Annotated in this window: 59 protein-coding genes (2 of these 59 running past the window's edge); 24 read left to right on the top strand and 35 right to left on the bottom strand. The window is 66.5% G+C overall.

All coding sequences use genetic code 11. The features are described 5' to 3' along the window. A protein-coding gene (locus C5B85_RS13790) for an SDR family NAD(P)-dependent oxidoreductase (RefSeq protein ID WP_104286587.1) crosses the window boundary here: on the top strand, nucleotides 1–295 show its 3' end. 440 nt of this gene lie to the left of the window's left edge; the window shows 295 of its 735 coding nt (coding positions 441–735); its start codon lies beyond the left edge, outside the window; its stop codon occupies nucleotides 293–295. Between the two features lie 174 nt (nucleotides 296–469). On the opposite strand, the gene C5B85_RS13785 is transcribed toward C5B85_RS13790, so the two are convergent. Beyond that, a complete protein-coding gene (locus tag C5B85_RS13785) occupies nucleotides 470–1,492 on the bottom strand; it encodes a VOC family protein (RefSeq protein ID WP_104286586.1) in 1,023 nt (340 codons plus the stop codon). A gap of 122 nt (nucleotides 1,493–1,614) precedes the next feature. Here C5B85_RS13785 and C5B85_RS13780 point away from each other — a divergent pair, with 122 nt between their 5' ends. From C5B85_RS13780 to C5B85_RS13775, 3 genes are read left to right on the top strand one after another with little or no spacing between them, the layout of a single operon-like run. After that, a complete protein-coding gene (locus tag C5B85_RS13780) occupies nucleotides 1,615–2,418 on the top strand; it encodes an IclR family transcriptional regulator (protein ID WP_104286585.1) in 804 nt (267 codons plus the stop codon). 57 nt (nucleotides 2,419–2,475) lie between these two features. After that, on the top strand, nucleotides 2,476–2,649 hold the full coding sequence (locus tag C5B85_RS19235; protein WP_181064442.1) for a hypothetical protein: 174 nt from the start codon (nucleotides 2,476–2,478) through the stop codon (nucleotides 2,647–2,649). 20 nt (nucleotides 2,650–2,669) lie between these two features. Then, nucleotides 2,670–3,170 (top strand): MarR family winged helix-turn-helix transcriptional regulator, encoded by a 501-nt coding sequence (locus C5B85_RS13775; protein ID WP_104286584.1) that lies wholly within the window; start codon nucleotides 2,670–2,672, stop codon nucleotides 3,168–3,170. Between the two features lie 95 nt (nucleotides 3,171–3,265). Here C5B85_RS13775 and msrA read toward each other — a convergent pair whose 3' ends face one another. The 3 genes from msrA to C5B85_RS13760 all read right to left on the bottom strand — a co-directional run bounded on the left by msrA (nucleotide 3,266) and on the right by C5B85_RS13760 (nucleotide 5,905). Continuing rightward, nucleotides 3,266–3,775, bottom strand: a complete 510-nt coding sequence (msrA, locus tag C5B85_RS13770; protein ID WP_104286583.1) for a peptide-methionine (S)-S-oxide reductase MsrA — start codon at nucleotides 3,773–3,775, stop codon at nucleotides 3,266–3,268. Further along, complete coding sequence (gene msrB, locus C5B85_RS13765) at nucleotides 3,775–4,230, bottom strand: peptide-methionine (R)-S-oxide reductase MsrB (protein WP_104286582.1); 456 nt, start codon at nucleotides 4,228–4,230, stop codon at nucleotides 3,775–3,777. The genes msrA and msrB overlap by 1 nt, the downstream gene beginning before the upstream one ends. Before the next feature lie 205 nt (nucleotides 4,231–4,435). Next, nucleotides 4,436–5,905 (bottom strand): sugar porter family MFS transporter, encoded by a 1,470-nt coding sequence (locus C5B85_RS13760; protein WP_104286581.1) that lies wholly within the window; start codon nucleotides 5,903–5,905, stop codon nucleotides 4,436–4,438. A 139-nt stretch (nucleotides 5,906–6,044) separates the two neighbouring features. Between C5B85_RS13760 and C5B85_RS13755 the strand changes: the two genes are divergently transcribed. The 4 genes from C5B85_RS13755 (at nucleotide 6,045) to C5B85_RS13740 (ending at nucleotide 9,512) form a co-directional block, all read left to right on the top strand. Then, a complete protein-coding gene (locus tag C5B85_RS13755) occupies nucleotides 6,045–7,058 on the top strand; it encodes a Gfo/Idh/MocA family oxidoreductase (RefSeq protein WP_104286580.1) in 1,014 nt (337 codons plus the stop codon). Continuing rightward, nucleotides 7,055–7,882: a TIM barrel protein gene (locus tag C5B85_RS13750; protein WP_104286579.1), complete on the top strand. Its 828-nt coding sequence runs from the start codon at nucleotides 7,055–7,057 to the stop codon at nucleotides 7,880–7,882. Before C5B85_RS13755 ends, C5B85_RS13750 begins: the two co-directional genes overlap by 4 nt. Next, nucleotides 7,879–8,958 carry a LacI family DNA-binding transcriptional regulator gene (locus C5B85_RS13745; protein WP_104286578.1) on the top strand — a complete coding sequence of 360 codons (1,080 nt, stop codon included), beginning with the start codon at nucleotides 7,879–7,881 and terminating at the stop codon, nucleotides 8,956–8,958. The genes C5B85_RS13750 and C5B85_RS13745 overlap by 4 nt, the downstream gene beginning before the upstream one ends. A gap of 155 nt (nucleotides 8,959–9,113) precedes the next feature. After that, nucleotides 9,114–9,512, top strand: coding sequence for a hypothetical protein (locus tag C5B85_RS13740; RefSeq protein WP_258070804.1), 399 nt, complete (start codon nucleotides 9,114–9,116; stop codon nucleotides 9,510–9,512). Between the two features lie 258 nt (nucleotides 9,513–9,770). On the opposite strand, the gene C5B85_RS13730 is transcribed toward C5B85_RS13740, so the two are convergent. Genes C5B85_RS13730 through C5B85_RS13715 form a run of 4 tightly spaced genes read right to left on the bottom strand, consistent with a single transcriptional unit; the run spans nucleotide 9,771 to nucleotide 15,223 of the window. Further along, the gene (locus C5B85_RS13730) at nucleotides 9,771–11,120 is read right to left on the bottom strand and encodes a sugar ABC transporter substrate-binding protein (RefSeq protein WP_104286576.1); all 1,350 of its coding nucleotides are present in this window, start codon (nucleotides 11,118–11,120) and stop codon (nucleotides 9,771–9,773) included. A gap of 41 nt (nucleotides 11,121–11,161) precedes the next feature. After that, nucleotides 11,162–12,136 (bottom strand): carbohydrate ABC transporter permease, encoded by a 975-nt coding sequence (locus C5B85_RS13725; protein WP_104286575.1) that lies wholly within the window; start codon nucleotides 12,134–12,136, stop codon nucleotides 11,162–11,164. A 4-nt stretch (nucleotides 12,137–12,140) separates the two neighbouring features. After that, nucleotides 12,141–13,070, bottom strand: coding sequence for a carbohydrate ABC transporter permease (locus tag C5B85_RS13720; RefSeq protein ID WP_104286574.1), 930 nt, complete (start codon nucleotides 13,068–13,070; stop codon nucleotides 12,141–12,143). Continuing rightward, complete coding sequence (locus C5B85_RS13715; RefSeq protein WP_258070803.1) at nucleotides 13,070–15,223, bottom strand: alpha-galactosidase; 2,154 nt, start codon at nucleotides 15,221–15,223, stop codon at nucleotides 13,070–13,072. Before C5B85_RS13715 ends, C5B85_RS13720 begins: the two co-directional genes overlap by 1 nt. 195 nt (nucleotides 15,224–15,418) lie before the next feature. On the opposite strand from C5B85_RS13715, the gene C5B85_RS13710 reads away from it, so the two are divergent. After that, complete coding sequence (locus C5B85_RS13710) at nucleotides 15,419–16,570, top strand: ROK family transcriptional regulator (protein ID WP_181064441.1); 1,152 nt, start codon at nucleotides 15,419–15,421, stop codon at nucleotides 16,568–16,570. Here the strand turns inward: C5B85_RS13710 and C5B85_RS18965 are convergent. The 3 genes from C5B85_RS18965 to C5B85_RS13700 form a co-directional block, all read right to left on the bottom strand. Further along, entirely contained in the window at nucleotides 16,546–16,728 is a 183-nt protein-coding gene (locus C5B85_RS18965; protein ID WP_146077966.1) for a hypothetical protein, read from the bottom strand. The two genes, C5B85_RS13710 and C5B85_RS18965, sit on opposite strands and share 25 nt — an antisense overlap. Continuing rightward, nucleotides 16,725–17,711 (bottom strand): 4-hydroxythreonine-4-phosphate dehydrogenase PdxA, encoded by a 987-nt coding sequence (locus tag C5B85_RS13705; protein ID WP_219819411.1) that lies wholly within the window; start codon nucleotides 17,709–17,711, stop codon nucleotides 16,725–16,727. The genes C5B85_RS18965 and C5B85_RS13705 overlap by 4 nt, the downstream gene beginning before the upstream one ends. A gap of 184 nt (nucleotides 17,712–17,895) precedes the next feature. Then, complete coding sequence (locus C5B85_RS13700; protein WP_181064440.1) at nucleotides 17,896–18,810, bottom strand: AEC family transporter; 915 nt, start codon at nucleotides 18,808–18,810, stop codon at nucleotides 17,896–17,898. 37 nt (nucleotides 18,811–18,847) lie between these two features. Between C5B85_RS13700 and C5B85_RS13695 the strand changes: the two genes are divergently transcribed. Then, nucleotides 18,848–19,369: a CGNR zinc finger domain-containing protein gene (locus C5B85_RS13695; RefSeq protein WP_104286623.1), complete on the top strand. Its 522-nt coding sequence runs from the start codon at nucleotides 18,848–18,850 to the stop codon at nucleotides 19,367–19,369. A gap of 25 nt (nucleotides 19,370–19,394) precedes the next feature. On the opposite strand, the gene C5B85_RS13690 is transcribed toward C5B85_RS13695, so the two are convergent. From C5B85_RS13690 to C5B85_RS13675, 4 genes are all read right to left on the bottom strand, one after another. Continuing rightward, complete coding sequence (locus C5B85_RS13690) at nucleotides 19,395–19,997, bottom strand: DNA-binding response regulator (RefSeq protein ID WP_104286571.1); 603 nt, start codon at nucleotides 19,995–19,997, stop codon at nucleotides 19,395–19,397. Further along, the gene (locus C5B85_RS13685) at nucleotides 19,994–21,208 is read right to left on the bottom strand and encodes a sensor histidine kinase (RefSeq protein ID WP_104286570.1); all 1,215 of its coding nucleotides are present in this window, start codon (nucleotides 21,206–21,208) and stop codon (nucleotides 19,994–19,996) included. The genes C5B85_RS13690 and C5B85_RS13685 overlap by 4 nt, the downstream gene beginning before the upstream one ends. Before the next feature lie 5 nt (nucleotides 21,209–21,213). Further along, complete coding sequence (locus C5B85_RS13680; protein ID WP_104286569.1) at nucleotides 21,214–22,158, bottom strand: alpha/beta fold hydrolase; 945 nt, start codon at nucleotides 22,156–22,158, stop codon at nucleotides 21,214–21,216. A 175-nt stretch (nucleotides 22,159–22,333) separates the two neighbouring features. Next, the gene (locus C5B85_RS13675) at nucleotides 22,334–22,963 is read right to left on the bottom strand and encodes a TetR/AcrR family transcriptional regulator (RefSeq protein WP_104286568.1); all 630 of its coding nucleotides are present in this window, start codon (nucleotides 22,961–22,963) and stop codon (nucleotides 22,334–22,336) included. Nucleotides 22,964–23,054: 91 nt separating this feature from the next. Between C5B85_RS13675 and C5B85_RS13670 the strand changes: the two genes are divergently transcribed. Continuing rightward, a complete protein-coding gene (locus C5B85_RS13670; protein ID WP_104286567.1) occupies nucleotides 23,055–23,858 on the top strand; it encodes an SDR family oxidoreductase in 804 nt (267 codons plus the stop codon). 136 nt (nucleotides 23,859–23,994) lie between these two features. Here the strand turns inward: C5B85_RS13670 and C5B85_RS13665 are convergent, their stop codons facing one another. Beyond that, a complete protein-coding gene (locus C5B85_RS13665; RefSeq protein ID WP_104286566.1) occupies nucleotides 23,995–24,942 on the bottom strand; it encodes a PhzF family phenazine biosynthesis protein in 948 nt (315 codons plus the stop codon). A gap of 85 nt (nucleotides 24,943–25,027) precedes the next feature. Here C5B85_RS13665 and C5B85_RS13660 point away from each other — a divergent pair, with 85 nt between their 5' ends. The 3 genes from C5B85_RS13660 (at nucleotide 25,028) to C5B85_RS13650 (ending at nucleotide 27,012) form a co-directional block, all read left to right on the top strand. After that, nucleotides 25,028–25,735 (top strand): GNAT family N-acetyltransferase, encoded by a 708-nt coding sequence (locus C5B85_RS13660; RefSeq protein WP_181064439.1) that lies wholly within the window; start codon nucleotides 25,028–25,030, stop codon nucleotides 25,733–25,735. Nucleotides 25,736–25,794: 59 nt separating this feature from the next. After that, complete coding sequence (locus C5B85_RS13655; RefSeq protein ID WP_104286565.1) at nucleotides 25,795–26,151, top strand: DUF4440 domain-containing protein; 357 nt, start codon at nucleotides 25,795–25,797, stop codon at nucleotides 26,149–26,151. A gap of 150 nt (nucleotides 26,152–26,301) precedes the next feature. Beyond that, on the top strand, nucleotides 26,302–27,012 hold the full coding sequence (locus tag C5B85_RS13650) for a zinc-binding dehydrogenase (RefSeq protein ID WP_104286621.1): 711 nt from the start codon (nucleotides 26,302–26,304) through the stop codon (nucleotides 27,010–27,012). A 120-nt stretch (nucleotides 27,013–27,132) separates the two neighbouring features. On the opposite strand, the gene C5B85_RS13645 is transcribed toward C5B85_RS13650, so the two are convergent. The 3 genes from C5B85_RS13645 to C5B85_RS13635 all read right to left on the bottom strand — a co-directional run bounded on the left by C5B85_RS13645 (nucleotide 27,133) and on the right by C5B85_RS13635 (nucleotide 29,749). Next, nucleotides 27,133–27,714, bottom strand: a complete 582-nt coding sequence (locus tag C5B85_RS13645) for a TetR/AcrR family transcriptional regulator (protein WP_104286564.1) — start codon at nucleotides 27,712–27,714, stop codon at nucleotides 27,133–27,135. 12 nt (nucleotides 27,715–27,726) lie between these two features. Further along, entirely contained in the window at nucleotides 27,727–29,217 is a 1,491-nt protein-coding gene (locus C5B85_RS13640) for an MFS transporter (protein ID WP_219819410.1), read from the bottom strand. 169 nt (nucleotides 29,218–29,386) lie between these two features. Then, complete coding sequence (locus C5B85_RS13635) at nucleotides 29,387–29,749, bottom strand: MerR family transcriptional regulator (protein ID WP_104286562.1); 363 nt, start codon at nucleotides 29,747–29,749, stop codon at nucleotides 29,387–29,389. Between the two features lie 65 nt (nucleotides 29,750–29,814). On the opposite strand from C5B85_RS13635, the gene C5B85_RS13630 reads away from it, so the two are divergent. Beyond that, on the top strand, nucleotides 29,815–31,035 hold the full coding sequence (locus C5B85_RS13630) for an MFS transporter (RefSeq protein WP_104286561.1): 1,221 nt from the start codon (nucleotides 29,815–29,817) through the stop codon (nucleotides 31,033–31,035). Nucleotides 31,036–31,312: 277 nt separating this feature from the next. Here the strand turns inward: C5B85_RS13630 and C5B85_RS13620 are convergent, their stop codons facing one another. The 5 genes from C5B85_RS13620 to C5B85_RS13600 all read right to left on the bottom strand — a co-directional run bounded on the left by C5B85_RS13620 (nucleotide 31,313) and on the right by C5B85_RS13600 (nucleotide 34,155). Then, nucleotides 31,313–31,852 (bottom strand): hypothetical protein, encoded by a 540-nt coding sequence (locus C5B85_RS13620; RefSeq protein ID WP_104286560.1) that lies wholly within the window; start codon nucleotides 31,850–31,852, stop codon nucleotides 31,313–31,315. Further along, the gene (locus C5B85_RS13615; protein ID WP_104286559.1) at nucleotides 31,849–32,235 is read right to left on the bottom strand and encodes a PadR family transcriptional regulator; all 387 of its coding nucleotides are present in this window, start codon (nucleotides 32,233–32,235) and stop codon (nucleotides 31,849–31,851) included. The genes C5B85_RS13620 and C5B85_RS13615 overlap by 4 nt, the downstream gene beginning before the upstream one ends. A 63-nt stretch (nucleotides 32,236–32,298) precedes the next feature. Beyond that, nucleotides 32,299–32,937 (bottom strand): ABC-2 transporter permease, encoded by a 639-nt coding sequence (locus C5B85_RS13610; protein ID WP_104286558.1) that lies wholly within the window; start codon nucleotides 32,935–32,937, stop codon nucleotides 32,299–32,301. Beyond that, on the bottom strand, nucleotides 32,934–33,782 hold the full coding sequence (locus tag C5B85_RS13605) for an ABC transporter ATP-binding protein (protein ID WP_181064438.1): 849 nt from the start codon (nucleotides 33,780–33,782) through the stop codon (nucleotides 32,934–32,936). Before C5B85_RS13605 ends, C5B85_RS13610 begins: the two co-directional genes overlap by 4 nt. Next, the gene (locus C5B85_RS13600) at nucleotides 33,775–34,155 is read right to left on the bottom strand and encodes a GntR family transcriptional regulator (RefSeq protein WP_104286556.1); all 381 of its coding nucleotides are present in this window, start codon (nucleotides 34,153–34,155) and stop codon (nucleotides 33,775–33,777) included. The genes C5B85_RS13605 and C5B85_RS13600 overlap by 8 nt, the downstream gene beginning before the upstream one ends. A 162-nt stretch (nucleotides 34,156–34,317) precedes the next feature. On the opposite strand from C5B85_RS13600, the gene C5B85_RS13595 reads away from it, so the two are divergent. Then, nucleotides 34,318–35,250 (top strand): MerR family transcriptional regulator, encoded by a 933-nt coding sequence (locus C5B85_RS13595; RefSeq protein ID WP_104286555.1) that lies wholly within the window; start codon nucleotides 34,318–34,320, stop codon nucleotides 35,248–35,250. 46 nt (nucleotides 35,251–35,296) lie between these two features. On the opposite strand, the gene C5B85_RS13590 is transcribed toward C5B85_RS13595, so the two are convergent. After that, the gene (locus tag C5B85_RS13590; protein ID WP_104286554.1) at nucleotides 35,297–35,728 is read right to left on the bottom strand and encodes a MarR family winged helix-turn-helix transcriptional regulator; all 432 of its coding nucleotides are present in this window, start codon (nucleotides 35,726–35,728) and stop codon (nucleotides 35,297–35,299) included. A 107-nt stretch (nucleotides 35,729–35,835) separates the two neighbouring features. Between C5B85_RS13590 and C5B85_RS13585 the strand changes: the two genes are divergently transcribed. Then, a complete protein-coding gene (locus C5B85_RS13585) occupies nucleotides 35,836–36,750 on the top strand; it encodes an SDR family NAD(P)-dependent oxidoreductase (protein WP_104286553.1) in 915 nt (304 codons plus the stop codon). 9 nt (nucleotides 36,751–36,759) lie between these two features. Here C5B85_RS13585 and C5B85_RS13580 read toward each other — a convergent pair whose 3' ends face one another. Next, entirely contained in the window at nucleotides 36,760–38,442 is a 1,683-nt protein-coding gene (locus C5B85_RS13580) for an amidohydrolase (RefSeq protein WP_181064437.1), read from the bottom strand. Nucleotides 38,443–38,589: 147 nt separating this feature from the next. Here C5B85_RS13580 and C5B85_RS13575 point away from each other — a divergent pair, with 147 nt between their 5' ends. Further along, complete coding sequence (locus C5B85_RS13575; protein WP_181064436.1) at nucleotides 38,590–39,993, top strand: APC family permease; 1,404 nt, start codon at nucleotides 38,590–38,592, stop codon at nucleotides 39,991–39,993. A 27-nt stretch (nucleotides 39,994–40,020) separates the two neighbouring features. On the opposite strand, the gene C5B85_RS13570 is transcribed toward C5B85_RS13575, so the two are convergent. From C5B85_RS13570 to C5B85_RS13560, 3 genes are all read right to left on the bottom strand, one after another. Continuing rightward, entirely contained in the window at nucleotides 40,021–40,605 is a 585-nt protein-coding gene (locus C5B85_RS13570; RefSeq protein ID WP_104286550.1) for a TetR/AcrR family transcriptional regulator, read from the bottom strand. Between the two features lie 140 nt (nucleotides 40,606–40,745). Continuing rightward, entirely contained in the window at nucleotides 40,746–41,591 is an 846-nt protein-coding gene (locus C5B85_RS13565) for an HAD family hydrolase (RefSeq protein ID WP_181064435.1), read from the bottom strand. Nucleotides 41,592–41,600: 9 nt separating this feature from the next. After that, complete coding sequence (locus C5B85_RS13560) at nucleotides 41,601–42,239, bottom strand: isochorismatase family protein (RefSeq protein WP_104286548.1); 639 nt, start codon at nucleotides 42,237–42,239, stop codon at nucleotides 41,601–41,603. 125 nt (nucleotides 42,240–42,364) lie between these two features. On the opposite strand from C5B85_RS13560, the gene C5B85_RS13555 reads away from it, so the two are divergent. Next, nucleotides 42,365–43,342, top strand: a complete 978-nt coding sequence (locus C5B85_RS13555) for a GlxA family transcriptional regulator (RefSeq protein ID WP_181064434.1) — start codon at nucleotides 42,365–42,367, stop codon at nucleotides 43,340–43,342. A gap of 59 nt (nucleotides 43,343–43,401) precedes the next feature. Here C5B85_RS13555 and C5B85_RS13550 read toward each other — a convergent pair whose 3' ends face one another. The 5 genes from C5B85_RS13550 to C5B85_RS13530 form a co-directional block, all read right to left on the bottom strand. Next, nucleotides 43,402–43,707, bottom strand: a complete 306-nt coding sequence (locus tag C5B85_RS13550; protein ID WP_258070801.1) for a dihydrofolate reductase family protein — start codon at nucleotides 43,705–43,707, stop codon at nucleotides 43,402–43,404. 143 nt (nucleotides 43,708–43,850) lie between these two features. Beyond that, nucleotides 43,851–44,549: a response regulator transcription factor gene (locus C5B85_RS13545; protein WP_104286545.1), complete on the bottom strand. Its 699-nt coding sequence runs from the start codon at nucleotides 44,547–44,549 to the stop codon at nucleotides 43,851–43,853. Next, nucleotides 44,546–45,763, bottom strand: coding sequence for a sensor histidine kinase (locus C5B85_RS13540; protein WP_104286544.1), 1,218 nt, complete (start codon nucleotides 45,761–45,763; stop codon nucleotides 44,546–44,548). The genes C5B85_RS13545 and C5B85_RS13540 overlap by 4 nt, the downstream gene beginning before the upstream one ends. 61 nt (nucleotides 45,764–45,824) lie before the next feature. Continuing rightward, nucleotides 45,825–46,640, bottom strand: coding sequence for a hypothetical protein (locus C5B85_RS13535; protein WP_104286543.1), 816 nt, complete (start codon nucleotides 46,638–46,640; stop codon nucleotides 45,825–45,827). Nucleotides 46,641–46,667: 27 nt separating this feature from the next. Then, nucleotides 46,668–47,570 carry an ABC transporter ATP-binding protein gene (locus tag C5B85_RS13530; protein ID WP_104286542.1) on the bottom strand — a complete coding sequence of 301 codons (903 nt, stop codon included), beginning with the start codon at nucleotides 47,568–47,570 and terminating at the stop codon, nucleotides 46,668–46,670. Nucleotides 47,571–47,787: 217 nt separating this feature from the next. Between C5B85_RS13530 and C5B85_RS13525 the strand changes: the two genes are divergently transcribed. After that, nucleotides 47,788–48,453, top strand: a complete 666-nt coding sequence (locus C5B85_RS13525; RefSeq protein ID WP_104286541.1) for a hypothetical protein — start codon at nucleotides 47,788–47,790, stop codon at nucleotides 48,451–48,453. Continuing rightward, nucleotides 48,450–49,004: an RNA polymerase sigma factor gene (locus tag C5B85_RS13520; RefSeq protein WP_258070800.1), complete on the top strand. Its 555-nt coding sequence runs from the start codon at nucleotides 48,450–48,452 to the stop codon at nucleotides 49,002–49,004. The genes C5B85_RS13525 and C5B85_RS13520 overlap by 4 nt, the downstream gene beginning before the upstream one ends. A gap of 138 nt (nucleotides 49,005–49,142) precedes the next feature. Here the strand turns inward: C5B85_RS13520 and C5B85_RS13515 are convergent, their stop codons facing one another. Then, a complete protein-coding gene (locus C5B85_RS13515; protein ID WP_104286540.1) occupies nucleotides 49,143–49,577 on the bottom strand; it encodes a MerR family transcriptional regulator in 435 nt (144 codons plus the stop codon). Nucleotides 49,578–49,674: 97 nt separating this feature from the next. Between C5B85_RS13515 and C5B85_RS13510 the strand changes: the two genes are divergently transcribed. The 3 genes from C5B85_RS13510 to C5B85_RS13500 form a co-directional block, all read left to right on the top strand. After that, nucleotides 49,675–50,655, top strand: coding sequence for an arsenic resistance protein (locus C5B85_RS13510; RefSeq protein ID WP_258070799.1), 981 nt, complete (start codon nucleotides 49,675–49,677; stop codon nucleotides 50,653–50,655). Nucleotides 50,656–50,951: 296 nt separating this feature from the next. Further along, entirely contained in the window at nucleotides 50,952–52,235 is a 1,284-nt protein-coding gene (locus C5B85_RS13505) for an ROK family protein (protein WP_104286538.1), read from the top strand. A gap of 100 nt (nucleotides 52,236–52,335) precedes the next feature. Next, nucleotides 52,336–53,967, top strand: partial view of a glycoside hydrolase family 3 protein gene (locus C5B85_RS13500; RefSeq protein ID WP_104286537.1) — the 5' portion only. It continues 180 nt past the right edge of the window; only the first 1,632 of its 1,812 coding nucleotides appear in the window; the start codon lies at nucleotides 52,336–52,338; its stop codon lies off the right edge, out of view.

Here is a 53,967-nt window from a genome sequence, read left to right as displayed (position 1 = left end):
CGCGGCATTCTCGGCCGCGGTCGCCGAGCGGTGGGCTCCTCGCGTGCTCGCGAACTCCGTCGACCCCGGCTGGGTGGCGACCAAGATGGGCGGCGCAGGGGCGCCAGACGACTTCGACCTGGGGCACGAGACTCAGGAGCGACTAGCCGTTGATCCTGACCTGCAGGTGAGCGGCGGCTACTGGCATCACGGCGCGCAGCGGCAGCCCGCGAGCGGGGTGCGCGACCCGGAGTTCCGCGAGCGACTCCTCGAAGAACTCGCCTCGGTCACCGGGGTGCCCCTGCCGAAGCACTGACGAGAGGATCCGCTAGCTGTGTGAACACGAACGCGGGCCCCGCGCATCCACCAGGAAAGGAGGAACCTGGTGGATGCGCGGGGCCCGCGCCGTTCGTGTTCGTGCTGTTTGCGAGTGCAGACCTCGCGGCGTCGGCTGGAGAGTCCTGCGCCGCGAGCCTCGCCTGCTACCGCCCTAGCCGCGGCCCTGCACGGCGTATGGGTTGAGGATGGCCTCTTCGGTGCCTGGGAGGATGCCTTCTTCGGTGGCGGTGGGGCGGCCGGCGTCTGGCGGGAACGACTCGGTCATGGAGATCGGCATGGCGCCGTTGCGGTAGAGGTTGTTGGAGCCGGTGGAGGGCTTCCAGTCGTTGGGCTCCCAGTCGGGCACGTAGTTGCGGTAGCCGCCGGTGTTGACCTCGATGCGCATGCCGCTGGGGTCGCGGAGGTAGAGGAAGCTCTGCTCGCCGATGCCGTGGATGGAGGGGCCGTACTCGATGGGGATGTTGTTTTCCATGAGCACGTCGGCGCCCTGGAGGAGCTCTTCGCGGGTGTCGACCCAGTAGGCGTAGTGGTTGATGCGGCCGGGGCGTGACGAGCTATCGAGGACAACGCCGAGGTCGTGCGACTTCTCGTTCGTGGTGAGCACGGAGAAGACGGTGACGGGGTGGTCGTCGAGCACGGTGTAGGCCATGATGCGGAAGCCGAGGACCTCGTTGTACCACTTGGCGAAGCCGCGCACGTCGGAGGCGGCAACGGTGACGTGGTCGAGCTGGCGGGGGCCGACGGCGTGCTTCGAGCGCTTCTCGGGGCGGTCGGGGAAGACGGAGGCGTGCTCGGCGTCTGCCTGGTACTTCTCGACGTCCCAGTAGAGCTCCATCGTGTGGCCGTATGGGCCGGTGAAGGTGTACGACTTGCCGTGGCCGACGCTGCCCTCAGCCCACGTGCCCTGCACGCCCGCGGCCTCGACGCGCTTGGCGGCCTCGTCGAGCGCTTCGGCGCTGGAGGTGCGCCAGCCCATGACGTTGAGCGCCGCTTCCGGGCCCTCGGCGACGACGAGGCTGTACGTGTAGTAGTCGCCCCACGAGCGGAGGTAGACCTTGCCGTCTTCGCGTGCGACGACGCGCAGGCCGAACTCTTCTTCGTAGAACTTCACCGAGGCCGCGACGTCTGGCGTTGCGATCTCGATGTGCGAGAGGTGGGAGAGCAGTTTGATCATCGTCGATCCTTTTCGTCTGGTGCAGTGCGTCTGTGGCGGTTCTCGGCCGCGGTGTGCGCGTGCCGTTCTTGGGCACACCACCACTTTCGTCTCGAACCCACATATCAGGGAAGCTGAACTTCATGATGCTGAGCATCATCGATGTGGATGCTCCGCCCGCGGCTAGCATTACGGGCATGGCAGGTGGCGGTGGTGACGAGCGCAGCGTGGCGCAGAAGCTCTTCGCGATCGCCGAGGCGTTCTCGGTTCGCGAGGAGCTGACGCTCACGCAGGTCGCGTCGGCGGCGAACCTGCCGGTGTCGACGGCGCACCGGATGCTCGCATCCTGGACCGAGTGGGGTGGCCTCGAGCGCACGGACTCGGGCGCGTACCGGGTGGGTATCAAGCTGTGGCGCCTGGGCGCGCGGCGCACGACCGCCGAGCGGCTGCGCGCCATCGCGCGCCCATACCTTGAAGACCTGCTGGACGCGACGGAGGAGAACGTGCACATCGCGGTGCGCGACGGTCTCGGTGCGGTGTACCTCGAGCGCATCTCGAGCCCGAACGCGGTGCGGGTCATCTCCGATGTCGGCGCGCGTCTGCCGCTGCACGCGACCGGTGTTGGTCTCGTGCTGCTCGCGCATTCGCCTATCGAGGTGTTCGACGAGGTGGTCGCGTCGAAGCCGCGACAGTATCTGCCGAACACGATCACCGACCCGAAGGCGTTGCGGCGGCGGCTCGCGGAGATCCGTGCGACGGGGCTCTCGAGGTCGGTCGAGGAGATGACGCCTGGCGCGTTTTCCATGGCCTCGCCGGTGGTGGATGCACACGGCGATGTCGTCGCGGCCGTCTCGATCATCGCGCACGTCGAGCGGCTCGCCGAGCCGCAGTTCGCGCTCGGGGTGCGGATGGCGGCGCGCGGGATCTCGGGGGCGCTCGGGCGGTAGAGGGTGGCGGGGAGTTCTCACCTTGTCGCCTCCAAGGAATATAGCTAGGCTAACTACATGACTTCCGTAGCCCCCACCTCCCCCTCCGAGAAGTCCTCCCAGCGCTCCACCTCGGACCGCTACTGGGACGCCTACCAGCGCAGCACGCTCCCCAAGGAGTTCCTGGCTCTGTGCGCGATCGGCGCGACGCTCAGCGTCGGCTTCATCGCCGCCGTGTCCACGTTCCTCTGAAACAAGCCGGTCCTGCGCCTATGACTGACGTCTCGAACAGCCGCGACCAGAGCTCGGCAACCCGCGAGCATCCATCTTCGACTCCAGGCGATGATGCATCGGATGCCGTCGACGAACTCCGCCGTGCGGAGGCCCGCCTCGGTCGGCGGCGCCAGGCGACCGGCGAGCTGAGCGAGACGCACCGAGCTGCGATGAGGTTCATCCTCGAGCGCACGAGCGACGGGATCACCACAAGTCCCGGCGGTCTTGCCGAGTACCTCGACGTCACGAGTGCGTCGGCGACCATGCTCGTGCAGCGCCTCACCGACGCGGGCCTTGTCCGCACGATGCCTGACCCGGACGATCGCCGCCGCAAGATGATCGTGCCGGTCGACACCGATCTCGACGCCGACGAGATCGACCCGGTCACCGGGCAGATCCGCCACCTCTCCGAGGACCTCTCCCCGCAGGAAGCGAAGCTCGTGTCGCTCTACCTCGACCGGGTCACCGCGGTTGTTGATGGGGAGTCGTCGAACGCCTGACGGCGACCTGCCCAAAACGACCAACGGGCAACGACCAACGACCAACCAGCGAGCACGCCCAGCGCCCGACGGCGGGCGTCCAGACGTGCTCGCAGCTAGCTCGTCGCAGCCGAGTCTTCGAGCACCCAGCCGGGGCGCACGTAGTGGCACGTGTAGCCGCCCGGGTGCTTGCGGAGGTAGTTCTGGTGTTCTTCCTCCGCATCCCAGAATTCGCCGGCCGATTCGAGCTTCGTGACGACCTTGCCGGGCCAGCGACCAGATGCGTCGATGTCGGCGATCGTCTCGCGCGCCACTCGCTCCTGCTCGGGGGTGAGCGCCAAGATCACCGAGCGGTAGCTCGTGCCACGGTCGTTGCCCTGCCGGTTCTTCGTGGTCGGGTCGTGTACCTGGAAGAAGAACTCGAGCAGATCACGGTACGAGGTCTTCGACGGGTCGAACTCGATCTCGACGGCCTCGGCATGGTCGCCGTGGTGCCGGTAGGTGGCGTTCGGGGTGGTGCCGCCGGCGTAGCCAACCCGCGTGCTGAACACCCCAGGCAGGTCGCGGATGAGTTCCTCGAGCCCCCAGAAGCATCCGCCGGCAAGAATCGCGCGCTCGTCAGTCATCACATGCCCGCCTTGTCCTCGAACAGTCCGATGTACTGGCCGTAGCCATCCGTCTCAAGGTCTTCGAGCGGAACGAAGCGCAACGCAGCCGAGTTGATGCAGTAGCGCAGCCCTCCCTGGTCGGCGGGGCCATCGTCGAAGACATGGCCGAGGTGGCTGTCAGCGGCGGACGAACGCACCTCCGTGCGCCGCATGCCGAGCGACGTGTCGGAGTTCTCGACGATGTTCTCTGCGCTCAGTGGCTTCGTGAAGCTGGGCCACCCGCATCCGCTGTCGTACTTGGTGGTCGAGGCGAACAGGGGCTCGCTGGAGACGATGTCGACGTAGAGGCCCCGGTCGTCGTTGTGCCAGAACTCGTTGTCGAATGGGCGTTCGGTCGCCGACTGCTGTGTCACGGCGTACTGCTCAGGCGTGAGCCGAGCGATGGCGTCTTGGTCTTTCGTGTACTGCGTCATGGGTATGTCCTCTCCAACATCAGGACAACACTCGGGCGGGCGAAAGCGTTCCGACATCGGATGCACGTCTTCGCGCTTCTCGGCGGACGCTCAGGTAGGCGCGCAGAAAAGCCCGCGGGGTCCGGCCAGGACGTCCAAATCGTAGCCGGCCCCGCGGGCGGGTCGGCCGCTCGCAGAAGCGGCCGAGTCTTGAATTCTCTGGTGGTTAGCGGCTCTTGCCGAGCACGTGGATGGCTCCCGTCGTGACACCGACCTCGAGCTTCTCGAGGGTCACGCCGCGGGTCTCGGGAACCTGCGTGATCGTGAAGATCAGCGCGAGGGCTCCGATGCCGGCGAACAGGAAGAAGACGCCGCTGATGCCCATCCCGGCGATGAGGCTCGGGAAGTAGAGGGCGAGGAATCCGTTGGTCATCCAGCCGAAGAACACGGAGACGCCGATGCCGAGGCCGCGCATGTGCAGCGGGAAGATCTCTGCCAGGTAGACCCAGACGGCGACGTTGAGGAAGGTCTGCATTGATGCGACGAACGCGACGACGAGGATGAGGATCACGAACGGGCGGGCCGGGTTCCCGACGGGCAGTAGCAGTGATGAGGCGCCGATGAGCAAGTGGCACGTGGTCGTGAGGGTGAGGCCGATCGCGAACGTTTTCCGGCGGTCGACGCGGTCCATCATGTACAGGGCGATGAACCCGCCGATGACGGCGACGACGCCGGGCGCAATGTTCGCGATGAGGGCTGCGCTTGCCTCGAAGCCGGACTCGATCAGCACGACCTGGCCGTAGTACATGATCGAGTTGATGCCGGTCAGCTGCTGCATCATCGAGACGCCGATGCCGATGAGCAGGATGCGGATGAGCCACTTGTTCGTCAGAACGGCCGCGAGACCGACCTTCGATTCCTTCTGCTCCTCTTCCGCGACCTGCTCGACCTCGCCGAGCTCGGCGATCGCGCGCTCCTCGGAGCGGACCGTCTTGAGTACGGCGAGGGCGTCCGCGTGGCGGCCCTTCTCGACAAGCCAGCGGGGCGACTCGGGCATGCGGAGCATCCCGAAGAACAGGCAGATCGCCGGAATAGCGCAGACCGCGAACATGATGCGCCAGACCCCATCGACGTGGCTGAGCGTGTTGCCGAGGATCGCGTTGATGACAAACGCGGAGAGCTGGCCCGTGACGATCGCGACCTCGTTGCGGCCCGTGATCGACCCGCGGATCTCGAACGGCGCGAGCTCGGCAAGGTAGACCGGCACAACCGTGGATGCGCCGCCGACGGCGAGGCCGAGCAGGATGCGTCCCACGACCAGCAGCGCGAAGTTCGGCGACGCCACGACGACGACCGTGCCGACGAAGAAGAGGACGGCGAGGATGATGATCGTGCGGCGGCGGCCGATGGCGTCGGAGATGCGTCCGCCGAAGAGCGCGCCGAAGGCGGCGGCGAACACGAGGGAGCTGGTGACGACACCCTCGGTGAAGGCGTCGAGGCCGATCTCGGCGGCCATCGGGCGCAGGGCGCCGTTGATGACGCCCGTGTCGTAGCCGAAGAGCAGGCCGCCGAAGCAGGCGACGATCGAGATGAGGCCGAGCCGCTTGCGGTACGGGCCCGGTGTGAGTTTGGGAAGGGCTGTCTCTGACGCTGATGCCCCGTGCGTGGAAGTGATGAGAACTCCTTTGTCCGCGATCTGGGCCGGGTCGACCGGCCGATTGGAGGCAACCTTATACGTACTAGACGTCGAGCGCTAGTACGTAATAGTCTGCTCTTGCTGGGCGCACCCAGCAGCACAGTGTCGTGTCGGCACCGCCGTCCCCAGGAGAAACACCATGACCACGAACCCCCACATCCGCGTCGCCCTCATCGGTGCCGGCCGCATCGGCAGCAACCACGCAGCGCTCATCGCCCGCGACATCCCGAATGCCGAGCTCATCGCCATCGCCGACCCCGTCGAGGGTGCAGCAGCGTCGCTCGCCGATTCGCTCGGCGTCGAACAGCCGTACACGGACGTCGCCGAGCTGCTCGCCCGCCCCGACCTCGACGCGGTGGTCATCACGGCACCGCCGCGCTTCCACACCGCGCTTGTCGAGCAGGCGGCCGCGGCGGGCAAGGCCATCTTCTGCGAGAAGCCGACCGGCGTCTCGCTTGCGGAACTGCGCCGCGTCGAGGCCGCCGTCGAGCGTCACGGAGTCGTCTTCCAGGTCGGCTTCAACCGCCGCTACGCGAACGGCTTCCCCGAGCTGCGCTCCGCCCTCGACGCGGGAACCCTCGGCACCCCGCAGCTGCTCCGCTCGGTGACCCGCGACCCGGGACTTGCGAACCCCGCCGCGATCCCGCCGTTCACGATCTTCCTTGAGACGCTCATCCACGACTTCGACACCCTCAACTTCTTCAACCCGGGCGCCCGAGCGACCTCCGTCTACGCGGTTGCTGATGCGCTTGTCGCTCCGGACTTCAAGGACAAGGGGCTGCTCGACACCTCGGTCGTCACGATCCGCTACGACAACGGCGCCATTGCCACGGCAGAGGCGAATTTCTCGGCCGCCTACGGGTACGACACCCGCGCCGAGGTCTTCGGCAGCGCAGGCATGGCGACGGCCGGCGAGCTCGCCGCGTCGAGCCTCCGCCTCTACGGCGCGGCCGGCGCATCCTGCGACACCGTGCGCGCCGACACGCAGCTCATGCGCGCCGCCTACACGGGCGAGCTGCAGGCGTTTGTCAACGCCGTCGCCGGCGTCGAGACCCCCCGCCCCGGCACGGAAGCCGCGCTCGAGGCGATGGTCATCGCGCTCGCCTGCATCGAGTCGGTCAAGACCGGCGCACCGGTTGAGGTCGTCCGATGAGCGCGGCAGTTGCGGCTACGGGCACTGGCAGCTCCGCGGCATCGCCGTTTGTGCTTGCCGCCTGCGCGGAAATGCTCTTCCTCGACCTGCCGTTCGAGGAGCGCGTGCGCCGCATCGATGACGCCGGGTTCGAGGTCGAGATCTGGCGCTGGTGGGAGAAGGACCTGGATGCGCTCGTCGCGACCGGCGCGACGTTCGGCTCCATGTCGGGGTACATCCGCGGCGAGCTGATCGACCCGGATGGAGCCGACGAGATCGTGACCACCGCGCGCGAGTCGCTCGAGGCGGCGCAGGTGCTGAACGTGCCGCGCCTCGTGATCCACGGCACGGGTCTCGACGACGACGGTTTGCCCGTGCGGCCGAGTGCGCACACGACCCCGGCCGATTGGCTCGCCGCGCTGCGCACGCTCGAGCGGCTCGCGAAGCTCGGCGAGGAGTACGGCAAGGTCTTCACGCTCGAGAACCTGAACCACGCCGTCGACCACCCTGGGGTTCCGTTCAACCGGGCGAGCGACACGATCGCGCTCGTCGCGGCTGTCGACAGCCCGCACCTCCGACTCAACCTGGACCTGTACCACGCGCAGATCGGCGAGGGTGATCTTGTCGACCTGTGCGGCCGGGCGCTGCCGTACATCGGCGAGATCCAGGTCGCGGATGTGCCGGGCCGCTGCGAGCCGGGCACGGGCGAGATCCACTACCCGCGGGTCGCGCGTGCCCTCGACGAGCTGGGGTATCGGGGAGTCGTCGCGATGGAGGCGTTTGCGTCCGCCGATTCCGACCTCGCGCTGCGCCGCTTCCGGGAGGCCTTTAGCATCGAGGTATGAGCGACGCCGACGAACGTGACTACCGCCGCCCGGCGCGCCCGGGCGGCGGTAGGCGCGTCACGATGCGCGATGTCGCCGACGCGGCTGGTGTCTCACAGCCGCTCGTGTCGATTGTCATGCGGGACGTGCCGGGTGCGAGCCCAGCTTCGCGCGCGCACGTCCTCGAGGTCGCAACCCGCCTCGGCTACCGGCGCGACGAGCGGGCGCGGATGCTCAAGCAGGGTCGCTCGCGTCTCATCGGCATCGTCTTCCACGCAGCGCAGCCGTTCCACGGTCAGCTCATCGACGAGCTGCAGCTCGCGGCGCGGGAGGCCGGATACAACGTCTCGCTTGCCGCCGTGACGAAGCGGCGCGGGGAAACGGATGCGATCGAGGCGCTGCTTGGGGAGCGAGTTGAGGGGCTCGTGCTGCTCGGGGCGTCGCTGCCCGAGGAACGGATCGACCGCATCGCCGGCGAGGTTCCAGTTGTCACGGTCGCCAGCCAGTACTCGTCTGACCACTTCGACAGCGTCTCCATGGACGACGCGCGCGGCATGGAGATCGCCGTGCGGCATCTGCACGAGCGCGGACATTCGCGCATCCTGTACCTCGGGGCGCCGGGCGTCTCGGGTGATGAGGTGCGCACGGCGACGTTCCTTGAAGCCACGGCCGCGGCCGGGCTCGGCGACGAGATTGCGATAGTTGCCGGGGGAGCGTCGGAAGCCGCCGGCGCGAAGGCGATCGAGGATGCGCTGGAGCGTTACCCGGAGACCACCGCGGTGGTCGCCTTCAACGACCGCAGCGCGCAGGGAGTTGTCGCTCAGGCGCGCCTCCTCGGCAAGCGTGTCCCCGAGGACCTCGCCGTCGTCGGGTTCGACAACTCCGAACAGGCGGACCTGCCGTACCTGCAGCTCACGAGCCTCGCGCAGGACCCGGCGCAACTCGCATCCGCCGCCGTCGACATGGTGGTCGGGCGCGTGGATGCGAATGCGGAGGGCGAGTCGCCGCGGGTCGGTGAGCACCGCATCCTGCCGACCAAGCTCGTGGTGCGCAGCAGCAGCGGGGGTAGCGGCAACTCTGTTGAGCGCTCGCGGTGACGGACCACCTGCAGCCACCCTCCGACGGAGCGCGGTCGTCTCGATCGAGCGGTTCGCCGCCTCGCACGCGGCATGACGCCCGCCGCCAATACCTCTCACTCGGCGCCGGCGAGCTGACGTCAGTTGTGACGTTCACGCTGCTGGGGGTGTGGGCCGTGCCGACCATCCTGACGACTGGCATGGACCTCGCGGCGTTCTGGTCAGCCCTCGCGCCATTGCTGTTCGTGCTGCTGCAGGGCGGTGCGTACTGGCTCCTGGCGCGGCGCTGGGTCGGGGAATCAAGGATGCCCGTCGGGCTCGCCCGTGTCTTCTGGGCTCTGAAGTGGCTGAACCTCGTGGTGTTGATTGGTGGGCTCGTCGGCATCGTGGCCTGGTGGCCCAGCTCATGGCCGGCCGCGGCGCTGGTCGCGTTCACGTGGGCGTTCGGCGTCGTCGAGTACCTCAACTACTTCGTCGTGCGACTGAGCTACCCGGCCAGGACTTGGCTGCCCGGGGTTCGACGCGGGCGGACTCCCCGCTTGATCAAAGACCTCAGGGAAGCCGTGCATCGGTAGGCTTCCCGGATGCCACCCGATCGCGGATTTTCGTGTGCTCTGGAGCGCGAACGTGCTGTCGAACCTGGCCGACGGCATCGCCTTCGTGTCGGTGCCGCTCCTCGCTGCCCGACTTACAGCTCTCGTCGGACGTTCCGTGAGTCCGTTCCGCCGCGGCTCGACGGGACCCGCAGCCTGCATCCGTGCTGGGCGCACGCTGGGATGCGAAAGGGGCACCCCGACGAGGACGTCGGAGTGCCCCTGAGCCGCGCTGAGTCCCTACGGGAACAGCTGGTTGACCTGGTCAGCGGCCTGCTTCAGGGTGTTCTCGTCACCCTGCCCGAGGAGCACAGCCTCGACGGCGGGCTCCATGATGGCGAGGATCGAGCTCCAGTTGTTGGCGATGGGAGCCTCAACGTACTCGCCCGCGTCGAACGCGTCGTAATACACCGAGACGTCGATGCCGGCGTCGCTGAAAGCCTCGCGAGCCTTGTCGCTCGATGATTGAACGGCGGGGAAGACGACGGCGGCTTCCGCCACGATGTCCTGACAGTCGGCGGTCGCGAGGTAGGCGACCAGCTTCTTGGAAGCTTCCGGGTGCTCGGTTCCGGCGATGACGGAGTCCGCGAGGCCGTTCATGACACCGGCGCGGTCACCACTGGGCCCGACGGGCAGGGGTGCGATCCCCGTCTCAACGCCGGTCATGCCGAAGTAGGCCTTGGCGTTCCAGCTGCCATCGGTGACAAGCGCGTAGCGTCCGGCGCCGTAGGCTTCCTGGATGCTCGTGCCCGAGATCGCGGCCTCGTAGCCGGGCATGTAGCCCTTCTCGATCAGGCCTGACCACCATTCGATGGTCTCGATGTACTTCTCATCCGCGTAGTTGAACTCCGTGCCGAACGTGTTCTGGTCCGCGTAGCTCCAGTCGTTCGACAGCGCGTATGGGCTCCACTGGGTCTGGCCGAAGGCCCCGATGCCCGACTTGGCCTTGAGGCCGAGGCCGTAGACGGCCACGTTGTTCTTGTCGAAGCCCGCTTCGTCGCCGCGCACCCCGTTGGCGTCAACCGTGAGATGCGCGATCGTCTCTTCCCAGGTTCCACCGTCGTCTGGGTTCCAGTCGAGGTTGTTGAGGTCTTCTGGCGTGTATCCGGCTTCCGTGAGGTAGTCGGTGTTGAAGAGCGTGGCGACGGTGTCCCAGTCCTTCGGCAGGCCGTAGCGCTTGCCGTCTTCGCCGATCCACCGTTCCGCGAGGCCGTCTCGGAACGACTCGAGGTCGACGTCGACGTCGTCGAGTTCCAGCAGCGAGCCAGAGGTCGCGAGCTCCGGGTAGAAGGAGGCGTGGTTGGTGATGACGTCTGGGGCGTCGCCGCCGACGAGGCTGGTCGTCAGGGTCTCGAAGTAGTCGTTCCAGCCGACCTGTTCGATCTGAACGTCGATCTCCGGGTTGGCCGCCGTGAAGTCAGCGATGCACTGCTCGTAGCTGGGCAACTGGTTGGAGTCCCACAGCCAGTAGCGCAGCGACGCGGCTTCCGAGCCTCCGTCGTCGCCGCCGCTGGCGCCGGAGCAGGCTGTTGCGGCGAACAGCGTGCCGGTCACGACCGCCGCGATGGCGATCTTCTTGGCGTTCTTCATTGAGTGCCTTTCGATTCGTGTGGAGCGAGGAGAGGGGTGGGTCACTTCGTGCCCGAGTAGCCGATGGAGTTGATGATGCGCTTGCCGAGGAGGAGGAAGAGGACGATCACCGGGAGGGCGGCGATGAGGGTGGCCGCCATGAGGCCGGCCCAGTCGGGACCACCCTGCGGCGTCTGCGACCGGAAGACGCCGAGCGCCACCGTGAGGACACGGACGTCCTCCGCACGCCCGACCACAAGCGGCCAGAAGTACTCGTTCCAGCTGTTGATGTAGGTGAGGATGGCGAGCGTCGCGATCGGCGAGGCCGTGAGCGGCAACGCGATCGACGTGAAGCGGCGGATGTGTCCGGCGCCGTCGAGGATGGCGGCCTCCTCAACCTCGCGGTTGATGCCGAGGAAGAACTGCCGGAGGAAGAAGATCGCGAAGGGTGTCATGAGCATTGTCGGTAGAGCGATGCCGAGGTGCGTGTTCAGCAGCCCGAGGTCCCGGATGGTGATGAAGTTCGGGATCGTCGTGAAGATGACAGGCACCATGAGGGCGCACAGCAGGATGCCGAAGACCAGGTCGCGGCCAGCCCACTTCAGCCGAGCGAAGGCGTAGGCCGCCATCGAGCAGAACACCACCTGGCCGACGGTGATGAGCGTGGCGACGATCACCGAGTTGCGAAGGTAGAGCCAGAAGTCGATCGAGGCGCCCGACCCGCCCTCGGCCATCGACTCCTCGGTGGTGGCCAGTCCGAGGACCCGCTTGTACGCGCCGAGGGTGAAGTCGACGGGGAACGGGTTCCCCGGGTTGCCGGCGAGCGAGAGGTTGTTCGACAGCGAGGTGCGGAGCATCCAGTAGAACGGGAACAGGGTGATCAGCAGCAGGACCCAGAGCAGCACCCACGCCGCGATGCGACCGATCGACGCCTTCTGCCGTGGCTTCTTACCCGCCACTTCGGACTCCGCGGGCTCCTCCGACGGGGGCGTCGGACTTGTGCTCTTGCTTGTGCGTGAACTCTTCGTCATGGTCATGGTGTCATCCCAGGTCGGTCTGGTTGGCGCGGGTCGCCCGCAGCTGGATATACGTGAAGACCGCGAGCAGGACGAACAGGGCGACGGCCAGGGCCGAGCCGTATCCGAAGTCGCCACGCGTGAAGGCCACGTCGTAGATGTAGTAGTTGATGACTCGCGTGGCGTTGACCGGTCCGCCGCCCGTCGTGACTGCGACGGTGTCGAACACCTGGAAGGCGCCGGTGACCGTGATCACCAGGACCATCGCGAGGATAGGACGCAACAGGGGAAGCGTGATGCTGCGGAACATGCGCAGCTCCCCAGCGCCGTCAATCGCACCGGCCTCGTAGACATCGCGCGGGATCATCTGGAGACCGGCGAAGATCAGCAGTGCCGTGTAGCCGAGGTGGCGCCACACGTTGATGAACGCGATGGTCGGTATCGCCCAGGCCTGATCGCCGAGGAACGCGATTCGGTCGAGCCCCAGCCAGGCGATGAGCTCGTTGATCGGCCCGATCTGGTAATCGAACAGGTAGAACCAGACGAGCGCGGCGATCACGTTCGCAATCATGTACGGCAGCAGGGCGATGCCACGGATCACCAGCGACTGCGTGAGTCGATGCAGCAGCACCGCGACGCCGAGTGCGAGCAGCGTCTGGAAGCCGATGTTGAGCAGCACGTAGTAGACCGTGACGCCGAGCGCATTCCAGAAGACCTCATCCGCGAACATGCGGGTGTAGTTGTCGAGTCCGACCCACTCGGGGTCGGTGAGCAGGTTGTACTTCGTGAAGCTGAAGTACGCGCCGCGTAGCGCAGGCCAGACGAAGAAGGCCGCGAAGCCGATGATCGCCGGTGCGGCGAACAGCCAACCGGCCAGGTTCTCCCGGCCGAGGGAGCGGGGCCGGCGCTGGCGCTTGCGGTCCTTGGCCGGGATCGCCAGGGTTTCGGTTGCCATCAGTCCTCCTCACCCACCTGCGTTGCGCGGATGAGCAGTGCGTGGTCGGGCGCCAGGGCTGGCACTTGGATTCCGGCGTGGCCGAGGGCCTCACCGGTCGTTCGGACGCCGGTGCTCCACCAGGCCGGAAGCGGGTGGCTGTTGTACTGCAGCACTCCGTCGGCGGGGGCTGCGGCGCTCACGTCGTAGGTCGCGGCGGGGTCGAGTCCGGGAAGCGTCACCGCACCAGGAGGCGCACCGACGCCGGTTGCGACAGCGGCGACCGAGAACAGCGCATCCGAGCGATCCTGCGCGACAACACCCCGAATGCTGAGGGCCGGGTCCGGGTGATCGCTGCGCACCACCTCACCGGCATGCAGGAGGGGGCGGAGTTGCTTGTAGAGCTGAACCCAGCCGCTGAGTGCTTCCAGTTCGTCGTCGGTGGCCTCGCGCAGGTCCCACTCGATGCCGAGGTTCGAGAGCAGCGCCGTCATCGCACGATAGGACAGTGCGTGACGTCGCTTCGTGGCGTGGGCGATGCTCGACCCGATGTGTGAGCCGAGGAGCTCCGGCGGCACGGTCACGCTGGTCCAGAGGTCGATGCGCTGACGTTCGTTCGCGTCGATGCAGTCGCTGGCCCAGATGCGGTCCGAGCGCTCGAGAACCTCGAGGTCGGCGCGGGCGCCGCCTGAGGAGCACGACTCGATCTCGAGGTCGGGGAACTCGGAGTGGAGCTCGTCGAGGAGTCGGTAGAACGCCAGCGTTTGACCGTGCACCGCTGCGCGTCCGCCGTCATGGCCCGCATCGGTGAGGTCGCGGTTGTGGTCCCACTTGATGAAGGCGAGGTCGAGCTCGCGCACGAGACCGGCGATGGCGTCCCGAACGTGTGCATAGGCCGCGGGGTTCTGCAGATCCAGCACCTGCTGGTATCGAGAGGTCGGTGGCTGCCGGTGTCCGGGGGAGAGGATCCAGTCCGGGTTCGCTCGTGCGGCGTCGCTCTCCGGGTTGATCATCTCGGGCTCGAACCAAAGTCCGAACTCCATGCCGAGCCCGCGCACATGCTCGGCGAGGGGGAGCAGCCCATCCGGCCAGATCGCCCGATCGACAGTCCAATCGCCCAGCCCTGACTGCTTGCTCCGGCGACCCAGGAACCAGCCATCGTCGAGCACGAAGCGCTCGACGCCGACCTCGGCTGCCTTCGTCGCGAGGTCGAAGACCTCGGCGGGTTGGTGGTCGAAGTAGACCGCTTCCCAGGTGTTGAGGACAACCGGGCGTGGGGTCGAACGGTTGCGCTTTCGCGCTCGCAGGTGGTGGTGAAAGCGGCGCCCGACGCCGTCGATGCCCTCACCGTAGGAGCCGTAGATCCATGGGGTCGAGTATTCCTCGCCCGTGGTGAGGGCAACTTCTCCGGGGAGCAGGATCTCCTCGCCTCCGAGGATGGTGCGCCCGTTGGTCTGGCGCTCGACGAACGTGCGGTGATTGCCGCTCCACGCGGTCTGCGCGGCCCACACTTCACCGTGACGGAAGCCGAAACCATGGGTTCCTACCGCGTACAGCAGGCTCGCGTCGTGGCCGGTGCGGCCGTGGCGACCCTCGCGGGCATGAGTGCCGACGGTAAGGGAGTGACGCTGTGCTTGCGCCTCGCGCATGTGGCGCCCGGCGAAGTCGAGTACCTCACCAGCTCGAGTTGGCACAGGGAGGCCGAGGCGCACGGCGTCGACGGTGTACGCCTCGGCGCCGGTGTTGCGCACCGTGAGGCGGGAACGCACGAGACCGGATGTCAGCAGCTCGAGCACCAGGTCGGCTTCGATCTCGAGGGCGTCGTCCGCCAGGGCCGCGACGAACTGATTCTCGACTCGAACGTCGGCCGAAGTCTCGAGGCTGACGGTGCGGGTGGACAGCTGCAGGGCGAAGTCGCGGCCGCCACGGTGTCCCTCGACGCCGGGGGCGCCGACCCACCCGCGGCTGGCATCCGGAACGATGCTGAAGGGAACGGGGCTGTCGATGCTGTTCGAGGCGATCTGAGGCCTGCTTGCATTTGCGAACGACTCGAGGCCCACGGCGTCGAGCCCGAGGGGGCGACCCCAGTGGATGATGCGCGGGACCTGCTCCGACCGCGCATCCACGATCACCTGTACGTCTGCGCCGTTCAGTTCGAGAACGCGTCGCTCCATGGATTCCATCAGCACCATTGCCTTTCAGGGGGTAGCCATGATTATTGCAACAATAAACACTCTGGTCAATTCGCTCCGCACAACCCTGGTTTGACGCCCTCTGGGCATGAATGAGGCTGCTCTACCTACTGCAGCGGTAGCAATGTTGAGGTTTTATGTTTCAGCTCGGAATGGTGGAGCGGTACGATGAACGTCATGGCGATCATTGAGACCGGGACGCAGACCATCGACACGGCGCGGGCCGTTGCCCGCGCGGTTGTCCTGCATGGGCCGATCTCCCGGAGCGACGTGGCTCGACGCCTCGGGCTCTCGCCGGCGAGCATGACCCGCCTGGCAAGGCCACTCATCGAGCAGGGCCTCCTCGTCGAGGCTGACGCCGTTGCTGATCCAGTGCATGGCCGCCTCGTGCGCCCACTCGATGTGTCCCCGTCGTTGCGGTTCATCGGCGTGAAAGTGGCCGTCGATGCTGTCCATGGCGTGCTGACGGACGCCCGGGCGTCCATCCTCGCGCGAGTGGATCAGCCCCTGCCCTCGTCGACCCCGGACGATGTCATCCGCGTCGCGGCCGCTGTGATCGCTCGTCTGTCCCAGGGGGAACCGGTGCACAGCGTCGGCGTCTCGCTCGGCGGACACACCGACGACAACTCGAGCGTCGTGCTCTCGCGCAGTCTCGGCTGGCGCAGCGTGCCGCTGGGGCAGCGGCTCTCCGAGGAATCCGGACTCCCGGTGATCGTCGAAAATGACGTGACCGCTCTGACTGTCGCCCAGCATCTCTTCTCGGCCGATCGAGACAGCGAGCGCTTCGCGCTGGTGACTGTGGGCGTGGGCGTGGGATGCGGGCTCGTCATCAATGGTGACGTCGTCAGGCAGCTCGACGCGGCATCGCCGTCACCCAGCATGCTGATCCTGAATCCGTCGGGACCGACAGTTCCGGAGGGGCCGCGAGGGAGCGCGCTCGCGTACCTGGCTTCGACCAATGTCGCCATCGCCGCCTCCGCGGCATGTGGGCGGCTGCTCTCCTTCGACGAAGCCATCGAGCTGGCGCAAGCCGGTGATCAGGGAGCGCTCCTCGTAGTGACCGAGGCGGCTTCCTACCTCGGCAGGTTCATCGCCAGCATCGCCACCATGTCGTACGTCACACGCTTCATCCTCTCTGGCGAGGGCATCGCGATCGCGAAGGTCGGAGCGGCGGCGATGCACGAAGCTATCGCCGAGTCGCGGCCGTCGTGGAGCACGGAACTCGACACGGAGATCGTGCCCACCACCATGAGCGATTGGGCGCGCGGCGCCGCATCCGTCGCGATCTGGGAGATGATCGAGCGCTACTCCGCGGATGACCGCTGGTAGGAGATGCCCCGCACGGCATCGACGAGGCCACCGACATCTCCGATGTTTCCCGGCACGAGGGCGAGTGGCGCGCGGGCAATTTCGTAGACGGGTTGCCACACGATGCCGGCGCGCATCACCTCAGTGACGACGGACCTCGTCAGTGCGACCACCGTCACGAGGCGTCGGTCAGGCGGCCCGCGATGTCGAGGGCGTTGAACATCGAGGCGGTGTCGGCCTGTCCCGTGCCCACGATGTCGAACGCCGTGCCGTGCGCAGGTGTGGCGATCGCGATGCCGAGCCCTGCTTCCACCGTCACGCCTCCCGCGAACCCCATCGCCTTGAGCGCCAGCTGGCCCTGGTCGTGGAACATCGTCACGATGCCCTGGTAGCCCCGTCGCTTCGCCGTCACAAAGAGGGTGTCTGCAGGGAACGGACCTTCGACGTTCAGGCCCTGAGCCGCCGCCGCTTTCACGGCGGGCGCGATGATGTCGATCTCCTCGGTGCCGAAGCTCCCGTTCTCACCGCCGTGCGGATTCAACGCGCAGACGGCGAGCTTCGGGTTCGTGTAGCCCGCAGCGCTCATCTGCTCGGAGAGCAGGCGGGTGACTGCGATGATTCGTTCTTCGGTGATCAGGTCCGCAACCGCGCGCAGCGGCACGTGTGAGGTCACCCGCGACGTCCACAACCCTGCGGAGGCGTTCAATTCGGAGACCTCGCTTTCGGTCTGCATCTGGCCCTCGAACCAGCGCATCTCGTCGTACTCCTGCATGCCGGAAGCGTGGAGGGAGGCCTTGTTGAGCGGACCGAAGACGAGGGCATCGGCGTCCTGGCACTCGATCGCGTCGAGAGCGGCACGGAGCGCGGTCAGCGCCCAGCGACCGGAGTCGCCATGCACCTCACCGACGGGAGTCGACGGGAAGTCGGACAGCGGGCGGACCTCCACGCCATCGGCTGCCAGGAGCTCGTCCATCGACTCGCGGAGGTCGGCTTGCTCGAAGCCACGACGAAGCTCGTCTTCCGCTGCGAAAACAACAAGGTTGTCACCCTCCCCGTTCGCTCGTCGTGCAATTGCGCGGGCAAGCAGCTCGGGGCCAACTCCGCCGGGGTCTCCAGCTGTGACTGCGATGCGCTTGCGGGGGGCGGGGGTTGTCATCGTCATTGATCCACCTCTCGGTTTGTATTCCGTCATGGAAACTATAGCAGTCAGGCTCGGTGGGGTGAGAGGCGTGGGGGCCTTGTGGCGCGATCGACGCCGCCCGACCGGGGCCGCGCTCGCGCTCGCCGTCGTGGGTGTGTGGATTGCAGGTCGTCTCGCGGAGAAATCAGGCGGAGAGGCGAGGCCGTCACGCCAAGCGTGACGCCACATCGAGCATGAGCGGCATAGACAACGTCGACAGCAGTGTCTGCACGCCGATGATGGTCGCCATGAGTCGGGTGTCTCCGCCGAGTTTCGCGGAGAGGATGGTGGCCGAAGGGGCGGTGGGGACGGCCGTCAGGACGACGATGGTGTGGAGTGTCAGCTGATCCGCGCCGAGCGCGATAGCCAGGCTGGCCGCTGCGAGCGGCAGCGCCGCGAGCTTGATGAGTGTCGGGACGGTCACCTCGATGAGGTCTCGTTTCCTCCAGGTGAAGCTGATGCTGGCGCCGGCGATGAGGGTGCCGCAGAGCAAGGCGGACGACGCTGCCAGGTCGAGGGTGCTCGTGATCGCGGTCGGCAACTCAAAGTTCGTGATGCTCAGGGCAAGGCCGACGAGGCAGCTGAGGATGAGCGGATTCTTGGCGATCTCTCGCAAGAGCTTCGGTCTTGGCCGGGCCTCATCGTGGGCGCCGTAGATCGTGAGGGTCGAGACGCAGAGAAGGTTGACGACTGGCACCGAGATTGCGCAGGCGATCGCGAACGTGGCGATTCCGAGCTCACCGTGCAGCGCGTTGATGACGACCAGGCCGATGTAGGTGTTGATGCGGATGGCGCCCTGCACCATCGATCCGAGGGCCGGTCCGGAGGATCTGAGTGTGGGCCGCGCCGCGACGAGCACACCCGTTGCGGCGATGATCGGGGCGGTCGTCGTCAGCAGGAGCGGGCCGACGTCGATGGTGCCGAGGTCGGCGTTCCCGATCGAGGTGATGAAGAGGGCCGGCCCGAGCACGTAGTACGTGAGTTGTTCGAGGCCACTCCAGAAAGCGCCCGACCTCAGCAGGGTTCGCTTCAGCACCGCGCCGCCGATCAATGTCAGCAGCACGGGCACGATCGCAGTCATGATGATTCCCACGTACCCACCGTGATGCAATAGGTCAATGCAGTTCAACCATGACAACATGACCGGCGTGCTGCTCGCGGCCGACCTGGTCAACGCGGCGTCGAGCGGTGACCCGGCGGAGCGCATCGGTGAGGCGTTCGAGCGGCACGAGATCCGCGGTCGGGATGCACTCCCGAGCTTCGTGGGAGAGCTGCTCGACTGGGCGATGCACCTGCGCGGGGTATTCGAGGGCCTGGATGCCCGGGCGCGCTGCGAGAAAGTCAACGCGCTTCTCGAGATAGGTGCGTCCCGGGGTGTCTATCTGACCACCCATGACGGCCTCGACCCGCACCTGCACTTCGCTCCCGAGAGCGACAATCTGCTGGCGCGGGTCCGGGCGGTCACAGCCGGTGGGCTGGCGATCTTCCTCACCGAGTCGCGCGGCGTGCGGCTCGGGGCCTGCGCCCGAGGTGGATGCGAGCAGGTGTTCGTCGACGTCGGCAGGAACGCAACACGCCGGTACTGCTCACCGCGGTGCGGGAACAACGACGCCGTCGACCGCCACCGGCGACGTAGCTGACGTAGCTGACGTCGAGTCTGCCAGGTCAGATCCATCCACTGTCGCGGGCGATCGCTGCGGCGGTGATTCGGGATTCCGCGTGCAGTTTCGCCATGGCGGTTGAGAGGTGGTTGCGCACCGTCCCGTGTGCGAGTCCGAGCGTCTTCGCGATGTGCTTCGTGGGCAGGCCGTCGCGAGTCAGGCGGAGCACGTCGGCTTCGCGTGCCGTGAGCGGGCTTTCCTCCTCGGTGAGCGCTGCGGCGGCGAGCTGCGCGTCGATGTAGCGTTCGCCAGACGCGACGGCCCTGATGATGCTGGCGAGTTCTGAGGCCGGTGTCGATTTCGGAACGAAGCCCCGCACGTGCGCGGTGAGCGCCCGCTTCAGGGTGCCAGGGCGGGCGTGCCTCGTGACGATGATCGTCTGGCATGCCCGAGCAGCATGCAGCTCTACGGCGGCTTCGATCCCATCCAGCTCCGGCATCTCAAGGTCGAGGAGGGCGATGTCCGGGTGATGGAGGGTGCCTGCTGCCACGGCGGCGCGACCGTTGCTGACGTCGGCGACCACCTCGATGTCGCCTTCCAGTGAGAGGAGGGCGACAAGGGCACCGCGGATGAGCTCCTCGTCGTCGGCGATCAGGATTCGTATCATCGCTTCGTGTCCGATCGGTGCGGTTCGGTGGGTGTCGGGATGCAGACGACCAGGGTGAAGGTGTCGTTGTGCCGGCTCGTCGTGACCGTTCCGTTCCAGGTTCCGACTCGTTCGGTGATTCCGGCGATCCCGGTGCCTGTTGCCCGCAACGTGCCGGCCCCGTTATTCGTGACGGTGAGGCGATAGCCGCCCGTGTCGAGCCTCACGAGTTCGAGGGACGCTTCGGTTGCCTTGCTGTGTCGCAGGATGTTCGTGGCGCTCTCACGAATCGCGAGAGCGAAGACCGCGCCGAGGGGCGTTGTGAGTTCGGGCGCATCCAGGTTCGCCTGGCAGGCGATGCCCGCCGAGCGCAGGACGGCCGCAGCGTTGCGCGCTTCGACGGCCACGGTGACCGTGCGGTAGTTGTTGACGACGGCACGGGTGTCTTCAAGTGCGGCCTTCGCGATGCTTCGAATCGCCGCGAGCTCGTCTGCCGCGAGACCCGGTTCATCGGCGAGAAGCCGGCGCTCGGCGAGTTCGCTCTTCAACGCGATGACCTGCAGGTGGTGGCCTTGGATGTCGTGCAGATCGGTGGCGAACCTGAGGCGCTCCGTGGCTACCGCCAGATCGGAGGCCATCCGCCTCGCCTCTTCGAGGCGCAGAACAACTCTGAAGACCCAGACCGCGCTCAGGGGCATGACGGTCATCAGGGCGAGCGTGCCGACGACGACGAACGTGGAAGCGGCGTCCGAGATCGCGGAGACTCCGTCCGTCGGGGCCGGGAGCGGGCCCGCGGACGTGAACCCGAGCGCCAGCGCCGCGAGCGTCAGCGCGAGCACTCCGACCCGCCACCAGAGGGGGACAACGCAGCTCAGCATCCCGCCGGCAATCGCGAAGAGGAACGCCCAGCCCCATCCCGCGAACGGTGGAATCAGCGCCAGCGCCCAAGTTGCGACGCACAGGCTGATGAGGGCGACGAAGATCGGGTGGCGCGCTGATGCTCGGAAGTCGGGGCGCAGCAGCATCGGAATGACGGCGATCGCCAAGATGGCGGATGCGGCACTCGCGATGATCAGCGCGATCCTGCGGGGCTCTGGGGCGCCGTCCAGTCCGAAGGTGAACTGCAGGAAGCAGCCGATGATGACAAGCGCCCACAGTGTGACCGCGGTCGAGCCGCGCATCCACCGGAGATCGGCGGCGGCTCGGGGCCCACGGAACCTGCCATCCGTCATGCCGGTCAGCCTGCAGAGATCGAGTCCAGGAACCGGGCGGTGTCTCGCGCGATCTCGGGCGACTTCGTGTGGTGCAGGTAGTGCTCTCCTTCAAGGGTGATGACTTCACCGCGTTCGACGCTCGACGCCTGCTGCTCGTGCAGTTCAAGCCAGCCGGAGACGTCGGAGTCTTCCGCCACCACGAACAGCAGGACGGGGAGGGTTGGGGTGAACGTCGTGCCACTCACCGACGCGAAATTGCTGGGCGCGTTGGTCATCTCGTCGAGCATCGTGGGAGCCGTGGAGTTCCTGGTCGTGAGCCGTTGCATCTGCTTCTTGGTCTCGTCGTCGTAGGGGAGGCCCGCGGTCGGATCCCCGGAGATAGCAGACAGGGCCCTGAGGATGCCCAGGTCGCGCAGCTCGACGAGCCCCTCAGTGGGAATCGGCTCATCCCAGCCGGGCTGATCGGGCACGCTGCTGTCGATTCCGATGAAGGCGACGAGTTCGTCCGCGTACGTGGCGCTGTACTCGAGGGCGTAGATGCCGGCAATCGAGTGGCCCATCAGCACGTATCGGTCGACCTCGAGGTGCTGCAGCGCCTCGTGCACCTCGCGAACGATGTTCTCTGTGGTGCGAGGGGCGTCTGTCTGGTTACTCAGCCCAGTACCGAACGGCTCGACCGTGATGACCCGGTAGGCGTCGTCGAGCTCCGCGATGAGCGGTTGGAAGTCGAGCCCGGGTGCAGCTGTGCCGAGGCCGGGGAGCAGCACGATCGTCTGCTCGCCCGCACCGCTCTCGACGACGTTCATCTGCTTGCCATCGACCGGAACGAGCTGCCCGTACGGACGGATCTCCGCGATCTCGCGGGTCGAGATCACGGCGTTCGCGATCGAGGTGGTCGCGAGGGTGAGGGCTGGGAGCGCCAAGATGGCGGTGACAGTGAGAAGGAAGACCTTCAGGGGTTTACGCATGCGCGGCTCGTCTCGAGAAGGGGGCGTCGTGCCCCGTTGTGGTCCTTCGAGTCCAGTGCATGACCGCGTTCGGCAGTAGTGCCCTCTTGTCATGCTCGAACATGACTGATGTCACGGTTTCAGCGGCGCCGGGGCTCTGTCCGCGTTTCGCGCCTGCCACAACCGCGAACTTGGGCTAGGGAGTCAGCTCAGGGCCTGCCAGCAGCTTCGTGCGCATGCCTCGCCAGAGGAGATCGCTTGCTTCCACGAGGAGATCGTCGGATGGGACGCCGTCGAGCAGGTCACCGGATGCGAGTGTGGCTATCCCGTGGAGTGTCGCGAATGCGACGAGCGCAATGCGCTGCGGATCACCGGGAGCGATCGCGCCAATCGACTGTGCCTCCACGACGAGACGCAGCGTGATCTCCATCGATGCATGGCCAGCCCGGATGAGCTCTTGTTTCGCATCCGGCGCATGCTTCAATCCGAACATCATCGCGAGGAGCGTTGGCTGAGCGAGAGCGAATTCGACGTAGGCGCGCGAGATGGCGTCGAACGCGGCGCGGGCGCCCTCTTGTGTCTTGGTCTCGATTGTCGCGGCCTGCTCGAGTGTGGCCGCCATGCGACGGAATCCGTCTTCTGCGAGTGCGTCGAGGAGTGCTTGCTTGTCGCGGAAGTGGCGGCTGGGCGCGGCGTGGCTGACCCCGGCTTCGCGGGCGAGTTGGCGCAAGGACAGCGCATCGACACCGTCGGATTCGATGCTCGCGGCGGCGGCTTCCAGGAGCGTGCGGCGCAAGTCACCGTGGTGGTAGGGCTGATCGGGCACGTGTCGAGCCTACCCCCATGTTGACGTTGACAACAATGGCTGTTTCCGCAATGCTGTCACCGACAACATTCGTTTCCGGCAAAGGACACTCATGACTCTCGATCTCCGCGGCGGCACCGCACTCATCACAGGCGCAAGCTCCGGGCTCGGCGTCGAATTCGCCAAGCGATTCGCGAGCCGGGGTTCGAACCTTGTGCTCGTGGCACGTCGGGCCGAGCGACTCGAAAAGCTGGCAGACGAGCTTCGGGCATCCACGGGTGTGGACGTCGCCGTGGTCCCCATCGACCTCACCACCGCGGGCGCCGTAGTGTCGCTCCGCGACGAGCTGGCGCGACGGGACATCCACATCTCCTCGCTCGTCAACAACGCCGGCTTCGGGAGCCACGGCCCATTCGACTCGTCAAGCCCGGAGCGCATGGTCGACGAGATGCAGCTGAACGTCGTTGCGCTCGTCGAACTCAGCCGGACCTTCATGTCCCAGCTGCTTGAGGCTGGGACGGGCGCGCTCGTCACGGTCGCCAGCACGGCCGGGTACCAGCCGACGCCCGGGATGGCGGTCTACGGCGCGACCAAGGCGTTCGTGCTGAGCTTCACGGAAGCCCTCTGGGCGGAGGCCCGCGGCACAGGTCTTCGCGTCCTCGCCGTGAGCCCGGGCGCGACGAAGACCGAGTTCTTCGACGTCGTCGGCTCAGAGGAAGCGTCAGTCGGCCGGAAGCAGACGAGTGCGCAGGTCATCGACACGGCGTTCCGCGCGCTCGATCGAGTTGGAGGCGGGCCGAGCGTCGTCTCGGGTGGGGTCAACAGGCTCACGGCGTTCAGCACGCGACTGCTCTCGAGAAGGGCACTCGTGCGGACGAGCGCCCGGGTCCTCGGCGACGTGCGTCTGCGTTCCTGAGTCAGTCGCGGAAGTGTCATCCGGGGAACGCGGGGAGCGGTGCGGTCGTCACTGGCATCGCCACCGGCGCACCGGCGCACCGGCCACGGGCCGCGGGCCGCGGGCCGTGAGCCGCACGGAACATGGCGTGCGAACGCTACTCGATCGGCGTCGCAGTTCCGGTCACAGTGATGCCACCAGTGACTGGCACATCGACGGTGATCAGGCTCGGGCGACCGACATGTCTGCCCTGCAGCACCCTGAATCGTGCCTTCGGCGTGATGGCTCCGACCTGACGGAGGTACGCGCCGAGAGACGCGGCCGCCGACCCTGTTGCGGGGTCCTCCGTGATGTTGCCAACCGGGAACAGGTTGCGGGCCTCGACGACCAGCTCCCCGGATGCGGTGGGCTGTTGACGGCGGACGACGGTGACGGTGCCAGCCCAGCCCTGTTCATCCATCAAAGCCCGGACCGCGGCAGGGTCGAAACTGAATGCATCGAACGTGGCCTGCTCACGTACCGCGACGATGGGATGCCAGTTGCCTGCAAAGGCTTCACGCAGCGGCCAATCCCCATCGAGGTCTGCGGGGTCGAGGTGGAGCAGGGAGAGCAGTCGGTCGGCGACTGGAGGTGCAAGCTCGCGCACGTCAGTCTCGACGCTGGTGAAGGATGCGGTCACGGGGCTGGCGTCGGCCGAGGCATCGCCGGGCGACGCTGACTGCGCGTCGGCACGCGAAGTTTCGATCACCACGGGGCCGACAAGAGTCTCGATCGTAAACTGCCCCGGGCCGCGGCGTTCTGCGAGCGCCACGGCCGTCGCGATCGTCGCGTGACCACAGAAGGGAACTTCAACTCCGGGCGAGAAGTACCGCACACGCACGTGGCGTTCGTTTGCGTCGATGCTGGGAACGACGACGAAGGCCGTCTCGGCGTAGCCGACCTCGGCGGCGATGCGCTGCATCTCCGTATCAGACAGCATGGATGCATTCAGAACAACACCAGCAGGGTTGCCTCCGCCCGGTTCGCTGGCAAACGCCGATAAGCGCAGCACGTCGGCAGTGCGCTCAAACTCGGCGGAGGAGGTCGTGGAACGTGGAGTGCTCATGAGTGCATGTTTCCCTGCCCCTGCGTGGAGAGCCAGAGCCAGTTCGATCTATTGGCTCCCCGCACGGTGCGGCAGGATGAATGGCGTGTTCTCAAATCTCGTGACCAACCGGTGGCTGCCATCGGTGCTGGATGCGCGCGTCGACGACTCTGTCCGTGTCGTAGTCGACCCCTCACTGCCCGAAAGTCGATCGGTGGCGCTTCTTCGCTTGGAGGCGGGGCCGATGCTCCTCTCGCTGACGCCGGCTCGCGCCAGCGAACTCGCGCTCGCCGACGGAGAACGAATCGACGATCTCTCCCTTCGGAGTGTTCTAGATCGCGCTGGCCTCACGCTCAACAGCCCGGATCACCTCTTCTATTTGACGCTCGACGAGCAGGCCACCCTTCGTGGGGAGGCGCTCGGTGATCGGACGCGGCAGCTGACTGCTGCGGATGCTCACGCCTTCGAGGAGCTCGTAGCCGCAGCACCGGATGAGGATCTCGAGGAGGCGTTCGTCGAACTCGACCACTGGCTCGTGTTCGGCGCCTTCGTGGGTGACAAGCTCGCATCCGTTGTGAGCATGTACCCCTGGAATGGGACTCGGCTGGCCGACCTTGGAGTGCTCACCCTCCCAGAGTTCCGAGGTCGAGGTCTTGGCCGCGAAACGGTCCGCGCGGCGATCGCGGCCGCCATGTCGCTGGGATACGAGCCGCAGTACCGCTGCCAAGTGGACAATGTCGAGTCCGTTGCGCTGGCGCGGGCCGCCGGGTTCACGCCTTTCGGGCTCTGGGAAGTCATCATCGACGAGGAGTAACGAGGTGTCTGCACCCTGATTGCAGCGGAGACCGCCTGCTCCGTCGATAGGGTCGCTCTATGTGGGAGACGGATACGGAAGACTTCGCGGACATCAAGAACGCTGAACTCGCGTTGCTTTCTTCGTCAGTACGGGGGGACTCCGCACAGACGTCCACTTTGCTCGCCGAGGACTTCGCGGAGATCGGACGCTCTGGACGTCGGTGGACCTATGCGGAGTCGGTGGCGGCCCTCGAGAGCGAGGAAGAGCGCCCCCTGCCACGCACATCCGAGTGGCTTTTCAATCGTGTGAGTGCGGAGCTCGTGCTCGTGAACTACGTGATCCACGAGGCAGACCGGGACAGTCGGCATGCGTCACTCTGGGATACGCGAGGCCCCAAGCTTCGGTATCACCAGGGGACGGTCATCCCGAGCTAAGTGCTTGCGGCCATCGGAACCGTCCTCGGAACGGAGCGTTCGCGCGCGGCCGCTTCTCGTCTGCTCGATCTCGCTCCTGGGCAATCAGCCCCAGGCCTCAGAGTCGGTCAGCTCTCTGCTTGGAGAAAAGATCGTGAGACGATCCTCCTGATGACCACGCTCACCTACGGTGGCACCGACCGTGTCGACGGCACTCCCACTCAGGGCGGCTACGCAAGCGAGTACATCGCAAACGAGAAGTTCGTCTACCTACTGCCCGACAAGCTCGATCCCGCCGGAGTCGCCCCTTTGATGTGTGCGGGCATCACCGTCTGGGAACCCCTGGTTCGGTGGAACGCCGGACCGGGAGAGACCATCGGGATCGTAGGGCTCGGTGGCCTGGGCCACCTCGCCGTCAAGTTCGCCCACGCCCTCGGCGCGCACGTCGTGCTGTTCACCACCTCAGAAGCCAAGGCCGCGGGAGCGAAGGCCCTCGGTGCCCACGAGGTCATCGTGTCCAAAGACCCTGCCGCGATGAGCACGCAAGCCAACCGCTTCGACCTCATCATTGACACCGCGTCCGTGCCCCATGACCTCACGCCGTATATCCGTGCTCTCGCTCTCGACGGCACACTCTGCGCGCTTGGCGCCTTGGGATCTCTGCAATTCGATCCGATGGCGCTCCTCATCGGGAGGAAGAGCCTCGCCTCTGCAGGGAGCGGTGGAACCGTCGGTACGCAGGCCATGCTCGACTTCTGCAGCGAGAACGGCATCACCGCCGACGTCGAAGTGCTCCCAGCCCGCGACATCAATACTGCGCTGGACCGCCTCGAACGCAATGACGTGCGCTTCCGCTTCGCACTCGACATGAGGCAGATGTAGGAGAGACGCCGGGCCTGGTTCGCAGCGGAACTTTGACTCCGACACAACCGCCGAGGTGATCGGCGTCGCCACGGGAACTCTATGGCCGCGTGCCCTCCTCGCGTCTGGCGTCATCGACGACTACAGAGCGTTTCCCTCTCGCATCCCAGTGCCCGCGTAGCTGGATCCTGATCGCCCGAGGGTGTCGATGCTTGTCGCGATGATCTCGTTGCGCCAGGGGGAGGCGCAGTCCGATCGACGCGCTTCGAGCGCGAGTACGCCGAGGGCGACGAGTGCTCCGGTGACGCGGATGCGGCGTGCATCGTTCATGGGCTCAGTGTCGAACGCCTCGAACAGGATGTCGCCGAGAGGTTCAACGTCTGAGACGTCGTCGTCGCCCATCGGCACGATCGTGCTGAGGAGCAGGCTGGCGAGGCCGGGCCTCGCCAGGGACAGATCGACGAGCAGCTCGATCGACCGGTGGTCTCGTTCCTCGCCAACGGCTAGGTCGGCCACGCGATCTCTCACCCGCTCGGTCTCTCGTCTGCATTCTTCGAGAACGGCCTTGTGGAGGGCGAGTTTCGTGGGGAAGTGGTGCAGAAGTCCGGCCTTGGAGTAATCCGTTGCATCCGCGACGGCCTGCACCGAGGTGCGGGTGAATCCATATCGCGCGAAGAGGGCTGCTGCCGCATCGATGACCGCGGACGTCGCAGGATGGCTCATTGCTCGCTCCTCCTAGTGTCCGATCAGGGGTTCGGCGTCGGGGTCGATGTCGATCGTTCCGCTGCGGAACACTATCAACGAGACGACCGCGGCCAGTGCGTACAACCCTACGGCGGCCCAGAGTGCGGCGTGGTAGCTCTCCACGGTCACCGCCGCCACCAGTGCGGCACTCTGTGGGGCGGATGCGACGAGTGCCGCGGTCGCTCCGGCGGCGAGCGAACTGATCAAGGCGATACCGGCCGCACCACCCACCTCCTGGCTGGCGTTGATCAGCGCTGAAGCCACGCCAATATCCCGACGCTCTGCCCTCGCCGTCGCGGCTTCCTGGAGTCGCCCGAACACGAGGCCCAGACCGAGCCCGTAGACGACAAGCCCGGGGAGGAGATCCCGGGCGAACTCGCTGCTCGCATCCGTTCCCGTCTGCATCACGAGGCCGATTCCTGCCAGCGCAGCACCGGCCGCGATCAAGTACCGAGGGCCGAACCTTGCTGCGAGTCGCGAGCCCACGAGGGTGGAGGTCACGATGATGCCCAGCACCACGGGAACGAAGCTGAGTCCGGTCGCCAAAGGCGAGTATCCGAGTGCCTCGGTGAGGAAGTAGGTGCTGAACAGGAACACTCCGAAGAGCCCTCCGTTGACCAGAAGGCCGACGAGGTTGGCCGCGCCGCGATTGCGATCGACGAGCACTCGCAGAGGGAGGAGTGGATTGGCGGCGTGACGTTCGATGATGACGAACACGACGAGCAGTGCGATGCCCGCGACGATGGGGGCGAGAGTCCAGACGTCGAGCCATCCGCCCTGCTCCGCGTTGCCCAGGCCGAAGACGAGTGCGACCATGCCTGCCACGGAGGTCAGCGCTCCGGGAAGATCCAATGCGTTCCTGTCGACGACTGGCTGCTTCCTGATGAGTCCAATGCCCGCAAGAGCGATGATTGCGATGGGCAGATTCACGAACATGCACCAGTGCCACGACAGGTATTCGGTCAGCACTCCGCCGAGAAGCAGGCCGATGGCCCCGCCGGCAGAGGAGACCGCGCCGAAAATGGAGAACGCGCGGATGCGGCTGCGGCGATCCTCGAAGGTCGTCGAGACCAGGGAGAGAGCGGCAGGGGCGAGTACGGCTCCGAATGCGCCCTGGAGGACTCGCGCGGCGAGCAGGGTCTCGAAGCTCTGGGCGAATCCGCCAAGTGCCGAAGCCAGGGCGAAGCCGACGAGACCGAGCACGAGCATCCGTCGTCGACCGAAGTAGTCGCTCAGTCGGCCGCCGATGAGAAGCAGGCTTCCGAACGCGAGGGCATACCCAGTGACGAGCCAGTGGCGGCCGTCATCCGCGAAACCCAACTCCGCCTGGGCGGACGGAAGCGCGATGTTCACGATCGTGACGTCGAGAACGACCATCAACTGGCTCAGGGTCAGCACGGCTAGCGCCCACCATTGGCGCCCAGATGTCGTTGCGGCCTTGATCATGTCGCTCTCCTCTTCTGCGCCGAGCTGTCCCGGCACGCGGAAGAGTCTAGGCAGCCACCAACCGGACTGGATGCTAAACCGACCATATTGGTTGGTGATTCTCAGTGGGAACGATTCGAGGCTGAGGCCGTTCTGCTACCGAGAGTTGTCTCCCTTGGCGCCGAACCACTGCCTTCGCGTTGGCGTGAAGGTCAAGTCGAGCGGGTCAGGCGAGAGCTCGAACTTCTTCCAGATACTCGGTGATCGCGGCACGGTTGCGCGCGAGGAACTCGATTCTCTCGTCCATCCGGTCGCGTTCGTGTTCGAGGGTTTCGAGCATCTCCGGAGTCGCGTCGGCGAAGTGGATGGTGCGGGGCCGGTCGAGGCACGGCAGGATCTGCTTGATGATCCGAGTGGGGAGACCAGCATCCAGTAGGCCACGGATCTGGGTGACCCGGTCGACAAGGTACTCGTCGTACTCTCGATACCCGTTCGGCATGCGCCTGGGGATGATGAGCTGCTCATCCTCGTAGTACCGCAAGGCTCGCGCGGACGTGCCTGTCATGCGGGCGAGCTCACCGATCTTCATGTGCCATCTCCTCATCGGTCGTCAGCTTGACCTTAACGCTAACGTCAACGACTGACGATGAGGCCATGACTCGACTACAGCACACCGCGACGCGTGCGGCCGGCCACGATCGGCTACCCCTTTCCGGGCTCCTGGCGTTGGCCACCGCAGGGTTCGTCACCATCATGACCGAAGCGCTGCCGGCCGGGATACTGCCCGAAATGAGTGGTGATCTCAATGTCACCGAAGCAGCGGCTGGACAGACGGTGACGGTCTACGCGATCGGTTCTGCCCTCGCCGCCATTCCGCTGACTGCCGCGACGATCGGCTGGCCACGCCGCAGGCTCCTACTGCTCGCCATCGCGGGATTCGCCGTCGCGAATACCGTCACCGCCATGTCAGAGAGTTACATCCTCACCCTTGCCTCTCGGCTCCTGGCGGGGGTAGTCGCCGGGCTGCTGTGGGCGCTGCTCGCGGGATACGCACGGCGCATGGTTGCACCGAAACAGCGCGGCAAGGCGATGGCGATCGCGATGGCCGGCACTCCGGTCGCCCTCGCGATCGGCGTTCCAGCAGGTACTTTCCTGGCGGGCCTGATCGGCTGGCGGTACACCTTCGGAATCATGACCCTCCTCGCGCTTGTCTTGCTGCTCTGGGTGTTCGTGAGCGTGCCGAAATTCCCCGGTCAAGCGCGGTCCGCTGCTCTTCCGCTTCGACGAACCCTCGCCATCCCCGGCATAGCCGCCGTGCTGGTCGTCACACTCGCCTTCGTGCTCGCACACAACGTTCTGTACACGTACATCGCGCCCTACCTCGCCGAGAACGGCATGGTCGACCGCATCGACATCGTCTTGCTCGTCTTCGGCATCGCGTCCTTGCTGAGCATCGCGATCACAGGCGCCCTCATCGACCGCCATCTGCGTTCGCTCATGATCTCGAGTTGCGTCTTGTTCGCCGGGGCGTCACTTGCTCTGGGTCTCGCCACCGACGCGTCATGGCTGGTGTTCGTCAGCGTCGGCGTGTGGGGTCTCGCATTCGGCGGTGCTGCGACGCTGCTTCAGACCGCGTCCGCCGAGGCCGCGGGGGCCGCCGGTGACCTCGCGCAATCGCTGGTGGTGACGTGCTGGAACATCGGCATCGCTGGTGGCGCGATCGCGGGGAGCTTCTTGATCACCAGCTTCAGACCGACATCACTGCCGTGGGCGGCGCTGGTCCTCCTCGTTCTGGCGCTCGGCGTGACGGCAACCGCGAAACGCAGCGGCTTCCCCGAGTCCGCGATTCACGACACAGCGCTCGACCGTGCCTGAGCTGAGAACGGGCGAAAGTTCGGCGACGACGCAGGCGAACACTTCACGCTCGCGCAGGCCGGCGTCCTACGATGCGGGGGAGATCGTTTCGAGCCCCCACACGCATGCGCAGGATCTGGGAGGGCGAGATCACCCAGTCACCACGGTGGGTTCATGGGCGGCGAGTTCGGCTACGCCGGCCAGCCGGAAGCGTTCGCGGCGAAGCTGCGGGAAGCGCTGGAGGCTGCTGGAGGCTGACCTGCGCGTCTGGCTTGATCATCTCGCAAGCACCCGGTGCCTACCGCCGAGCGGGCAGTCCCCACCGGCGGCGGAGGTAGTCGGCGACGAAGATGTTGCCGAGGAATGGCAGCACGCCGAAGATGATGACGCCGACGAGCCACGCGTCCGTACCTCGGAACGCGAAGAGCCCGATCGTCGAGGCGACGATGACGGCCACGGATGCGAGGATCCCGTTTCTGCGCACTCGCGACGACCAGTCCTGGCTAGCGCCGATCATGATGAGTCCGGCCACCCAGCCGAGCACCGGCACGAGGTACCAGCCGGCGATGAGGACGATGGACGTGATGATCGGGTAGGCGCGGCTCGGCCCGGCATCTTCGAGCGAGGCTGTCTCCGCCATGGCGTCGGCGGCGATCGTGTCCGGCGTGCCGAGTTCTCGAATGCGCGCTTGAGTCTCGTCGACGTCGAGACCGCGGAGCGTGTCCGCGATGTCGTTGAGCACTTCGTCCCGGACCTGGGGTGTGCCATCGCGAAGCGCGGCCCGGAGCTCCTTCAGGTAGCTGCCGGCGACTTCATTCTGCGATTCGAAAGGCTTCATTGGTCTCCTGCTTCCCTCGGATCGCGCGAGCCGATGATGTCGGTCGTGCTCGTGCTCGTGCGTGATTGGGTGACTTCCTCCACGGCGGAGGCGAACGGTGCCCACTGGGACCGGAACTGCTCCAACTCGGCAAGCCCTTGGCTGGTGAGCGCGTAGTACTTCCGGGGGCGCGCCGAATCGGAGTCGTCGGCATGCGCGGCGATCAGCTCACGCTCGCGCAGTCGAGTCATCAACGGGTAGAGCGTCCCGATGCTCCCGATGAGCCCGAGGGAGACCAGTCGTTCTGAGATCAGCCACCCATACATGGGCCCCTGTTGGAGGAGTCCGAGGACGCAGTACTCGACGACACCCTTGCGAAGTTGCGCACCAACTGAGGTTGTCATGCATTGCACTTTAGTTTGCAATGCAAGGTATTGCAATCCATGGTGTGTGGGGGCGGGTCGGGGTCAGCGCAGTTCGCGCGCTCCGTAGAACCGCACAGCGAGGCCCGTGCCGACGGTGATGCCGATGACGCCGATGGCGGCACATGCGGCGACGACACCCTCGAGGGGTAGTGCGGAGAACGTCTGGTCGCCGAGGATGCCGGCGGCCTGGCCCACCCACGCTCCGCCCGCGATGACGATCACCGGAACGTAGACCATGAAGCGTCCGCGGGTGTAGCCGACGCGGAAGAGCACGGGGAGCTGCACGCCGACCGCCAGGCCGACGATCGCGAACGCCGCCGCGTAGCTGACGATGAGGAGCTCGGGCGCCAGCTCGCGGTTGCGCACCCAGGCCATGACGAAGGTTACGGCGGTAGCGACGGCGACGGCCGCGAGGCCGAACAGGAGCACTGAGAGCGCGCGGCCGACGACGACGGTGCTGCGCGAGATCGGGAGCACTCCGTAGAGCGTGTCGAGTCGATCTCGTTCGTCGCCCAGGAACGGGGCGGAGAGGATTAGGGATGTGACGAGTGCGGATGCGGCGATCGCCATTCCCGGTATCGGAAGCACGATGCCGATGAGGGCGATGAACGCGAGCAGCAGCAGCGTCTGCTTCTTGAAGGCCCAGGACGTCAGGTCGAAGCGAGTGAATGCGAGCGTCATGCTGTTGCCTCCTCGTGCGCGGCGTTCAGGTGGATGATGATGTCGTCGATGGTCGCCTCGTCGATCACGATCTCTGGCCCGTATTGAGGGGAGTCGTCGGTGCGGATGAGCGCGGACCACCCCTGGCCGGTGTGCTGCGGGCCGAGGGCGCTCGCGGGTACTGTTCCCGTTCCGCGCGCGATGGCGAAGCTCTCCTTGACGTCAGGGAGCGGGCCCCGGTGAGCGATGCGCCCGCCCACGAGCACGATGACGTCGTCGGCGAGTTCGTCGAGGTCGGTCGTGATGTGCGTCGAGAACAGCACTGCGTGCTGCGGATCGACCATGAACTCGCGGATCACGTCGGTGATCTCTCGGCGCGATGCCGGGTCGAGCCCACTCGAGGGCTCGTCGAGGATCAGGAGTTCAGGTCGCTGTGCCAGTGCGCACGAGAGTGCGAGCTTTACGCCCTGGCCTCGCGAGAGCTCGCCGACTCGCCGTTTCTGCGGGATTCCGAACTGGTCTAGCAGCTGTGCGAAGCGGGCGTGGTCCCACCTCGGGTAGAACGGCGCGAGTCTGCGGTCGAGCGAGGTCACGCGCCAGTCTTCGGCGGCCGTCGGTCGGTCCAGCACGATGCCCGTCTTCGCGAGGGCCGCGCTCGCGCCGGCTGGGCCGCCGAGCACCTCGATTCGTCCCGCATCGGGAGTGATCAGGCCGAGCAGGGAGCGGATGATTGTGGTCTTCCCGGCGCCGTTCGGGCCGACGAGTCCAACCACTGAGCCGCGTGGGATGGTGAATGAAACGTCCTCGACCGTGAAGTCGGGGCGGGTGATGCGCAGGTCCGTGATCTGCGCTGCGTCGTCAGTCATTGTTCCTCCAAGCCTCATCGAGGCGTCGGTGCATGTCGTCGATGTCGATGTGGGCGCTTCGAGCGGCGATGAGCAGCTCCTGCAGTGCGGCGGAGACTCGCTCCTCCAGGGCTCCGGAGGCGATCGTGGGGTCGACCTCCAGCACGACGAATCCGCGCCCATGCTCGTTGCGGACCAGGCCCTCGTGGACGAGATCGTTGTAGGCGCGTGTCACCGTGATGACACTCACTCGGAGGTCTGCCGCCAGCTGGCGCAATGACGGCAACGTCTCGCCCGCCGCCACGTCTCCGGACAGGATCGCCGACCGTACCTGCGTCTTGATCTGCTCGTAGATGGGCGCCGAGGCACTCGTTGAAATCAGTACTTTCCGCATGCGAACTCCACTGTACATAAACACCATAACACCAGAACAGTTCTCATTCTAGACCCGTCGTCTGCGGCACGGTGGCCTGTCAGGTTGAGCGCGGACTTGCAGCTTCCGTAACGTCATGTGGTGCAGTGGATGCAATCCCGCCCGTCAAGAGGAAGGCCGCACATGTTCTCGTCGTTCACCCCGCCGCGCCAGGTCACGATCGGGGGTGCCGCCAAGTTCGTCGGCACCACGCCGCGCGCGATTCGTCACTACCACCAGATCGGCCTGCTTCCGGAGCCCGAGCGAGGGAGCGACGACCGGCGCCGCTACGGCTACGACGAGATGATCCAACTGCTCTGGATCCGACGGATGGCCGACGCTGGCATCGCCCTCGACGACATCCGCGACGCCTTCGCTGACGCGGGCGACTCCGACTCCGACTCCGACTCCGCCGACAGTGGCAGTGGCAGTGGCAGTGGCGAGGAGGGTGGCGACGTCGCGCGCATCCTTGAGCGACTGGAGGAGTCTCTCGTCGTCCGGCAGGTGGAACTCGAGCAGCAGCGGATCGCCGTGCAGCGTATGCGTGCGCAGGGCAGCAGGTTGGGTCTGCTCTCCGATGTCGTGAGTGACCGCCTCGCGGGCCTTCCCGAGGGTGCCCTGCGGCAGGACGACCTGGACTCCCTGCTCGTGACGGAGCGGATCTTCGGCGTGCTCGGCGCATCCGTCCAGGCGTCGCGATTCATCGCCCTCGCCACTCACCCGGGCCTTCGGCGCGAGTGTGACCGGGTCGACGCCGCCGAAGAGGCGCTCGACAACACGGTCGCCGTCGACGACCCTCGCGTGGCGGAGGTGGCCGCCGAACGGGCCGCTTTCGAAGCCAAGCTCAACGAGGTCATCGAGACCTCCGGCCTAGCGCAGGCTGACAACGACCGGTTCGACGCCTGGGAAGAGTCGCATCCTGCTCCTGCCGATGACGCCGAGGGCACCGCCGAAGATGCCGGTGCAGCGCGCGGGACAAGCCTCGTCGAGGCCGTGCAGATGATACCGTACGACTTCTCCCCTGCACGCTGGCGGAGCATGGAGCTGGCGCAGGAGCTGGCTCTGGAGCTCTACTGACCGGCACGAGTCCGGGGGCATGGTCATGCCTTTCCGTGCGGGCGAGTCAGGCCGAGCGCGAAGGTGCGCTTCTGAGGAGCTCGGTGATCCTCGTGAGGTCGGCCTCGTCGACGGCGGCGAGCGGTGAGCGGGTCGAGGCGAGCTTGATGATCGCTTCGCGAGCTACGCGACCCTCTTGGGTGAGTTCGATGACGCGCTGTCGAAGATCGGTGGGGGATGGTTTTCGAGTGACGAGGCCTTTGGCTTCGAGCTGGTGGCACATGAAGGTCACGTTCTGTGGGGTGCAGTGCGTCCGTTCGGCAGCCGTGCGCATCGACGGCGAGGGGGCGTCGGGGTCGACCACCCAGAGGAGATGAGCGGTGCCTGCGGTGAGCCCGAACTCGCGGAGCGCTGGTTCGAGGGCGTCGTTGGTGCGCGCGACGACGTCGTACACGGTGAAGAGGGCTGCTGACAGCTTCTGAGCGCGCTCGTCTTGCATATGCACACGCTAGCACTTGCTACAAGGTTTGAAGCTTCTGCTACGGTAACTTCAGAACTTGAAGGAATTATCAACGCGCCAACGCGCCTCAGCAGAGAGCCGTATCTGTGAACACATCACGACTCGAAGGACAGTCGGTCATTGTCACCGGTGCCACGAGTGGCATCGGATTCTTCATCGCTGAAGGGCTCGCACGCCTCGGCGCGCAGATCATCGTGGCAGCCCGGTCCGCGGAACGGGCGCAGACCGCGATTGCGCTCTTCCCGGAGCCCGGCCGCCACCGTCACCTCGAACTCGATCTCTCGGACCTCGCATCCGTTCGCGCGGCCGGATCGCGCGTCGGCACCGGCCAGCCCGTGCACGGTCTCGTGATGAACGCCGGCGTCATCGCCGCCCACCCGAGCTACGTTGAAGGGCCCTTCGGGGTGGAGTCCACTGTCGGGGTGAATGTCCTCGCCCACCTTGAGTTCCTGCGGTTGAGCTTCCCTGCGCTCATGCGCGCACCTGCGGCGCGGGTCGTCAGCACGGGCAGTTTCCTCACGAGGAAGATCCCGTTCGATGCGGAGGATTGGCTTACTCCGGGCTCCTATCGCCCTCGAGTCGCCTACGCAGCCTCGAAGCACGCGGCAGAGATCCTGGGGTTCGAGCTCGACAGGCGGCTCATCGGGGGCGGCTCGCCGGTCAGATCGATCGTCAGCCACCCCGGCTCCGCCATCGACGCGCTGACGCCGGATCGGCCACCGCTGCATCAGCGACCCGCGGTTGTCCGCGCACTCGCGACGGTCATGGGTCCGGTGTTCTCGAAGGTCGCGCAGGGCAAGGACGTGGCTGCACAGCCAGTGATCGCGGCGATGACTGCGCCCGTGGTTCCAGCTGACGCCTATTTCGGACCGCGCACGGGAGCCACCGGCACACCGATCCTCGCATCGCCGGTGCCGACGAGCCTCAGTCCAGAGCTCGGTCGTCATGTCTGGACGCAGGTTGAAGAGCGTCTCGGGGCCTCGATCATCCCTGAGCAGTGAGATGAGTGCCTAGGTGAGCGAACCGAAGGCCAGCTCTCCTTCGAACAGGACCGCCGACGGGCTCACCTGACCGAGCTGATCGAGCTCCACGTCGAAGAGGTCCCTGTCGAGGACAACGAGGTTCGCGTCCTTCCCGACCTCGAGAGACCCGACCCGGTCATCGATCCGGAGCTGCCGCGCCGCCTCGATGGTGTGCCCGCGCAGGAGCGCCGTGACATCGAAGCGCGAATCGCTGCTGGGCCGGACACTCCCCGGGTAGCGATCGGGGTCGAGCGGCAGTTCCGGATCGACCCGGGTCGCTGCCACCTGCATGCCGAAGAACGGGTTGCCGCGATGGAGTTCGTAGTTCGTCACCACGTCGCTCGCGAAGGTCATCGAGGCTCCGGCCTGCAGGATGCCTCGGAAGTCGTACATCCGATTCCAGCGCTCCTCCCCGAGGTAGCTCTTGGCTTCTTCGCCGAAGTACCCAGCGGACCAGTGGTTCGTCCAGTTCACGATGATGCCCAGCTCGGCAGGTCGGTGCATGTCGGCCGGGTCGATGAGCTCGCAGTGGGCGAACGTCACCTGGGTCCGCCAGGCCTCGCCTGCCTCAGATAGCGACTTCTTGGCGGCGTCGACGGCATCGCATCCAGCCCGGAAGGCGCGGTCGCCGACCATGTGGATGTGCACGTCGATCTCCGCCTCGTTCGCCAGCAGCAGGCAGCTAACCAGTTCGTCGGTCTCGATCTGCATCTCGCCGAGGCTGCCAGAGTCGTTGTGGACCAGGGGAGCGAGGACCGCGCTGTTCCCGCTCTCGTTCGTGCCGTCGAGGAAGAGCTTGAGCGTGCGCACGCGGATGTGATCCGTGCCGTGCTCGCGGTCGAGGCGCTGGGCTCGCTCGATCGCGTCGGGGAGGTCGGCGAGGGTGCGGAATCGAACCGCGCCTTCGTACCTGGTGTGCAGTTCGCCGCGCCGGTGGAGCTCGCGGAGCGCGGGGAGCACATCCTCGTCCTCGATGAGCGCCTCGAAGAGGGACGTGACGCCGTGCCGCGTCATGAAGTCGAAGAATGGCTTCAGGCTCTCGGCGGTCAGCTCCTCTGGTGGGCGCCACCCGATGGAGTCGTACAGGCGGTCGATGAAGCGGAGGTGCGCGAACTCGAGGATGTGCCCCGTCGGCACGCCGTGTGCGTCACGGACGAACATCTCGAGGCCAGGCACGGGGTCTGGCGTGTGCTCGTCGACCTCGAGCAGCTCGAGCATCTTCGAGTTGACCCAGTGCGCGTGGTCGCTGAAGTCCTGGCAGAGCACGGGGCGGTCGCTGATCGCCGAGTCGAGGAGCTCCTTCGTCGGGGCGCTTCCCGCGAACAGCGTGCTCGGGTAGTACTCGAAGAACAGGTACGGCGCCTCCTCCTTGGGGTGCCGCTCGCCGTGTTTGCGGATGAAGGCGAGGATCGCATCCACGTCGTCCGTCTGCGGGAGGGAGACGTGCCAGGCGCTCTTCGCGACGCCGCTGGGGTGGGTGTGGGCATCGATCAGACCGGGCAGTACGAGTCGTCCGCCCAGGTCGTGGATCTGATGCGCGCCCGCTGGTGGCGCCGGGGTGTCCTTATCCAGTACCTCCGCGATCCTGCCGTCACGGATGACGACTCCACTCGCCCATGGAGCGGCCTCGTTGGCGGTGAAGAATCTGCCGTTCGTCAGGGTCAGGTCCACGTGAGCGCTCCTTGCGGGTAGAGACGTAACAACTTGGAAATGCAGTCTGGCATAAATTAGCAATGTTGGTAATCTATTCGTCAGGGGCACGCTTCGTGCTCCACTCCGCTCGACAATGCAGTCGACGGAGACCCCAGAGGAGCACCCGTGAGTCAAGCCACCCAGTTCGTTCGATCACTCAAGCTGCGTCACCTCCTGGCGTTCGGGCTTGCCTACCTCGCCCCGACGGCCATCTTCAACTTCTACGGCATCGCCACCGAGCTCAGCGGCGGCATGATGGCCCTCGCGTACCTCGTCACGCTGGTCGTCATGTTCTTCACCGCGTACTCGTACGCGCAGATGGTGAAGGCCTTCCCGGTCGCAGGCTCCGCGTACACCTACGTGCAGAAGAGCGTGCATCCCTACCTCGGATTCGCGACCGGCTGGGTGTTCCTGCTCGACTACATGCTGCTGCCGATGATCTGCTACCTGCTGTTCGGGATATACATGGAGGAGTACGTTCCCGCGATCCCGACGGCAATCTGGGTCGTGCTCGCCGCTGCGTTCGGTGCAGTCATGAACATTCTCGGAGCCAAGATCTCGGGCCGACTCAACATCGCCGTCGTCTCGGCCCAGATCATCTTCGCTGTGGTGCTCATCGGCCTGATCGTGAACTACGTCCTGCAGGGCAGCGGTGCGGGCGGCCTCTTCGTGCCGGAAGCCCTCTACAACGCGGCTACGTTCAACTTCGGGAACGTCATGTGGGCGGCGTCGATCCTCGCCGTGTCGTTCCTCGGGTTCGATGCGGTCTCGACGCTTGCGGAGGAAACCCACGAACCGACCGTCACGATTCCGCGCGCGATCCTGATCATGTGCGTCGGTGCGGGGTTGGGCTTCGCGACGATCGCCTACTTCCTGCAGATCGCGTGGCCCAACGGGTACGCCGAGTTCGAGGACCCCGACACAGGGATTTTCGAGCTCCTGCCGCGCATCGGGGGAGAAGCACTGAACATCACGTTCTTCGTCGCTGATCAGGCCGCGAGCATCCTCTGCGCGATCGCCGCCGTCGCCGCCGTCTCACGTGTGCTCTACGGCATGGGCCGGGACGGTCTGCTCCCTAAGCGGTTCTTCGGCAAGCTCTCGCCGCGATTCGGGACCCCGGTCAACAACATCGTGCTCGTCTCAGTCGCGGCCATGGGTGCCGTGTTCTTCACCGACAACCTTCTCGGCGCGACCTCGCTCACGAGCTTCGGAGCCATCACCGGCTTCATCATGGTCAACATCGCCGTGATCAATCACTACTTCGTTCGCCTGCGCCGGCGTTCGGGGACGGATGTGATCCGCTACCTCGTCCTACCGCTGATCGGCGTCGCCACCAATGTCGCGCTCTGGGTGAGCATCGATTCCTCAGCGAAGATGCTCGGCGTCACCTGGCTGATCATCGGAGTGATCTACCTCGGCTTCACTACGAAGGGCTTCCGCCGTCTGCCCGCGCAGATTCGCTCGGAGGATGAGGTGGGCGATGACGAGGGTACCCGCAGCCTCGAGGTCCCGAGCGCCGACCGCAGCTGAGTCCCGGTCCGGTGGTGGTCGTGGCTCTCAGGCAGTCGCCGCCGCGTGGATCATGGACGCCGCCACATCCCGAAGTCGGCCGGTCTGCTTGGCGGGGAACTGGAGCACGCTCATGCTTGAGGACCCGATGGTGAGGCAGAGCATGGCGTAGCCAAGCGCCTCGCTCTCGGCGACGTCCATCTTCGGATACGTCGCCCTGATCGCGGTTGCGACTTCGGTGACAACTGTCTCGTAGCTGTCGAGCAGGCGTTCCCTGACGCGTTCGTCGTGCTGGGACCAAGCCAGGAACGCGTCGAAGACGGCATCGTCTGGACTCGCTTCGACGCCGGTGCCGAAGAGGAAGTCGAGCACTCCTGCGAGGCCAAGACCGGTGTGCGCGGCCTGCACGCGTTCGTGCATCTCTTGTGCGTACGGTTCCATCGTCGAGTTCCAGACGAGTTGGATGAGCTCGTCGCGGTTGCCGACATAGTGACGGATGTGTGCCCGACTCAGCTGAGCTTCGGAAGCTATGCGCTCCTGTGTCGCCCCCTCGACCCCGTACTTGCCGATGACTCGCTTCGCGGCCTCGACGATCTGCGGGCGTCGCTCGTGCACAAGACTCGGTCGGCCCATCTGGCCCCTCCTTCAACTTCCCACCACAGTACGAGATCGCCACCGGGAAGCAGGACGCGCTCAGTCCTTGGTGTCCCTTTTGCGGGGCCACCGGATTCACGGAGATGCTTGATTCTGAGGAGGGGGACAACCTCTGCTGGCTAGCTGCCCTCGATGAGCCCGAGTCGCACGAACGCGGCGTGCAGGCCGTCGTCGTCCACGGACGAGGTGACGAAGTCGGCCGCCTCCTTGGCGGCGGGCGTCGCGTTCCCCATCGCCACGCCGACACCGCAGGCGAGCAGCATCTCGAGGTCGTTGCCGCTGTCGCCGACGGCGATCGCGTCCTCGATGCCGAGTCCGAGCGAGGGCAGCAGTGCCTCGATGGCCGCCGCCTTGTGCACCCCGAGCATGGAGATCTCGCCGCCACCCGTGCCGAGGCCGGGCATGGTGCCGCCGACGATCGCGTACTCGGTGCCGAGGCGCGCCTGAACCCGGTCGAACGTCGTCTGGTCGTCGCTGCTGAACACGACCTTCGCAGTCCGGTCGAGCTCCAGCGGGCCCGAGTCGATGACGTGATGCCTCAGCCCCGACTCCTCCAAGTCGGTGAACCCGAGCTGGGTCAGGATGCGCCGCATCCGCGACCGGTGCCCCACCGTCGTGTGCATGGCGTGCCGGCCCTGCAGGCTGTAGTCGACTCCGAGCTCGTCGAGGGCGCGCGTGAGGGCGGTCGCCTCGATCTCGCTGAGGTGCTTGTCGACGATCCACGCGCCTTCGTAGAGGACGTACGCGCCGGCGCCCGCCACCATGCCATCGAAGCCGACCGCCTCCACCCGCGGGTCGATCTCCAGCGGGCTGCGCCCCGTCGCGAGGAAGACCAGGTGCCCGTTGGCCTGCGCCTCCTTGATGGCGGTGTGCGCCGACTCCGGCACCTCGCCGAGGTCTGTCGTCAGGGTGCCGTCGATGTCGAGGAACACCGCCCGCCGTGAGGTCGTCCTGGGTGCATCCACCATCGAAATCTACCCGCGAGCGACGAGCTCTGCGCCGTACATCGCCGACTTGGCGAGGTTGTCTTTCGCGAGCGGCTGGCCGTCGGCGAGCGCCTGCGTCCAGTTGTCGGTGGTCGAGACGGCCGCGAAGTTCGACTGCAGCAAGGCCATGAGCGTGGTGTGGACCGTCTTGGCCGGGGCGAAACCGGCGCTGTTCGCGATGTTGATGGCGCCGGTCGCGTCCGAGAGTACCTCGACGGCGATCCCGTGCGCCTCCGCTTCGACCGCCGAGGCGATGATGCAGTTGTTGGTCATGTAGCCGACGAGGGTGATCGTGTCGACGTCCTGCTCTCGCAGCCAGGGGAGCAGATCCGTGTCAGCGAATACCGAGCCGAACTGCTTGACGACGCTCTTCCACTCGGGCTGCCGACGCTGCTCCACCTCGGGGTGCAGTGCGAACTCGGGCGTCGTCGGGTTGAAGACGGGCGCCTGGTCGCCCGCCGTGTGCTGAATCGCCGCGACCGGGATGCCGGACTCGGTGGCCGAGTCGATGGCGGCCGCGATGTTGGGCAGGGACTCGGCCAGCGGCGGGAACTGGATCTCGAGTGGGCCCGAGAAGTACTGCTGCTGCACGTCGACGAGGGTGAGGGCTCTGCGAGGGGAGGTCATGATCTTCTGCTCCAGACGTTGGTGACGGCACGCGCCGTGCTTCCATGTTCTGCCGCCGAGGCGCGCGCCGCCATTGGCGGGAATGCAGGTTTACGATGAGTTCACGCCAAAGAGCAGGAGGGCACGTGAAGATCGCGGTCTACGCATTCGATGGGGCCTCGATGTTTCATCTCTCGGTGCCGCATCTGGTGTTCGACGAGGTCGCGCGCAGTGGGGCGGCGCCGTGGCAGACGTCCTTCTTCTCCGAGGATGCAGGCTTCTCCGAGGATGCAGGTTCGGTGACGACGTCAGAGGGCTACACGCTCGGTGGCATCGAGGGGCTCGACAGAGCTCGAGACGCTGACCTCATCGTGGTGCCATCGTGGATCAAGGATGGAGTCGCGCCGAGTCCGGCGCTCGCGAAGCTGCTGCAGGAACGCCACGCGCGAGCGGTGCCCATCGTGGGTCTCTGCCTTGGCGCGAACGCGCTCGCGGACGCGGGCCTGCTGGCCGGGCGCAGCGCCGTGACGCACTGGAAGAGCACCGAGGAGCTCGCGCGACGCCACCCGGAGATATCGGTGGAGCCGTCCGCGCTGTACCTCGACCACGGGGACGTCATGACCTCCGCGGGCACCGCATCCGGTATCGACGCGTGCCTCCACATCGTGCGCACCCGGCTCGGGTCGGCGGTCGCGAACCGCGTCGCGCGTCACCTGGTCGTCGCCCCTCATCGGGAGGGTGGGCAGGCGCAGTACATCGAGCGGCCGGTGCCCGCCGACTCGAGTGGGGGAGCGGTCGCGGCTGCCTGCGCGTTCGCGCTCGAGCACCTCGGCGAAGGGCTCAGCGTGGCGCGCCTCGCCCAAGCCGCGCACCTCAGCGAGCGCTCCTTCGTGCGCGCCTTCCGCGACGAGACCGGGGCGACGCCGGCTGCCTGGGTGCGCTCGCGCCGCCTCGACGAAGCGCGCACCCTCCTCGAGACCAGTCAGCTATCGGTCGACCAGATCGCCGCGGCCTGCGGATTCGGGAGCCCCGTCACCCTGCGGCAGAACTTCGCGGCCGCATTCGGGAGCACCCCGTCGAGCTACCGGAGGCGGTTCGGCGATGGAGCGACGGACGGGGTGTGACGCGCCGGTGAACGTTGCTCAGTTCCACGAATGGGCGGTGCGGGCTCGTGTGGCTGATCTCACCGGGTCGTCACGTCGTACGTGGTTCGGACGAGGCCATCCTCGGTGGCATGACTGCCCCGGACCGTGAGGAGTACGTCGGCGTCGAGGGCGCCGAAGAGTGATCGTCCGGAGCCGAGAATGATGGGGGCGACCGACAGGGTGATCTCGTCGACGAGGCCTGCGCGAAGGAACGACTGGATGGTGCGGCCACCGTCGATGTACACCTCCGCCGCTCCGCCCTCCTCGAGGAGGCGGGTCGCCTCGTCGACGGACGCGGCCCTCGTCACGCGCGCATCCTCGACCGTTGTTCGCGAGGTGAGCACGATCACCCGCTTCCCGTCGAACGGCCACTCGTCGAAGCCCAGCACCGACTCGGCACGCGTCGCTCTGGGACACGCGAGGCCCAACCCGGCGATACCACCGGGGGCGATCGTTTCTCGCTAGCTGTCCGTGCTGCCCCCGCCCCCTACCGTCGCCTTTTCAGCTCGTGCCCGAGGATGACCGCATGAACTCGGTCGCGGACGTGCAGCTTGGCGAAGATGCGGTTCACGTGCGTCTTCACCGTGGCGGGGGAGAGGTGGAGCGTCTCGCAGATCTCACCGTTGGAGAGTCCGGCGACCACGCACGCGAACACCTCGAGCTCGCGCGGGCTGAGCGGGTCGAGCGGATGGCTCGGGTCGTCGTCCACGGGGCTCGCAGGGCTCTCAGGGTGCAGATGCGAGCCTCCGGAGGCGTAGTGGTCTATCAGCTGCTTCGTGATCCGGGGCTCGACCACGGCTTCGCCCGAATGAACCGTCCTCACGGCCTCCCGGAGCCGATCCGGCGGTGTGCTCTTGAGGAGGAAGGCGCTTGCACCGGCGTCGAGACCGCCGAAGGCGTACTCGTCGATATCGAAGGTGGTGAGCACGAGCACCCGCGTGCTCGGGTGAGCGGTGGTGATGATCCTGGTCGCCTCCACACCGCCCATGCCGGGCATCCGCACATCCATCAGCACGACATCAGGCTTGAGCTCGCGGGTGCGGCGGATCGCCTCCTCACCCGTGGCCGCTTCACCGACGACCTCGATGTCATCGGCCGAGTCCAGGGTCAGCGCCGTGCCCATCCGAACGAGCTCCTGGTCGTCGACGAGGAGGGCTCTGATCTTCGGCGAACTGATCTCGGTCATGCGCGTGCGTCTCCGTCGATCCGCAGAGTGGCTGTCGTCACCCAGCCGCCGCCCGGTCGTGGGCCAGCCGAGCTGACGCCGCCGAACGCCGCGGCACGCTCGGCGACACCGAGCAGCCCCCGGCCACTGCCCTGGCTCGGGACTCGGCCCCCGCGGGGATCTGCGCGTCCGTCGTCAGCGACCTGCACCATGACAGTGCCCCCAGTCACGTCAATGCTGACCTCGATTCGAGTGGCCCTTGCGGCGTAGCGCAGCGCGTTGGTGAGTGACTCCTGAACGATGCGATACACCGTCGTCGACAGTGCGGGATTCGTGGGCATCGCCTCGCCAGAGCGGGTGAGTGCGACGGGCAGACCCGCATCTCGGAAGACCTCGACCAGTTCCTCCAGCTCCGGGACGTTGTGGCCCGAGCGGTGCAGGCGCTCGCCCAGCACCGCGTCGTCGTCGCGGAGCACGTGCAAGATCCTGTTCATGTCGGCGAGTGCGCTTCGACCGACCTCGCCGAGCCTGTCGAGTGCCAGCGCTGACCGCTCCGGGTGCTTCTGCCAGCCGTTGGATGCGCCGTCGGCGAGGGCGATCATCGTCGAGAGCGAGTGGGCGACGATGTCGTGCATCTCCGCGGAGATGCGCTGCCGTTCCACGCCACGCGCCGTGCTGAGCCGTTCGTTCATCAATTCCGTGAGGGCTTCTCGGCGGCGCGCGGTGCCGCGAGCGGCGATGCCGAGAGCGAGAGCGAGCAGCGCCAGGGGGTCCAGCAGTGACGGCGCATGGGTCACACCCGTCGTCACGTACAGCAGAAGCGCCCCGAGCGCGGGCAGACCCACGACGATGGCGTACCCCACGAGCGCAGTCGCAGTCGGCGTCGCGGAGGCCAGCGTGTAGAGCCCGACGGTGACGGGCAGACCCAGCAGGGCAACCGGGGCAGGCAGAAGCATGCCAGCCACGCCCACCAGCACGACTGCGACGAGGACCGCTCGCGGAGAAACCCGCCGCCACAGCAGCAGCCCACACGAGAGGATCGCGAGAAGCAGGCCTGGCCACAGCGGTTGCTCACCGGGGAGGACGAGCACAAGTGCTTGAGCTGACAGGCAGATGAGGGCGATGAGCGCATCCACCGTCCTCGGATGGGCGGCAAGCCAGCGCGGTAGCCGCGTGCCGAGCACGCGCTCGACGTCCGCCACATTCACTGCCGGGGCCGAAGCGCGAGCACCCATGCTCTGACCTCCATCCTGAACTGTTCTCACATTGTCCCCTGCTGCCTGTTCAGTTCAGTGCTCAGGCGTCGCGGCGCTTGAGCAGGATGATCGCGACCGCGAAGAGCGCCAGTGCCCAGGTCAGCAGAACGACGTAGCCAGTCCACGGGCCCATCGGGTCCGTGCCGACGGGGGCGAGCAGCAGCGAGCCTGCTTGGATGGGGAAGAAGCGGGTGATCTCAGTGCCGAACTCGGTGAACATCTGCGGGATCACGGGCACGATGAGGAGGAACGTGATCGTCGCGAGCACTGCGGCGATGACGTTGCGGATGATCGCACCGATCGCAAGACCGATGATGCCGATGGCGGCGAGGTACAGCCCGGAGCCGCTGACGAGGCGGAGCAGGGCTGGGGTGCCCAGGACGTAGCTGTACCCGCCACCGGCGAGGACCGTCGGGGCGACCGCGAACCCGATTGCCGAGCTGGCTGCTCCGATCACGAAGGCGATGCCCGCGACGATCGCGCCCTTCGCGACGAGCACCGGCGTCCGTCGCGGAACCGAGAGCAGCGTGGTGCTGATCTGCCCGGAGCGGTACTCGTTCGTGATCATCAGCACCGCGAGCACAGCCAGGATGATGCCGACGTAGCCGGTCTTGTCGACGATCATCTCGGGGTACGCGTCGTAGTCAGCCTGGGGTGAGCCACGGTCGCGGAAGACGTAAGCCCAGGGCATCGCGACTCCGTTGGCGACCAGGAGCAGGGCCGTGAGTCCTGCGAGGGCGTGGTTCGACGCCAGTCCCCGGAACTTGATCCATTCGGAGACGACAGCGCCACCCAAGCTGACCTTGCGCACGCGGACCTGGCGCACGCTGCGGGTGGTGTCGGTGGTGGTGCTCATGAGGGTCCTTTCGCGGGGGAAGCGGGATCAGGCCGAGGCGTACTCGACGGAGTCGCGGGTGAGGTGGTTGTAGGCCTCTTCGAGGGTCTGGCGCAGCGGCGTCAACTCGGTGAGCAGCACTCCCGCCTCGTGGGCGGCGCGGGCGATCTGCTCGGCGGTGAGGCCTTCGACCTCCAACAGGCCGGGTTCGTTCGATGCGACCGTCACGCCCGTGGTCGTGAGTCGATGGGTGAGCGTTCGGGCGTCCGACGTTCGCACGCGGACGCGGCTGCCCCCTTGATCGGTGAGGGAGCTGAGTGGTGAATCGGCGATGATCTCACCGCGGCCGATGATGATCACGTGGTCAGCGATGAGCGCGAGCTCGCTCAGCAGGTGCGAGGAGAGGAAGACCGTTCGCCCCTCGGATGCCAGTCGAGCCAGCAGTTCGCGCACCCAGGTCACGCCCTCGGGGTCGAGGCCGTTGACGGGCTCGTCGAGGATGAGCGTGCCAGGGTCGCCGAGGAGGGCTGCGGCGATGCCCAGGCGCTGACCCATGCCGAGGGAGAACCCGCCGACCTTCTTCCGGGCGACCGAGCTGAGGCCAGTGGCCTCGAGCACCTCAGCGACGCGCGAGCGCGGAATCCGGTGCGTCGCCGCGATCGAGGTGAGGTAGTTCAGCGCTGTGCGGGACCTGTGCGCCGCTTTCGCGTCGAGCAGGGCGCCGACCTCGCGCAGCGGCGCCGCGAATGCTCGGTACTCGCTGCCATCGATGAGCGCGCGCCCGGAGGTGGGGCGGTCGAGCCCGACGACGGAGCGCATCGTCGTGGACTTGCCGGCTCCGTTCGGGCCCAGGAACCCCGTGACCTTGCCCGGTTGGACAGTGAAGCTCACATCCCGCACCGCATGCTTGTCCCCATACTTCTTGGTCAGGCCGTCGACTTCGATCGTCATGGCGTCGTGCTCCTTCTCCCAGCGGATGCGTTGTGCCCTCGACGCTACGGACGACGGGTTCGAGCGGATGCCAACCAGGGGTTGAACTGCGGCTGGTCGCGTCGAGCATCCCGAACCGCCCTGCCGAATGCGCGGAAGCAGATTCCGCATGCCACGTTAAGAAGGCGGCGTATCCGGACATGTTCACAGTGAAGGGCAACCACTGAGGAGGACCGACATGGACGACATCGACGGATTGGTGCGCCGAGCTGCGCCGCCGGCGCTTGGATCTGACACCACGAACGCGGCTGAGGCGCGCGCCCTCGCGCAGGCTGTCGCGGCTGAGCGACGGCCGCGACGCTCGCGGTTGCGCACGGGTCTCGGAGTCGCGTTCCTGAGCGTCGGGCTACTGGGCGTCGGGACGACGGCGGCGGTCGCCGGACCGGGCCTGCTGAGTTGGGTCGGGTGGGTCCCGGATGCCGCCGCGCAGCGCACGTTCGAGCTCGACGCGGGCAGTGATCTCGGTCTCTGCACGGTCGTCGCGCGCGTCGTCCCGGAGTACGGTGGCGGGCTCTCGGATGCCGAAGTGGATGAGCGAACCGAGACGGCGCGCGAGTTCCTGGCCGACTATGACTGGGGTCCGGTTGTCGCGTCGATCGCTCCAGAAGACGTCGAAGCCGCGCTTGTAGCGGAGCAGGACGAGCGCCAAGCTTCCGAAGAGCGAATCGGAACCGGAGGTGGGGCCGGGGCGGACGTCCCCGACGTGGACCACGGCGTCGTCGCGAGCTCTCTCATGGGCGATGAGATACTGCGCGTGTTCGAGGATGCCGGTTTCCTCGATGGTGGAGTGTCGCTCGAGATGGCGGGCCAGTGCGAAGCCAGTACGTCCGGGAGTGGCGAGTGATCCGCAGGCAGGGGCGCGATGACCGGGAGGCGACGCTCGAGGCGCTCCATGATGCGAACGCGGCTGATCTGCTCAGCTACTTCGGGAGGCGGGTGAGCGTCCCGGCCGACGCCGCTGACCTACTCAGCGAGACGTTTGTCGTCGCCTGGCGACGCATCGACCGCATGCCATCAGACCCCGAGCAGGCGCGGATGTGGCTCTTCGGGGTCGCGCGGCGACTCCTGGCGAACGCGGCTCGCGGCTCGGTCCGGCGCACGGACCTGACTCTGAGGCTGCGCCAGCAACTCGAGGCGCAGCCGGAGGCTGCCGACCCTGCAGCGCTGGAAGTGCGTGAGGCGCTCGACCGTCTGCCGGCCAATCAAGGTGAGCTCGTGCGCCTGATCCTCTGGGACGGCTTCACGCTGCCTCAGGCCGCCAACATCCTCGGGGTTCGTGAGTCGACCGCTCGCGGTCGGTATCAGCGCGCCCGCCTCCGACTCCGAGAGCTGCTGCGTCCGGACGAGCCTGGGGTTGCCGCCTACACGTCGCAATGTGAAGCGCGTTCACCCTGATCTTCACTGGATCAAGGCGTACGTGGCGAGTCTTGACGAGACTCGATAGGGAGCCTGGCAGAGCAACCCACTGGCGCGAACACCCCCGCGACAAGGTGGGCCCTTGTTGGTGTTCCGCATCCCATGGTTTGACATGTCTCACTCCGAGGGAGTGGAGCAGGTCCCAGCCCTCTCGTCGTAGGTGCGGAAGATGCACTCCGTAGAGCATCTGTCGTCGCGGTCAGGACACTCAACAAGGCCATGACTGGCGGCCGTGAGTCTCGCTCGGAGCTCGTCCAGCCGTGCCCGCTTCTCATCGATCTGCCGCACCCGCTCAGCGAGGAGCGGCCGCAGCTGCTCGCGCACGTCGGTGCAGGAGTCGACCTCTAGGGAAGCGAGGTGTCTGCTGATGTCCGCGAGGGGGAGTCCGAGCTCTTTGCTTGCCTCGATGAGATCGAGTCGGTGCAGGGTGGTGGCGTCGTAGTCCCGGTAGCCGTTGCTGGAGCGGTGCGGTGTGACGAGGCCGATGCTCTCGTAGTAGCGCAGCGCGGTCGCGCTGATCCCGCTCCGCCTGCTGACCTCGGAGATACGCATGCCGGGAGCTTACGAGCGTGGAGCGGGTTTGACCTTCGAGCGGGTCGAACGTTTACCGTCGGGTCGTGCCCATTCACCGCATTTCAAACTCCACCTCGTGACGCGCCTCGTCGCACTCCTGGAGCGCCACCAGATCGTCCTGTACCTCGCGGCGATTGCCGCTGGCGGCGCGCTCGGTCTCCTTGCCCCCGGGGCGCACCACCTCGAGCTCGCGATCGAACCGGTGCTCGCGCTGCTGCTGTTCGCGACGTTCCTGGGCGTCCCGTTCGCTGCCATCGGCAGGTCACTTCGCGATGGGCGTTTCCTCGGGGCCGTGGGAGTGGTGAACTTCGTGATCGTGCCGGTCATCGCCTACGGACTGTCGCGGTTCGTGGCGGACCAGCCCGCGTTGCTGTTCGGGGTGCTGCTCGTGCTCCTCACGCCGTGCATCGACTACGTGATCGTGTTCGCCGGCCTCGCGGGCGGCGCGGCCGACCGACTGCTGGCGGCAGCCCCAATGCTGATGCTCGCGCAGATGCTGCTCCTGCCGCTCTACCTGCTGATCTTCCTCGGCCCGGATGGGGTGGCCGTGGTGGAAATCGGCCCGTTCGTGCGCGCCTTCCTGCTGCTGATCGTGGTGCCTCTCGGTGCCGCAGCCCTCGTCCAGCTCCTCGCGAAACGACACCGCAGCGGCAAGGTGATCGAGCGCACCATGCTGAACCTGATGGTGCCGCTCATGATGGCGACCCTCTTCACGGTCGTGGCGTCCCAAGCCCGAGCGGTTGGTGCTGCCGGGCCGCAGCTGCTCATGCTCGTGCCGATCTATGTCGCGTTCCTCGTGATCATGGTGTTCGTTGGCTTCCTGGCCGGGCGAGTCTTCCGCCTCGACGTTCCCGCGACCCGAGCTCTGGCGTTCAGCGGTGCCACTCGCAACTCCCTCGTCGTCCTGCCGCTCGCGCTCGCACTGCCACCCGCGCTCGCGCTGGCTCCGGTGGTCATCGTGATGCAAACGCTCGTCGAGCTCGTGGGCATGATCGCGCTCGTGCGCTTCCTCCCAAGGACCACGCGAGGACGAGACCCGAGTGCCGTAAAACCCTAGAGTTCCGCCCGTCGAGCGTGGCAGGGGGAGTAAGCGATACCCTCCTAGCATCTGCCCAAGGCGTCCTTCAATCCTCACGCGGGGCGTCCTGCCCGCAGCATGGCCACCTACCTTCACCGCCGCCAGGGTCGTTGCGAAGCCCACGGTCTTGAGACGAGGAGTTTTGCGACAACTCTTCAACAGAGCTGCTGACGCTGGTAAGGACAGGCTCCGCCGCCGAGACGGGTTGTTGGGCGCGTTCCGTGTAGCCTGCTCCAATGTCAGCTTCTGGCTGATCATGGAAGGGTCCCCGTCTGATGCTCCTCCCGCCTGAAGCCAATGGAACCGTCCCGATGCAGGACTTCGAGGCCGCCCCAACCGCGGCCCTCTTCGACTTGATCCGAAAGGGGACGGCCGCCACCCGGCCTAGCCTCGTCGCTGTCAGCGGTCTCGGCCGGAAGGCTGTCACCCAGCGGGTGGAAGCCCTGACTGCATGGGGCCTCGTAAGAGACGGCGGGCTCGTCGCCTCGACAGGCGGGCGCCCGGTTCGGACCCTCGAGGTGAACCCCGGGGTCGGCTACGTCGTGGGGGTCATGATTGGCTCGACCGAGATAGACGTGGCCAGGGTCGACCTCAGCGGCGCAATCGTCGAGGCTGTCAGCTGCACGTGGGACGTGGAGCTCGGTCCTGAAGCGACGATGCAGCGAGTAGCTGGTCTGCTCCAAGAGGTAGGCGCTCCGGATAACGGGGCAGGCCCGTGGTCGATCGCGGTCGGAGTGCCCGGGCCCGTCGAGTTCTCCACGGGGCGCCTCGTCGGTCCATCCGTCATGCCAGGCTGGGACGGGTTCAGTCCGCGGGCGTGGCTCCGCGGCCGCCTCGACGCCCCGGTCTGGGTTGACAACCACGTGCACCTCATGGCGCTTGGAGAGTGGCACAGGCCGCCGCGCTCCAAGCGGGACATGCTCTTCATCGAGGTGGGCATGGATGTGGGGGCTGGGTTGATGGTCGACGGTCGAGTACTGCGAGGGGAACGGGGGGCAGCCGGGTCGATCGGGCACCTTCGCGCAACGACTGAACCGCTGCCGTGTCGATGCGGCAAAGTGGGCTGCCTCGAGGCTCTGGCTGCGGGGTGGGCGGTGCTCGATGAAGTCACACGACGAGTCGACGCAAGCCCGCTGCTGGCCGAAATCCTTCGTGCTCGTCCACTCGACCTCGTTGACATCGGAGAGGCCGCGCAATCGGGTGACGCCCTCGTCGTGAGCGTCCTGGAGCGAGCGGCTCAGGCTGTCGGCAGCCTCGTGGCGGACCTGGTCGTGTTCACCAACCCCGGGGAAGTCGTTCTGGGTGGAGGTGTCCTCGCTGCCGGAACGCAGGTCGAGGAGTCCTTCCTCAAGGCGCTGCGTGACGCTATCCAGGCGCGCGGGGCTGAGCTGATCACGGCTCATCTCTCAGTGCGCGCGTCCAGTGCCGACGACCGTGGCATGCCCGGGGCTGGGGCGCTTGCCCTCGACTCGATTCTCAACCCGACGGCGTTGGTCCACTGGCTTCACTCGGGCAGCCCCCTGGCTCATCGCGACCAACTCGAACGACTGGCCCTCTAGCTCGGACGCCGCACCCGAGACTTATGTTCGTAACGCACCTAAGTTGTGCTACGTTTCATGAGGCCGTCGATGCCGACGGCAACCAGAGATCGGAGCTGCCGTGACCCCAGGTAAAGGCGAGAACACCCACCACGACCCCATCGGTCAGGAGCAACTGCCGTACAGAGACCCGAGCCTGACAGCTGATCAGCGCGCGGACGATCTCGTGCCTCGCCTCTCCCTCGAGGAGAAGGTCGGCCTGCTCTTCTGCACGGTGATCACGATCGGGGAGCCGGGCGATCACGACAGTCCGGGGCGCTTCGGGGAGGGCTCCGTTCGGGACCTCGTCGAAGGGAAGAAGATCACGCACTTCACCCTCGGGGAGCTTCCGTCGACGGAAGCTGCGGTCCGCTGGCAGAATGCCGTCCAGGACCTGGCCGCCGAGAGTGAGCACGGCATTCCAGTCATGTTCGCCTCCGACCCGCGTCACGGATTCTCCGCCACCGAGGGCATGACCGTCGCATCCGGAGGGCTCTCGAAGTGGCCGGAGCTTTTGGGACTCGCAGCTATCGGCGACGAGGAACTCTTCGAGCGATTCGGCGACATCGTCCGTTCCGAGTACAGGGCCGTCGGGATCTCCTGTGCAATCCACCCCCAGCTCGACCTCGTGACTGATCCGCGCTGGGCACGTCAGCTGCAGTCGTTCGGCCAGGACCCGGACCTCGTCGGTCGGTTCGGTGCCGCCTTCATTCGAGGGATGCAGGGCTCTCAACTCGGTGCGAGCAGTGTGGCCTGCATGCCCAAGCACTTCCCCGGCGGCGGTCCGCAGAAGGACGGCGAAGACCCCCACTTCCCGTATGGGAAAGAGCAGGTCTACCCGGGCGGCCGATTCGCTGACCACTTGAAGCCCTTCGAGATGGCGATCGAGGCGGGCGCGCCGTTCATGATGCCCTACTACGGCATGCCGGTCGGCTTGACCCTCGACGGCAAGCCGGTCGAGGAGGTCGGGTTCTCCTTCAATCGCGAGCTCATCACCGGCCTGCTTCGGGAGCGCATGGGGTACGACGGCGTCGTCACGACCGACTTCGCCATCATCTCGGACATCAGCGTGGGAGGCCTTGAATGGCCCGCGAAGGCCTGGGGCGTCGAAGACCTCAGCCCGGAAGACAGGGTGCTTCGCGCGTTCGACGCCGGCATCGATCAGCTGGGTGGAGAGACCGCCACGGATGTAGTCCTGAAACTGGTCCAGGATGGACGCTTGAGCGAAGACCGAATCGACGTCTCCGCGAGACGAGTTCTCAAGGTCAAGTTCGAGCTCGGCTTGTTCGATCAGGCTCACGTCGACCTCGACGAAGCCATTGCCACCGTCGCATCGCCAGCCTTCCTTGCCGAGGGGCAACGGGCGCAGGCTCGCTCGATCACCGTCCTCAAGAACCAGGGCCCACTGCCGCTGGCTCAGGGATCGAAGGTCTACCTGGAAGGTCTGGATGCAGAGGCAGCCTCGGCCTATGGTCTCGAGGTGGCTGACGGGCCTGAGGCTGCTGACGTTGCCATTCTGCGCATCGGCGCCGCGTTCGAGCCGAGGAATGAGTACTTCCTAGAAGCGGGAACGCATCAGGGCAGTCTCGACTACCCCCAGGAGATGATCGATCGGGTGACCGAACTCGCCGCCTCGACTCCGGTCGTGCTCGATGTGTACCTCGACAGAGCCGCGATTCTGACGCCACTGGAGCCGCACGCAACCGCGATTGTC

It is taken from the genome of Pseudoclavibacter sp. AY1F1 (assembly GCF_002931075.1).
Classification (GTDB): Bacteria; Actinomycetota; Actinomycetes; order Actinomycetales; family Microbacteriaceae; genus Pseudoclavibacter.
This window is presented reverse-complemented; position numbering and strand designations above follow the sequence as displayed.

Bases quoted from the DNA above. Each gene is read 5' to 3' on its own strand.
- C5B85_RS13605 (WP_181064438.1), bottom strand. From the start codon at position 33,782: ATGACTGACGACGCAGCGCAGATCACGGACCTGCGCATCACCCGCCCC.
- C5B85_RS13715 (WP_258070803.1), bottom strand. From the start codon at position 15,223: ATGGAGCGACGCGTTCTCGAACTGAACGGCGCAGACGTACAGGTGATC.
- C5B85_RS13635 (WP_104286562.1), bottom strand. From the start codon at position 29,749: ATGAAGATCGGTGAGCTCGCCCGCATGACAGGCACGTCCGCGCGAGCC.
- C5B85_RS13785 (WP_104286586.1), bottom strand. From the start codon at position 1,492: ATGATCAAACTGCTCTCCCACCTCTCGCACATCGAGATCGCAACGCCA.
- C5B85_RS13600 (WP_104286556.1), bottom strand. From the start codon at position 34,155: ATGCGGAAAGTACTGATTTCAACGAGTGCCTCGGCGCCCATCTACGAG.
- msrB (WP_104286582.1), bottom strand. From the start codon at position 4,230: ATGACGCAGTACACGAAAGACCAAGACGCCATCGCTCGGCTCACGCCT.
- C5B85_RS13590 (WP_104286554.1), bottom strand. From the start codon at position 35,728: ATGCAAGACGAGCGCGCTCAGAAGCTGTCAGCAGCCCTCTTCACCGTG.
- C5B85_RS13615 (WP_104286559.1), bottom strand. From the start codon at position 32,235: ATGACAACCTCAGTTGGTGCGCAACTTCGCAAGGGTGTCGTCGAGTAC.
- C5B85_RS13710 (WP_181064441.1), top strand. From the start codon at position 15,419: ATGGCGATCATTGAGACCGGGACGCAGACCATCGACACGGCGCGGGCC.
- C5B85_RS13695 (WP_104286623.1), top strand. From the start codon at position 18,848: ATGCAGTTCAACCATGACAACATGACCGGCGTGCTGCTCGCGGCCGAC.
- C5B85_RS13525 (WP_104286541.1), top strand. From the start codon at position 47,788: ATGGACGACATCGACGGATTGGTGCGCCGAGCTGCGCCGCCGGCGCTT.
- C5B85_RS13725 (WP_104286575.1), bottom strand. From the start codon at position 12,136: ATGACCATGACGAAGAGTTCACGCACAAGCAAGAGCACAAGTCCGACG.
- C5B85_RS13595 (WP_104286555.1), top strand. From the start codon at position 34,318: ATGTTCTCGTCGTTCACCCCGCCGCGCCAGGTCACGATCGGGGGTGCC.
- C5B85_RS13690 (WP_104286571.1), bottom strand. From the start codon at position 19,997: ATGATACGAATCCTGATCGCCGACGACGAGGAGCTCATCCGCGGTGCC.
- C5B85_RS13665 (WP_104286566.1), bottom strand. From the start codon at position 24,942: ATGAGCACTCCACGTTCCACGACCTCCTCCGCCGAGTTTGAGCGCACT.
- C5B85_RS13560 (WP_104286548.1), bottom strand. From the start codon at position 42,239: ATGACCTCCCCTCGCAGAGCCCTCACCCTCGTCGACGTGCAGCAGCAG.
- C5B85_RS13545 (WP_104286545.1), bottom strand. From the start codon at position 44,549: ATGACCGAGATCAGTTCGCCGAAGATCAGAGCCCTCCTCGTCGACGAC.
- C5B85_RS13750 (WP_104286579.1), top strand. From the start codon at position 7,055: ATGAGCGCGGCAGTTGCGGCTACGGGCACTGGCAGCTCCGCGGCATCG.
- C5B85_RS19235 (WP_181064442.1), top strand. From the start codon at position 2,476: ATGACTTCCGTAGCCCCCACCTCCCCCTCCGAGAAGTCCTCCCAGCGC.
- C5B85_RS13755 (WP_104286580.1), top strand. From the start codon at position 6,045: ATGACCACGAACCCCCACATCCGCGTCGCCCTCATCGGTGCCGGCCGC.
- C5B85_RS13620 (WP_104286560.1), bottom strand. From the start codon at position 31,852: ATGAAGCCTTTCGAATCGCAGAATGAAGTCGCCGGCAGCTACCTGAAG.
- C5B85_RS13505 (WP_104286538.1), top strand. From the start codon at position 50,952: ATGCTCCTCCCGCCTGAAGCCAATGGAACCGTCCCGATGCAGGACTTC.
- C5B85_RS13650 (WP_104286621.1), top strand. From the start codon at position 26,302: ATGACCACGCTCACCTACGGTGGCACCGACCGTGTCGACGGCACTCCC.
- msrA (WP_104286583.1), bottom strand. From the start codon at position 3,775: ATGACTGACGAGCGCGCGATTCTTGCCGGCGGATGCTTCTGGGGGCTC.
- C5B85_RS13610 (WP_104286558.1), bottom strand. From the start codon at position 32,937: ATGACGCTCGCATTCACTCGCTTCGACCTGACGTCCTGGGCCTTCAAG.
- C5B85_RS13775 (WP_104286584.1), top strand. From the start codon at position 2,670: ATGACTGACGTCTCGAACAGCCGCGACCAGAGCTCGGCAACCCGCGAG.
- C5B85_RS13730 (WP_104286576.1), bottom strand. From the start codon at position 11,120: ATGAAGAACGCCAAGAAGATCGCCATCGCGGCGGTCGTGACCGGCACG.
- C5B85_RS13645 (WP_104286564.1), bottom strand. From the start codon at position 27,714: ATGAGCCATCCTGCGACGTCCGCGGTCATCGATGCGGCAGCAGCCCTC.
- C5B85_RS13780 (WP_104286585.1), top strand. From the start codon at position 1,615: ATGATGCTGAGCATCATCGATGTGGATGCTCCGCCCGCGGCTAGCATT.
- C5B85_RS13745 (WP_104286578.1), top strand. From the start codon at position 7,879: ATGAGCGACGCCGACGAACGTGACTACCGCCGCCCGGCGCGCCCGGGC.
- C5B85_RS13655 (WP_104286565.1), top strand. From the start codon at position 25,795: ATGTGGGAGACGGATACGGAAGACTTCGCGGACATCAAGAACGCTGAA.
- C5B85_RS13670 (WP_104286567.1), top strand. From the start codon at position 23,055: ATGACTCTCGATCTCCGCGGCGGCACCGCACTCATCACAGGCGCAAGC.
- C5B85_RS13685 (WP_104286570.1), bottom strand. From the start codon at position 21,208: ATGACGGATGGCAGGTTCCGTGGGCCCCGAGCCGCCGCCGATCTCCGG.
- C5B85_RS13570 (WP_104286550.1), bottom strand. From the start codon at position 40,605: ATGGGCCGACCGAGTCTTGTGCACGAGCGACGCCCGCAGATCGTCGAG.
- C5B85_RS13700 (WP_181064440.1), bottom strand. From the start codon at position 18,810: ATGACTGCGATCGTGCCCGTGCTGCTGACATTGATCGGCGGCGCGGTG.
- C5B85_RS13540 (WP_104286544.1), bottom strand. From the start codon at position 45,763: ATGGGTGCTCGCGCTTCGGCCCCGGCAGTGAATGTGGCGGACGTCGAG.
- C5B85_RS13535 (WP_104286543.1), bottom strand. From the start codon at position 46,640: ATGAGCACCACCACCGACACCACCCGCAGCGTGCGCCAGGTCCGCGTG.
- C5B85_RS13530 (WP_104286542.1), bottom strand. From the start codon at position 47,570: ATGACGATCGAAGTCGACGGCCTGACCAAGAAGTATGGGGACAAGCAT.
- C5B85_RS13680 (WP_104286569.1), bottom strand. From the start codon at position 22,158: ATGCGTAAACCCCTGAAGGTCTTCCTTCTCACTGTCACCGCCATCTTG.
- C5B85_RS13720 (WP_104286574.1), bottom strand. From the start codon at position 13,070: ATGGCAACCGAAACCCTGGCGATCCCGGCCAAGGACCGCAAGCGCCAG.
- C5B85_RS13515 (WP_104286540.1), bottom strand. From the start codon at position 49,577: ATGCGTATCTCCGAGGTCAGCAGGCGGAGCGGGATCAGCGCGACCGCG.
- C5B85_RS13630 (WP_104286561.1), top strand. From the start codon at position 29,815: ATGACTCGACTACAGCACACCGCGACGCGTGCGGCCGGCCACGATCGG.
- C5B85_RS13705 (WP_219819411.1), bottom strand. From the start codon at position 17,711: ATGACGATGACAACCCCCGCCCCCCGCAAGCGCATCGCAGTCACAGCT.